Origin of the sequence: Paenibacillus sp. TAF43_2 (genome assembly GCF_052113545.1) — a bacterium.
In the GTDB taxonomy this organism is placed as follows: Bacteria; Bacillota; Bacilli; order Paenibacillales; family Paenibacillaceae; genus Pristimantibacillus.
The window spans coordinates 1-48,362 of the sequence record NZ_JBFRDK010000027.1 but is presented as its reverse complement, the minus strand read 5'-3'; the positions used below and the strand labels follow the sequence as shown (position 1 = coordinate 48,362).

Annotated in this window: 55 protein-coding genes, 1 tRNA gene and 1 pseudogene; 9 read left to right on the top strand and 48 right to left on the bottom strand. The window is 43.8% G+C overall.

Annotated elements, in window-relative coordinates:
• The 14 genes from AB4Z17_RS08630 to AB4Z17_RS08565 form a co-directional block, all read right to left on the bottom strand.
• A partial coding sequence (locus AB4Z17_RS08630; protein ID WP_441959278.1) for a head maturation protease, ClpP-related occupies positions 1 to 736 on the bottom strand: 736 nt, incomplete at its 3' end.
• Between the two features lie 4 nt (positions 737 to 740).
• Positions 741 to 1,979 (bottom strand): phage portal protein, encoded by a 1,239-nt coding sequence (locus AB4Z17_RS08625; protein WP_441959276.1) that lies wholly within the window; start codon positions 1,977 to 1,979, stop codon positions 741 to 743.
• Between the two features lie 5 nt (positions 1,980 to 1,984).
• Positions 1,985 to 2,173, bottom strand: a complete 189-nt coding sequence (locus tag AB4Z17_RS08620; protein ID WP_441959274.1) for a hypothetical protein — start codon at positions 2,171 to 2,173, stop codon at positions 1,985 to 1,987.
• Positions 2,170 to 3,888, bottom strand: coding sequence for a terminase large subunit (locus AB4Z17_RS08615; RefSeq protein ID WP_441959272.1), 1,719 nt, complete (start codon positions 3,886 to 3,888; stop codon positions 2,170 to 2,172). Before AB4Z17_RS08615 ends, AB4Z17_RS08620 begins: the two co-directional genes overlap by 4 nt.
• A complete protein-coding gene (locus tag AB4Z17_RS08610) occupies positions 3,872 to 4,366 on the bottom strand; it encodes a phage terminase small subunit P27 family (RefSeq protein WP_441959271.1) in 495 nt (164 codons plus the stop codon). The genes AB4Z17_RS08615 and AB4Z17_RS08610 overlap by 17 nt, the downstream gene beginning before the upstream one ends.
• 221 nt (positions 4,367 to 4,587) lie before the next feature.
• On the bottom strand, positions 4,588 to 4,797 hold the full coding sequence (locus AB4Z17_RS08605; protein WP_441959270.1) for a hypothetical protein: 210 nt from the start codon (positions 4,795 to 4,797) through the stop codon (positions 4,588 to 4,590).
• Positions 4,790 to 5,251 (bottom strand): hypothetical protein, encoded by a 462-nt coding sequence (locus AB4Z17_RS08600; RefSeq protein ID WP_441959269.1) that lies wholly within the window; start codon positions 5,249 to 5,251, stop codon positions 4,790 to 4,792. Before AB4Z17_RS08600 ends, AB4Z17_RS08605 begins: the two co-directional genes overlap by 8 nt.
• A 189-nt stretch (positions 5,252 to 5,440) precedes the next feature.
• Positions 5,441 to 5,791 (bottom strand): hypothetical protein, encoded by a 351-nt coding sequence (locus AB4Z17_RS08595; protein WP_441959267.1) that lies wholly within the window; start codon positions 5,789 to 5,791, stop codon positions 5,441 to 5,443.
• A gap of 544 nt (positions 5,792 to 6,335) precedes the next feature.
• Positions 6,336 to 6,608 carry an HNH endonuclease gene (locus AB4Z17_RS08590; protein ID WP_441959266.1) on the bottom strand — a complete coding sequence of 91 codons (273 nt, stop codon included), beginning with the start codon at positions 6,606 to 6,608 and terminating at the stop codon, positions 6,336 to 6,338.
• A 99-nt stretch (positions 6,609 to 6,707) separates the two neighbouring features.
• Positions 6,708 to 7,034: a hypothetical protein gene (locus AB4Z17_RS08585; protein ID WP_441959265.1), complete on the bottom strand. Its 327-nt coding sequence runs from the start codon at positions 7,032 to 7,034 to the stop codon at positions 6,708 to 6,710.
• Positions 7,034 to 8,110 carry a hypothetical protein gene (locus AB4Z17_RS08580; protein ID WP_441959263.1) on the bottom strand — a complete coding sequence of 359 codons (1,077 nt, stop codon included), beginning with the start codon at positions 8,108 to 8,110 and terminating at the stop codon, positions 7,034 to 7,036. The genes AB4Z17_RS08585 and AB4Z17_RS08580 overlap by 1 nt, the downstream gene beginning before the upstream one ends.
• A gap of 3 nt (positions 8,111 to 8,113) precedes the next feature.
• On the bottom strand, positions 8,114 to 8,407 hold the full coding sequence (locus tag AB4Z17_RS08575; protein WP_441959262.1) for a hypothetical protein: 294 nt from the start codon (positions 8,405 to 8,407) through the stop codon (positions 8,114 to 8,116).
• Position 8,408: 1 nt separating this feature from the next.
• Positions 8,409 to 8,798 carry a hypothetical protein gene (locus tag AB4Z17_RS08570; RefSeq protein WP_441959260.1) on the bottom strand — a complete coding sequence of 130 codons (390 nt, stop codon included), beginning with the start codon at positions 8,796 to 8,798 and terminating at the stop codon, positions 8,409 to 8,411.
• A 62-nt stretch (positions 8,799 to 8,860) separates the two neighbouring features.
• Complete coding sequence (locus AB4Z17_RS08565) at positions 8,861 to 9,214, bottom strand: hypothetical protein (protein WP_441959259.1); 354 nt, start codon at positions 9,212 to 9,214, stop codon at positions 8,861 to 8,863.
• Positions 9,215 to 9,306: 92 nt separating this feature from the next.
• On the opposite strand from AB4Z17_RS08565, the gene AB4Z17_RS08560 reads away from it, so the two are divergent.
• Positions 9,307 to 9,465: a hypothetical protein gene (locus AB4Z17_RS08560; RefSeq protein ID WP_441959257.1), complete on the top strand. Its 159-nt coding sequence runs from the start codon at positions 9,307 to 9,309 to the stop codon at positions 9,463 to 9,465.
• 1 nt (position 9,466) lies between these two features.
• On the top strand, positions 9,467 to 9,661 hold the full coding sequence (locus AB4Z17_RS08555) for a hypothetical protein (protein WP_441959256.1): 195 nt from the start codon (positions 9,467 to 9,469) through the stop codon (positions 9,659 to 9,661).
• 84 nt (positions 9,662 to 9,745) lie between these two features.
• On the opposite strand, the gene AB4Z17_RS08550 is transcribed toward AB4Z17_RS08555, so the two are convergent.
• The 5 genes from AB4Z17_RS08550 to AB4Z17_RS08530 form a co-directional block, all read right to left on the bottom strand.
• The gene (locus AB4Z17_RS08550; RefSeq protein WP_441959254.1) at positions 9,746 to 9,952 is read right to left on the bottom strand and encodes a hypothetical protein; all 207 of its coding nucleotides are present in this window, start codon (positions 9,950 to 9,952) and stop codon (positions 9,746 to 9,748) included.
• Positions 9,953 to 10,002: 50 nt separating this feature from the next.
• On the bottom strand, positions 10,003 to 10,194 hold the full coding sequence (locus tag AB4Z17_RS08545) for a hypothetical protein (protein ID WP_441959253.1): 192 nt from the start codon (positions 10,192 to 10,194) through the stop codon (positions 10,003 to 10,005).
• Positions 10,184 to 10,465: a YolD-like family protein gene (locus AB4Z17_RS08540; RefSeq protein WP_441959252.1), complete on the bottom strand. Its 282-nt coding sequence runs from the start codon at positions 10,463 to 10,465 to the stop codon at positions 10,184 to 10,186. Before AB4Z17_RS08540 ends, AB4Z17_RS08545 begins: the two co-directional genes overlap by 11 nt.
• 127 nt (positions 10,466 to 10,592) lie before the next feature.
• Positions 10,593 to 10,663: transfer RNA gene (locus AB4Z17_RS08535), tRNA-Gly, on the bottom strand.
• 192 nt (positions 10,664 to 10,855) lie between these two features.
• The gene (locus tag AB4Z17_RS08530; RefSeq protein WP_441959250.1) at positions 10,856 to 11,062 is read right to left on the bottom strand and encodes a hypothetical protein; all 207 of its coding nucleotides are present in this window, start codon (positions 11,060 to 11,062) and stop codon (positions 10,856 to 10,858) included.
• A 1,012-nt stretch (positions 11,063 to 12,074) separates the two neighbouring features.
• On the opposite strand from AB4Z17_RS08530, the gene AB4Z17_RS08525 reads away from it, so the two are divergent.
• Positions 12,075 to 12,290 (top strand): helix-turn-helix domain-containing protein, encoded by a 216-nt coding sequence (locus AB4Z17_RS08525; protein WP_441959248.1) that lies wholly within the window; start codon positions 12,075 to 12,077, stop codon positions 12,288 to 12,290.
• A 36-nt stretch (positions 12,291 to 12,326) separates the two neighbouring features.
• On the opposite strand, the gene AB4Z17_RS08520 is transcribed toward AB4Z17_RS08525, so the two are convergent.
• The 5 genes from AB4Z17_RS08520 to AB4Z17_RS08500 form a co-directional block, all read right to left on the bottom strand.
• On the bottom strand, positions 12,327 to 13,514 hold the full coding sequence (locus tag AB4Z17_RS08520) for a tyrosine-type recombinase/integrase (RefSeq protein WP_441959246.1): 1,188 nt from the start codon (positions 13,512 to 13,514) through the stop codon (positions 12,327 to 12,329).
• A gap of 258 nt (positions 13,515 to 13,772) precedes the next feature.
• Complete coding sequence (locus AB4Z17_RS08515) at positions 13,773 to 14,444, bottom strand: class D sortase (protein WP_076270221.1); 672 nt, start codon at positions 14,442 to 14,444, stop codon at positions 13,773 to 13,775.
• 16 nt (positions 14,445 to 14,460) lie between these two features.
• Complete coding sequence (locus AB4Z17_RS08510) at positions 14,461 to 14,907, bottom strand: GtrA family protein (RefSeq protein WP_441959244.1); 447 nt, start codon at positions 14,905 to 14,907, stop codon at positions 14,461 to 14,463.
• Positions 14,900 to 15,901: a glycosyltransferase family 2 protein gene (locus tag AB4Z17_RS08505; RefSeq protein WP_430061252.1), complete on the bottom strand. Its 1,002-nt coding sequence runs from the start codon at positions 15,899 to 15,901 to the stop codon at positions 14,900 to 14,902. Before AB4Z17_RS08505 ends, AB4Z17_RS08510 begins: the two co-directional genes overlap by 8 nt.
• Positions 15,902 to 16,012: 111 nt before the next feature.
• Positions 16,013 to 19,819, bottom strand: coding sequence for a phospholipid carrier-dependent glycosyltransferase (locus tag AB4Z17_RS08500; protein ID WP_441959242.1), 3,807 nt, complete (start codon positions 19,817 to 19,819; stop codon positions 16,013 to 16,015).
• A gap of 186 nt (positions 19,820 to 20,005) precedes the next feature.
• Here AB4Z17_RS08500 and AB4Z17_RS08495 point away from each other — a divergent pair, with 186 nt between their 5' ends.
• Positions 20,006 to 20,167 carry a hypothetical protein gene (locus tag AB4Z17_RS08495; RefSeq protein WP_441959240.1) on the top strand — a complete coding sequence of 54 codons (162 nt, stop codon included), beginning with the start codon at positions 20,006 to 20,008 and terminating at the stop codon, positions 20,165 to 20,167.
• A 1-nt stretch (position 20,168) separates the two neighbouring features.
• On the opposite strand, the gene AB4Z17_RS08490 is transcribed toward AB4Z17_RS08495, so the two are convergent.
• From AB4Z17_RS08490 to gmd, 3 genes are read right to left on the bottom strand one after another with little or no spacing between them, the layout of a single operon-like run.
• Positions 20,169 to 20,357, bottom strand: a complete 189-nt coding sequence (locus tag AB4Z17_RS08490) for a hypothetical protein (RefSeq protein ID WP_441959238.1) — start codon at positions 20,355 to 20,357, stop codon at positions 20,169 to 20,171.
• Complete coding sequence (locus AB4Z17_RS08485; RefSeq protein WP_441959236.1) at positions 20,354 to 21,679, bottom strand: sugar phosphate nucleotidyltransferase; 1,326 nt, start codon at positions 21,677 to 21,679, stop codon at positions 20,354 to 20,356. The genes AB4Z17_RS08490 and AB4Z17_RS08485 overlap by 4 nt, the downstream gene beginning before the upstream one ends.
• Complete coding sequence (gmd, locus tag AB4Z17_RS08480) at positions 21,679 to 22,752, bottom strand: GDP-mannose 4,6-dehydratase (protein WP_441959234.1); 1,074 nt, start codon at positions 22,750 to 22,752, stop codon at positions 21,679 to 21,681. The genes AB4Z17_RS08485 and gmd overlap by 1 nt, the downstream gene beginning before the upstream one ends.
• Positions 22,753 to 22,946: 194 nt before the next feature.
• Between gmd and AB4Z17_RS08475 the strand changes: the two genes are divergently transcribed.
• Complete coding sequence (locus AB4Z17_RS08475) at positions 22,947 to 23,882, top strand: GDP-L-fucose synthase family protein (RefSeq protein ID WP_441959233.1); 936 nt, start codon at positions 22,947 to 22,949, stop codon at positions 23,880 to 23,882.
• A gap of 57 nt (positions 23,883 to 23,939) precedes the next feature.
• Here AB4Z17_RS08475 and AB4Z17_RS08470 read toward each other — a convergent pair whose 3' ends face one another.
• From AB4Z17_RS08470 to AB4Z17_RS08445, 6 genes and pseudogenes are all read right to left on the bottom strand, one after another.
• Positions 23,940 to 25,046: a glycosyltransferase family 2 protein gene (locus tag AB4Z17_RS08470; protein ID WP_441909211.1), complete on the bottom strand. Its 1,107-nt coding sequence runs from the start codon at positions 25,044 to 25,046 to the stop codon at positions 23,940 to 23,942.
• A gap of 109 nt (positions 25,047 to 25,155) precedes the next feature.
• The gene (locus AB4Z17_RS08465) at positions 25,156 to 25,788 is read right to left on the bottom strand and encodes a glycosyltransferase family A protein (RefSeq protein ID WP_441959279.1); all 633 of its coding nucleotides are present in this window, start codon (positions 25,786 to 25,788) and stop codon (positions 25,156 to 25,158) included.
• A 64-nt stretch (positions 25,789 to 25,852) separates the two neighbouring features.
• Positions 25,853 to 26,275 (bottom strand): hypothetical protein, encoded by a 423-nt coding sequence (locus tag AB4Z17_RS08460; RefSeq protein WP_441959232.1) that lies wholly within the window; start codon positions 26,273 to 26,275, stop codon positions 25,853 to 25,855.
• Between the two features lie 179 nt (positions 26,276 to 26,454).
• Complete coding sequence (locus AB4Z17_RS08455; RefSeq protein ID WP_441959230.1) at positions 26,455 to 27,249, bottom strand: NAD-dependent epimerase/dehydratase family protein; 795 nt, start codon at positions 27,247 to 27,249, stop codon at positions 26,455 to 26,457.
• Positions 27,250 to 27,376: 127 nt separating this feature from the next.
• The gene (locus tag AB4Z17_RS08450; RefSeq protein WP_441959229.1) at positions 27,377 to 27,586 is read right to left on the bottom strand and encodes a GDP-mannose 4,6-dehydratase; all 210 of its coding nucleotides are present in this window, start codon (positions 27,584 to 27,586) and stop codon (positions 27,377 to 27,379) included.
• A 116-nt stretch (positions 27,587 to 27,702) separates the two neighbouring features.
• Positions 27,703 to 28,301, bottom strand: a pseudogene (locus AB4Z17_RS08445) (sugar phosphate nucleotidyltransferase).
• A 242-nt stretch (positions 28,302 to 28,543) separates the two neighbouring features.
• Between AB4Z17_RS08445 and AB4Z17_RS08440 the strand changes: the two are divergent.
• Positions 28,544 to 29,623 (top strand): hypothetical protein, encoded by a 1,080-nt coding sequence (locus AB4Z17_RS08440; protein ID WP_441959228.1) that lies wholly within the window; start codon positions 28,544 to 28,546, stop codon positions 29,621 to 29,623.
• 78 nt (positions 29,624 to 29,701) lie between these two features.
• Here the strand turns inward: AB4Z17_RS08440 and AB4Z17_RS08435 are convergent, their stop codons facing one another.
• The 5 genes from AB4Z17_RS08435 to AB4Z17_RS08415 all read right to left on the bottom strand — a co-directional run bounded on the left by AB4Z17_RS08435 (position 29,702) and on the right by AB4Z17_RS08415 (position 35,394).
• Entirely contained in the window at positions 29,702 to 30,781 is a 1,080-nt protein-coding gene (locus AB4Z17_RS08435) for a family 6 glucosyltransferase (protein ID WP_441959227.1), read from the bottom strand.
• Positions 30,782 to 30,805: 24 nt separating this feature from the next.
• Positions 30,806 to 32,137 (bottom strand): glycosyltransferase family 2 protein, encoded by a 1,332-nt coding sequence (locus tag AB4Z17_RS08430; RefSeq protein WP_441959226.1) that lies wholly within the window; start codon positions 32,135 to 32,137, stop codon positions 30,806 to 30,808.
• Between the two features lie 32 nt (positions 32,138 to 32,169).
• The gene (locus tag AB4Z17_RS08425) at positions 32,170 to 33,081 is read right to left on the bottom strand and encodes a CgeB family protein (protein WP_441959224.1); all 912 of its coding nucleotides are present in this window, start codon (positions 33,079 to 33,081) and stop codon (positions 32,170 to 32,172) included.
• A gap of 225 nt (positions 33,082 to 33,306) precedes the next feature.
• On the bottom strand, positions 33,307 to 34,485 hold the full coding sequence (locus AB4Z17_RS08420) for a glycosyltransferase family 4 protein (protein ID WP_441959222.1): 1,179 nt from the start codon (positions 34,483 to 34,485) through the stop codon (positions 33,307 to 33,309).
• 186 nt (positions 34,486 to 34,671) lie between these two features.
• The gene (locus tag AB4Z17_RS08415) at positions 34,672 to 35,394 is read right to left on the bottom strand and encodes a sugar phosphate nucleotidyltransferase (protein ID WP_441959221.1); all 723 of its coding nucleotides are present in this window, start codon (positions 35,392 to 35,394) and stop codon (positions 34,672 to 34,674) included.
• A gap of 231 nt (positions 35,395 to 35,625) precedes the next feature.
• Here AB4Z17_RS08415 and AB4Z17_RS08410 point away from each other — a divergent pair, with 231 nt between their 5' ends.
• Positions 35,626 to 36,444: a UTP--glucose-1-phosphate uridylyltransferase gene (locus tag AB4Z17_RS08410; RefSeq protein WP_441909198.1), complete on the top strand. Its 819-nt coding sequence runs from the start codon at positions 35,626 to 35,628 to the stop codon at positions 36,442 to 36,444.
• 30 nt (positions 36,445 to 36,474) lie between these two features.
• Here AB4Z17_RS08410 and AB4Z17_RS08405 read toward each other — a convergent pair whose 3' ends face one another.
• Positions 36,475 to 37,260, bottom strand: a complete 786-nt coding sequence (locus AB4Z17_RS08405; RefSeq protein ID WP_441909197.1) for a glycosyltransferase — start codon at positions 37,258 to 37,260, stop codon at positions 36,475 to 36,477.
• Positions 37,257 to 38,087: a nucleotide sugar dehydrogenase gene (locus AB4Z17_RS08400; protein WP_441959219.1), complete on the bottom strand. Its 831-nt coding sequence runs from the start codon at positions 38,085 to 38,087 to the stop codon at positions 37,257 to 37,259. The genes AB4Z17_RS08405 and AB4Z17_RS08400 overlap by 4 nt, the downstream gene beginning before the upstream one ends.
• Positions 38,088 to 38,305: 218 nt before the next feature.
• Between AB4Z17_RS08400 and AB4Z17_RS08395 the strand changes: the two genes are divergently transcribed.
• Entirely contained in the window at positions 38,306 to 39,385 is a 1,080-nt protein-coding gene (locus AB4Z17_RS08395) for a glycosyltransferase (protein ID WP_441909193.1), read from the top strand.
• 62 nt (positions 39,386 to 39,447) lie between these two features.
• Here AB4Z17_RS08395 and AB4Z17_RS08390 read toward each other — a convergent pair whose 3' ends face one another.
• On the bottom strand, positions 39,448 to 40,587 hold the full coding sequence (locus AB4Z17_RS08390) for a hypothetical protein (RefSeq protein ID WP_441959217.1): 1,140 nt from the start codon (positions 40,585 to 40,587) through the stop codon (positions 39,448 to 39,450).
• Between the two features lie 232 nt (positions 40,588 to 40,819).
• Positions 40,820 to 41,545, bottom strand: a complete 726-nt coding sequence (locus AB4Z17_RS08385; protein WP_441909190.1) for a YhcN/YlaJ family sporulation lipoprotein — start codon at positions 41,543 to 41,545, stop codon at positions 40,820 to 40,822.
• A 160-nt stretch (positions 41,546 to 41,705) separates the two neighbouring features.
• Between AB4Z17_RS08385 and AB4Z17_RS08380 the strand changes: the two genes are divergently transcribed.
• Positions 41,706 to 42,713, top strand: a complete 1,008-nt coding sequence (locus tag AB4Z17_RS08380) for a ketoacyl-ACP synthase III (protein WP_441959215.1) — start codon at positions 41,706 to 41,708, stop codon at positions 42,711 to 42,713.
• Positions 42,714 to 42,794: 81 nt separating this feature from the next.
• On the opposite strand, the gene AB4Z17_RS08375 is transcribed toward AB4Z17_RS08380, so the two are convergent.
• The 6 genes from AB4Z17_RS08375 to AB4Z17_RS08350 all read right to left on the bottom strand — a co-directional run.
• Positions 42,795 to 43,040, bottom strand: coding sequence for a hypothetical protein (locus AB4Z17_RS08375; RefSeq protein WP_441886803.1), 246 nt, complete (start codon positions 43,038 to 43,040; stop codon positions 42,795 to 42,797).
• A complete protein-coding gene (locus AB4Z17_RS08370; RefSeq protein WP_441959214.1) occupies positions 43,027 to 43,332 on the bottom strand; it encodes a hypothetical protein in 306 nt (101 codons plus the stop codon). The genes AB4Z17_RS08375 and AB4Z17_RS08370 overlap by 14 nt, the downstream gene beginning before the upstream one ends.
• A gap of 8 nt (positions 43,333 to 43,340) precedes the next feature.
• The gene (locus AB4Z17_RS08365) at positions 43,341 to 43,685 is read right to left on the bottom strand and encodes a restriction endonuclease subunit S (protein WP_441909184.1); all 345 of its coding nucleotides are present in this window, start codon (positions 43,683 to 43,685) and stop codon (positions 43,341 to 43,343) included.
• A gap of 27 nt (positions 43,686 to 43,712) precedes the next feature.
• Positions 43,713 to 44,003, bottom strand: coding sequence for a nucleoside-diphosphate sugar epimerase (locus AB4Z17_RS08360; protein ID WP_441909183.1), 291 nt, complete (start codon positions 44,001 to 44,003; stop codon positions 43,713 to 43,715).
• Positions 44,004 to 44,067: 64 nt separating this feature from the next.
• The gene (locus tag AB4Z17_RS08355; protein WP_441959212.1) at positions 44,068 to 45,456 is read right to left on the bottom strand and encodes a glycosyltransferase family 2 protein; all 1,389 of its coding nucleotides are present in this window, start codon (positions 45,454 to 45,456) and stop codon (positions 44,068 to 44,070) included.
• Between the two features lie 213 nt (positions 45,457 to 45,669).
• Positions 45,670 to 48,362 (bottom strand): WIAG-tail domain (locus tag AB4Z17_RS08350; protein ID WP_441959210.1); only part of this gene is annotated, 2,693 nt, incomplete at its 5' end.

Below are 48,362 nucleotides of genomic sequence, written 5' to 3'. Positions count from 1 at the left end.
CCTTAGGTGTCCGCTCTGGATCTGGTTTATGGTTATCAGCAACAGCTGGTTGCTCGGCAACAGCGGGTTTTGAATGTAAAAAAGCAAGCTTCGGCGGGTTCTTGAACTTCGCCAGATCCATTTGTTCTCCATTCAGCACCAACATGCCATCTTTCAACGATGCGGCCACTTCTTTGGATTGTTCGATTTCATCTGCAAAACCAAGCTCTACAGCTTCATCAGCCGATAGCCACGTTTCCGCGTTCATCAACTCGACAATCTTTTCGCGAGTTTGTCCTGTCTTATCTTCGTAGGCAGCAATGATAGATTCTGCTATAGCATCCAGATCATCAGCCATCTTTCGAAAGTCCTTTGCATTACCCTCGCCCCATGTCCATGGATCGTGAACCATCATCATGGCATTTCGTGGGATTCGTATAACATCGCCGGCCATGGCAATAACGGACGCGATCGATGCTGCTAATCCGTCGATATGAACGACAACTTTGGCTTTATGCCGCTTCAACATAGAATGAATTGCTTGTCCAGCAAACACATCGCCACCGCCGCTGTTAACGAAAACGTTGATCGTCTTCACATCTCCCAAACCGTCCAACTCTTCTTTGAACTTTTTAGGTGTGACCACATCACCCCACCATGACTCGTAGCTACTAATACTCGAATAGATGAATAGATCACCTGATTCGCCATTATCTGAAGCTTTAAAGGACCAAAACGGCTTTTTAACTTTTGGCATTCTTTTACTCACCTCCCTTGCCAGCGTTATTTTTGTTCGCTGCTATAGCAGTGGGAATCATTGTCCCGTTAACTAAATAAGACTGGCCTTCAGTTCCACCAATTGGGTTCATGTCTTCCATTTCAAGCCACTTATCGGCGTTGATTATGCCGTTTTGGCGCATGGTAGCAAGCCCTTCTTGTCGTGATTTGTAATCACCACGAAGTAAAGCAGCCACATTGAACTTCGCATAATATCCAGCACGCCGCTCTGCTGGGGTAAACAATTTCCAATTGAGTGTTTTTTCCCAAGCTACTAGATACGGAACCAGTGAATATTGCACGAATTCTATCGATTGCTGCTCGATATTATTGTTTGTGCTGCGCTCAAGGTTCGCGATCATGTGCGGAGGCACGCGAAATAACCCGCATATCTCATCGCGGGTAAATTTACGTGACTCTATGAATTGCGCTTCCGATAAAGGCATTGGAATTCTGCTAAACTTAGCTCCCTCTTCCAAAATAAGCGGCTTCCAGCTATTAGCCAGCCCCGCTCCTTTTAGATTAAGGTCTTCTTTTAGTCGTTCATATGCTGTATCGCTCATTGCTGCCGGATACTCAAGTACACCGCCAACGTTCATACCTTGACCATAGAAGCGCGCTGCAAATTCCGATGCTGCCATTCCTACACCAATGGACTCAGCTCCCATATAGACCGGAGAATAGCCCACTAGCCCATCAAAGCCAAGACCAGGTACATGGAAAACCATATCAGCAGGGAATACTTCGGATTTTCCTCTATCCATAATGCGGTATTTAATCTTCTGGTCCGACTGATCACGGAACGGCTTACAATCAGTCCACGGTACCGGGTAAATATCAATCGGCAGACCACGTTGATTCTTCGTTATAACTGAATAACAATTACCGGAGATGACCTGACTCGCTATTTGTTGCTCACGCCAGGTAACAGTAGTCATCTCATCATTGGGCAAAAGATATAATAATTCATGAAGCGGATGATCAAAAGCTTTGTCAGACCCACCACCCTTTCGCTCTTTATAGACGTTGAGCGGAAGTGATGCTATTGTTTCGGACAATACCCGCAAACAACTGTAAACCGTTACGAACTTCATTGCTGTTTCTTCATTTACATCCAGCCCCGTATTGCTTCGGCCTGTCTGAATCCTTTGACGGACCTGTTTGTCGAAATCGTCCATCGAATACGATTCGCCTTTAGCGACTACTTTTGATAAAAACCCCATTAATCTCAATCACCACCTTTCTGCTTTTGCGGGAAGCCTACCCATAGCAACAAGCCGCCGCATACAATCCATGCTGCTGGCGGATAGATGGACCAAATACCATATCCGAGCATAAAAAAACCTGCCACAAGGCAGGACTCTCTAGCGAATGAAATATAGTCGAATTCTTGTTTAGATGTTTCTTCCTTTTTCACAGCTTTCGCATCCCCCTTTCATAAACTGATTTCTTCGGCTTCGGTCTAAGCATTGCGCGGGTATGAGCATTCATTAGCGCTGCAGCTGGGTCAATACGAAATTTCGATTTTGATTTATCAAGCATTATGTTCTCGTTATGGTCAATTCGTTTTTCAACAGCATTACTCATGGCGAAACCGAGAACTGGGTTATTATCATGAATGATTTCTTTATCAAAAACACATTCGCGGAAGTTCTTTGTCGGCTCTGACAATACGTTAATACGCTGCCCAATCTCCACTAGCGTATAGCCTTCATCCGTCAATTCCTGAACGATCAAGCCGGCAGACCACTCATCATAGCAAATCTCTTGTATCTTCCAATCATTACTAGCTGCTTTTTCCAGCATGTAACGTTGTACGGCCTTGTAATCGACTACTGCACCCTCAGTACTTGTTATCCATCCTTGATCGACCCAAACGTCATAACGGACGTTGTCGCTCGCTATTTTAGCCTTAAGTGTTTCTTCTGGCAGGAAAGAGTGTGATAACACTGCAAAACGGCCATCATCAAGTGGAAATTCAAAAGAAATGCTCGTAAGGTCAATCTTTTTCGATAAATCCATACCAACAAAACATGTTCTTCCTCGTAAATCAGGAAATGGATTCTCTTCACTGGCGCCGCATTCTCTCCATTTATCCATTGGCATATATCCGTTGTCACGCTGATCCAGCCAGATATTGAAGTTCTTGGTCCAAACGTTACGGCGATCACCTGGCTTGTCTCGCGCAGTTTGCAATTGCGATCGCAAATAACTCATGCCCTCGGGAGTTCTCGCAAGCAGCGGATTACATTTAATCCAATTTCTTTCGTCTTCGATCTCTTCAGGTGAATCCATTTGAGCAATATAAGCGAAATATTCCTCATTAATCAGGGAACCATCAAGGACCTGATTGCAATAGTCGTATTCATCAAAACACGGACCATTAATGTCATAACCAGCTGTTGTAATTATGAACAGAAGCGGCTRCCGCCTCATCCCCATACCAGAAACAAGGACATCATACATATCACTGTTTGGATGGGCATGATACTCATCGATTATACCTGCATGAGGATTGAATCCGTCCATGCTCTTTGTTTCTTTGGACAAAGGAAGCATTTTGCCGCCATTTGTTTTATGCAGCATCTTATTGACACGCGTATAAATTTTCTTCTTTAGCTTCTTGCTGCCTTTAACCATCTTCTCTGATGCATCATAGACAACCTTTGCTTGCTCTCGCATCGTTGCTGCTGTGTATATCTGTGGTCCACCCTCGCCGTCAGCGGCGAACATATAAAGGCTGACGACTGATAAGGTAGTAGATTTCGAATTCTTCCGAGCAACCTGCTCATAAGCTTTGCGGAAGCGCCTCATCCGAGTAAGTTGATGAACCCAGCCAAATATGCTGCCGACTATAAACTGTAAGAAATCGTCCAAGATAATTGGATCGCCTTTTTTTACATTCAGACCATCCTCGATATGTCGGCAATACTTCTCAGCAAAGTCAAATACTTTATTCGCCTTGGATTCGTCAAAGACGTATTGAAATTCTTCTGTGCCCTGCCGCTCTAAATCTCTTAAATGACGCTCGCATGCTAGAATGACATATTTGCCCGCGACAATACGCCCTTCGACAACGTCAAGGGCATATTGCGTAGTTGGATGGACCGTCGTTTTAATCGAGGTCGTCATCCTCATCATCCTCGTTTACTTCTTTCGGTTTTGCTAAACGAGCGCGAGCTGCAGGTGATAATCCGAATTCAGAACAAAATGATTTGAATTGGGTAGCGTACTTTTGGGCGATAGCAACATTCGGGTTAGCAACCTTGTTAACTGCTCCAATTGAGTTCTTATGTTCAAGAACCAAACCATCTTTTTTAATCGATGCGGATGCTTTTACATACTTGGAATAAGCATCGCAAGCAATGGCGAGAGCATATGTGTCGACATTAGTTATTAAATCGAGATCATACAACTCATCAGCGATTGCTTCCCACATCTTCCTTCCAGTCGCATCTAACCAAGTTGGCCGAACTATGTTATCATTGGCGGGTTTGATCGCTTCTTCCGCTTCCTGCATAGCTTCAATTTGTGCTTTCGATAGTTTCGATTTATTACCATTTGCAAGGTGTGCAGCTGCTGGTTTTTTGGGAGCGCCCGCCACGTTCACCACCGCCTTCCTTTACTTTTACCAAGGGCTAGGGCTATTTTCCGTATTTTTTATGTGCGTGAGGGGCACACGGTCTCAGAAAGCCAACTCCCAAAGGATTTGACCTCCCCCTGCCCTTTTGGGATCTTTTTCAGACAAGAAAATAGAGATTAAAACATAACTCCTTAGAATAGCATTCCGAGCTTCTAGAGATGCACAAAAATAGACGCCATATTCAGCGCCTAATCGGTACAGCCCGTTACGATCTCAATCTCATGCGTGGTTTCACTGTCATACGAAGAACGAATAGTTATTGACCTCACTCCTCGCAATTCCTTACCATCCTGATACATCCTTGGAAGTCGTTCGCCCTTCTCTTGAATGAACAATAGAGATGGACGAAATTTCTCTACAACATCCTTGATTAAAGGCACCATTGATTCTTTACTCATAATTCATCGCACCTCCGATACGCCTGTCCCACGGCTTCATATTTTCTAGGTTAATGTTGTTTACAATACAGAAGCCGCTACCTTCTTCACTACGGATACCCTTCAACGCAATAATGCGATTACCTCTGCCGATCAGCTCGCGCCACTTCTTAAGCTCTTTATCCGAAAGACAATCAGCAATAATGATTTTATTAGTCCAGTGATATGGAATCGATGTAGTGCAACTTATTACTTTAATGCCACACTCTTCGTAGTATCGTTTCATCAGATTAAGTGCAAGGATTACCACGTTCTCATTCTCTTGAGCGAACTGCATTGCTGCAATTGAAGCTCCTTCCTTTCGATTGTAATAGACAACCTGGAAAGGGTACTCATCAAGCATCGCAGCTTTAATCCTATATTCAATCGACGGTGGCGGGCTTAGCACAACATTCTCATCTCTAAACACGTTCATTCCTCCTCATTTCATGACAGCTAACGCAACTGACATTTCCTTTAATCCAGCTAAGCGTATGTGAAGTGCCGACATGAGGATAAACGATCTCACGTCGCTGGCCCTCATGTCCGCACTTATATATGACTGTTAATATCTGCACCTCTGGCCTGCTGATTGTTGGCTTCTTCTCTTTCGATAATTTAGCCATTATCTTTTAATCACAGTCACAGTATTACCTACCGAATTACCCAAGTAAAACGATCCTGATGTTTGTCCATTCGGGACGCTCATTTCAAAAAACAAACCACTATCCTTTAACAACTCCGTAATATCCTTGGCAGTAAATCGAGCTAAAGTAAGAGTCACCACTTCGAATTTAGTCACTTTCGGCGCGTAAGTATTATAGTCAACCCATTGCCAATCTTCGCATGTAGTAACTTCCGTTAAAACATTCTCACATTCAACATTAATACCAGCTACTTCAACGGTGCAATTAGCAGTCTTAAGTGTCGTCCAAGTTTTCTTTCCAAGCGGCAATATAATTTCAACCCCTTTCAAGGCAATAAAAAAAGCCGCTCCATGTGGGCGACTTCGAGTATTTCAACTTCTCCATTTCCAAAATTTCAATGTCTTATTTGGCAATTGCATCAAAGCCCAATTATATAACCTATAATCAAGAGCTTCTTTTCTACGTCGTCGGCTACTACTAAGAAAAAAATTTTCAGTCAATGCTAACAAAATAGAAAACGATAAAGCAAAAATAACCAAGATACCCTTCCATAATTTCAAAATATCGCCCCCCGCATCACATTTCGACAAACGAAAGGAAATTCCTTCACTTCAATGATCTATCTGATGAATGAGTGACGAAGTTCAAAATCATGTGTAACGCTTCGCTTCACATTAACTGCATGGTACGCCGTAAAACGGCGATTGTATTAAAAGCATACGTACTTTGTAACTTTGGAGTAAGAACAACGACATTATATCGATGCCACTTTTTGGAGTCAAACTTTCGTTTAACGTTTTTTATGATGAAAACACCATCATACTCATTCACATTTAAAAATACACATGTTTATATCATTTTTCGATAGAATCATTAACGCCCAAATCCGCCATCATATTTGACCGTCTTAATATTATGATGCGTTTCACAGAGCGGCTGCCAGTTGGTAACATCCCAGAACTTTTCCTGATCTCCTTTATGAGGAATGATGTGATCGACCACAGAAGCAGCTACAATCTTTCCATCGTTCTGACAATGCACACACACAGGATGTTGTTTCAAGAAACGTTCTCGCGCCTTATTCCACTTATGATTGTAGCCCCTGCTATGTGCACTACCACGACGCTGCTCAGCTACTTTCTCCAAATGAACATGAGCCTCGCAATATCTCTCCTGTGTAAGATTTGGACACCTGGAAGAGCGACAAGGCTTTAAAGGTTTACTAGGCACTTTCCCGCCTCCATTCTACACACCACTTGGCTTAATCGTAATAGTGCCCGTCATAACAGTTGAAACATTACCTATCAAGTCCGTTAGTTCGGCTTCATGATAAAAGCTCCCGATCAAATCTAATGTATCAGCTCGCTCAAGCCTTATATTGAATATACCGGCTGCAGCATCAGTTATTTTAATACCTATTGGTGTTTCCCGAAAGATTGTAAAATCCCCTTTGACTGCACGTTTCATCACCCACTTGATAGTGCCGCCAGTCAGATCAGTGTCAGCGACTGGAACATCGATATCCATCGTATCCCCAGCGAACATTGTGAAATTTTGATTTGTCTTCGCCACTATGTTTCACCTCGTAACTCAATTCTATTTTTCCGAACAGCTCTCAGTTCAACCTTAAGTATTCGAGATGCTTCAAGCTTTACGACTTTCACAATCGTTTTATCTGGATCAAATGAAGTTATAAAAACAGAATAATGAATTGAGCGCTCGCTAAATATGAACTGCTTCACCGTGAAAGGAACACCCACGTTTTTCACAATTGATTGACGAATCAGAAATATCGCAGATTGATTTTGATATATCCTTTGCCTTGATGCGTGAGTCGTCTGCCTTACACTCCAATTCACTATCCTAATGGCCTGCTGATTTATATGGGATGCGATGATCCCGATTCGCATCGGGTAACTTATTACAAATGGTACATATTCATTAAATATACTTTGAAGTGTAATGTTATTTACTGTTCTAATAGCAAATAACGCCTGCTTCGTCGCCACAGCGCTTGTTTGATTCGACCATATCGTTTGTTTACTCGCTGAAGCTACTGACCTGATCGTTTGAATTACCTGCTTCGTCCCATTCGCAATCAATTGATTTGTGTATATTCTTTGATGTGTCGAATAGTTGTAAGATACATCCAAACTACTATCATTACCCCACGTTCCACCTATGAGCTGCGCATGATTTCCGTTTCCCGTTTGGTCGTTAACTGTACCTGTTGACAAGTCGTACCATCCGGACAATACCTCAAGCTTAAGAACCTTAATATCGTAAATTATACCCTTTACAAATTGTGAGCCGGAATTGGTAAAAAAGTAACACGGCCCGTTCGGCCCGGTATTGATTCCATCCTTTAGAACTCCGCGTATGGTAATTCTTTTGTTCAACGGTATGAACGGTGTGCCACTTGTCACTAGTACACCGTCTACGTAGACCTCTTTAAAATCAGCGTGATACGCTACATTCATCGTGGTGCTTGTGAAATTTATAGCTCTGCCGCCGATGTTGATGAACTGCATCCAATCCGTTCTAACTTCGATATTGCAATCGATGATAAATTCCGTGACGTTAGAAGGCTTATTTGCTAGAACGGTTACTTTATCATCGACGCCATCCATTTGAAGATAGTAAGGCATATTCTACCTCCTGTACTCTTCTTCAATCACACAAGGCTGCGCTGTCGGTTCGTCATGCGTACATTGGTGCCAATCTATCCAGCCGCCCCACTTATCTACATAAAGCTTTAAATTATCAAATAGAGCAGTCTTGTCAGCCTCATTATTCACCCATGCTTCAAAAGTGAAATTATTAGCCCCCATATCGTCCATTATTTCAGCAGTAATTAGCCTCCACAGCTGATATTTGTTAATCTCTGCGATTATAATCAGCGCACCGTCAACCGTGTGTATTTCTCCGCGAATAGAGTTTTTCATACTATACCGCGTATTCTTTGCCGCTGACTGTCAGCTTAATATCTGTTTTATTCTGTGTGTCTCCCACAGCAGGAGTTGTTACTTTCATCCAAAATGGTTTAGCTACGTTAGAATCGGAGATGTTCGCTAGAGCGAGAGCTGCGCCGCCTGCAAGAAACGTTCCAGCTAATCCGGCATTGTCAGGAGCTAGCTGCACCCATGACGATTCATCGGTACTCACTATGTCAGTTGGCTTGATTGAGACTGTATCGTAACGCTTAGTCGCTTGATCATTGAACAACCAAAGCTGCACTGTTACTGCAGAACCGGTGATAGGGTGTTCTGTTGTAATTGGATTTGTATCAGAAACAATGTCCGTCAAACCTACGTTTTTCGATATTTTAAGTGCCATTACTCATATCTCCTCTTTTTTGGGCAAAAGAAAAAGCCACTCAAATGAGTGACTTCTCCTTCTTAGATTGTTTTTTCAATAAAAGCATCAGAATTGAAATCTTGTCTTATATGCTCGGTTGCCCAACTGATAAGTAAGCATAACCCATTGTTTTCAATTCCCCATTTTCGTCTCTCATCACCAGCTCGAACTTCCCAAAGTTCATACATAAATTCGTGAATATAACTACGGTGTCTCTCTTCAAACATGCTAAAGTCCGCACCATTAGCATCGATTGGGAATTCACTTTCTATCCAATCAATCACATCTTTTCGCTCGATGTGCTCGTGCACTTCTGCAATGGTCCTGATTGACCCTTTATCAAGTAGAACTGAAATTTCTTGAATAAATTGAGTCAATGTTGTTGATTTTCTCATTACAATCCACCTCCCCTTTCCCAATCATTTCGACAATAGGAAAGGATTTCCTCTTTTGGTGTCGAAAGAACTAGAAATAAAGGAGTGGTCGAATGAAAAGAAAGAAACAGAAACAAGGTCGTATTGATATTAAAACGTCATTACTTGTCTTAGTTGCCTTAGCTGCAATCATGTACTGGTTCGTAGCCTATTTTTCTCCTAATGCATTCGAGCATATGAATGAAAAAGCTAAAAACTTTGAGGTGGGTTGATATGTTTAAATCAGGGTTCTCGCTAACCACTGACGCTCATCTTTTAGCTGCGATGTTCAACAAAACACCCGTTGTTGCTTACCAAGATAATGAAATCATTGATTACGGCGGAGTTATCCAACAAATTCATCCAAACACTATCAAGATCAATGGGATGCACTACTTGAAAGCCAATTGTGACTTCAAGATTCGCTAAGCGGCTTTTCATAATTATTTGATTTAAAAAGCCATCTTTGCGCTTTAAAAGCAGCAAGAATGGCTTCTTGTTATCTTTATGAATTCATTCTTCAGATACAAAGCGCTTTGGATAAATAGGAGTGATTTTATATATTTCATGTCTCGGCAGCCAATCTATGCTACTACCGAATGTCACCTTTACATAATCAGTAATAACCTCGTCCTTGACAGCCTCTAGCAATCCTTGATACGTCTCCGATGTATCAAGTTCAACTACTACTATGTGACCTAAATAATCATCAATTAACACTGAAACGCCTCCTCTTGTAAGAGTGTTCAATATTAATCATCATTCTCCTCTTAGTTAGCTGAATCAAATTTACCGTTATATAAATCATCCAGCAGATGCGTCAGCATGATCTTTTTAGCGACCCACATTAGAATCATGCCGCTATCTATGCTCTTCGCCTCATCGTAGCCGTCAATCTTCAACCGCAGCAGCTCAGCGTTATTTTCAAGATGCTCGATTAATTTTTGGCGATCAATGTTCAATCTGAGCACCCTCTATGTCCCTGATCTGAAACCATTCACCATCAACCATAAAACGTCCCTGTAGTTGATCCACGCGATCTACGATGCCGTTAACCTCAAGCTCTTCAATCTCGTGAAACATCTTAAGCTGGATTGGCTCTCGTCTTTCCAACGATTGAGCGACCACCCTCGAAATATCTTCCCACTCTTGTTCATCAAGATAAATTCTAACGCGTTTCTTTTGTTCTTCAGCCAATTGATTGATTCTCACTTTATGCTCAGGTAGCATCATCCTACTTGCTTCCCACATACCATTACCGGTTAATTTATTCGCCATAAGAGCACCGTCCTTTTGAACTAATATTCATATTATATGCGAACAAATGTTCTTAAATACAGTCTTGACTTTTTTATTTATAAGCGGTCTACGAGAATCGAACTCGTTTTAATGGATTGGAAATCCACAGCACTACCAATATACCAAGACCGCATATGAAGCGCACCGTTTCACAATCGTTGGTCGTGTCGTATGCGCTATGTTCGTGGGCAAGGATTTGCACCTTGCAAGAAAATATGCTGCTGTTAGTCGGCACTGTATAAACAGGACATGGGTTAATATTTTCAGCAGTTTATCGACCGGATAGGTGTTGAGGTGTTTACCCGACTTCTCTTAATACCTATCTCATACCCACAGCCGTTCCTTTACCCTAATCATGCGTTTACCTATTCCGCCACCACGTATTAAAAGCAATTGCCCCGTAGTTGTGTCACCAGGATGATGGTGCCTCCTCGTCATGATCTCGGTAGCCGACCGAACCTGCGGAGCTGGCTGGTGAAAGTCAGCAGACGTCCAGATCAACTGCCCTTCAAGCGTCGTCGCCAAATCCAAGCTGGATTGTTCGACAAATTAATAATGCACATCACTAGACGCTCTAGAATGCCGTTTTAAGGACTGTGACTTTAAGTGTCCTGTTACAAGGCAAAACACCAAACACACGTTCCTATGACAAACCTGAGCGTCAGGTGAAGAGATAACCGATCACCTCCAACAACAATTGCATCAACTACATTTGAAGTATGYGATCTCAAGTGAACCAAAAGAATAGCATACCCGCTGTGGTACCCTTGCGGATTTTAGGAATCCTTATGGCTCAAAGCCTGCCTATTGCCGGAATGGGTATGAATGTGTGTCGGGTGCGACTCTTGTTTGCTCTCTTACTTATAGGTGGCAGGTGCATGACAAGAAATGGCTCTTTTAACTTTAAACTTTCGATTATGTTCCATTTATAATAAATAATTGAAATTATCAAGAAACTATATATGTAACGACCAGCCATGTACGGCCGGCTCGTCGTAGCGGATATCCGCGACCATACCGTTTGTATCAACGATATGGTTTCAACCTATTCCGCAACAGGTCCATAGCGTTTCGCGCTCTTCAGGCGGTTATTTAACCAATGTTATTGTAAGGGCTACTAAACTAATGACCAACGCGGCGATGCTAATAACAACGGCTGCTGTCAATATTTTGGACGTCTTCATATATCCATCCCCTTTGTGATATAATTTTAGAGAAAGAAACAGCACCCTTGTATTTCACCATCCCCTAGGCCAAGGCTCCTTTCGGAGCCAAGGTTTCGGGCACTCCTTACTGGTTGAGTGTAATGATGAGGGCGATTGTCGAGTTTATCAGGCTAATGATTGCACTCACTAGCGTGATGATTACTACTCGATTTTCAATCTGCTGTTTCTTTTTCTTTTTGGCCATCTTGTTCACCTCCTTCCTTATATTCTTATTATACAACACATTTCGTTGACTGTCAACGTATTTCGTTTATTAAAAACTAATTTTGTTGATTTATAACGAGATTCGTTGTATTATCTTTTTGAGGTGATAAAACATGCTAAAGCTAAAGCTGGATAGAATCATGTTTGAAAAGAAATACAATACGAAGCAACTCAGCGAAGAAACCGGTATTCGCTGGAACACCATCGACGACTTGGCAAAGAACAGAGCTAAGAACTGGTCGCCAGAATCACTAAATAAGATTATGATCGCCCTTAAAATCGAAGATATCAATGAGCTGATTGAATACGAAAAAGAGCAGGAGGATTAACCCTCGCTGCTCTTTTATAAAATAAGTTATTCTGTACTAACCACGAGTAGTAAATCCTATTGTCCTATCAAGAGCTAGTGCCGCACTTTCCTGAGCTGTTGGCAGCAAATGAGAGTAGACATTCAATGTGGTACTCACTGTCGAATGTCCGAGCCTTTGAGATACAATCCTAACGTCCTCACGCTCATTAAGCATGATGCTTGCGCTTTGGTGCCTTAAGTCGTGATAGGTTATTCTAGGCTCATGCTCCGGTTTAAACTTATCACACATCGTATACCACGCAGCCAAAACCTTTGATGCTCTTGCTGGAGTCCCCTTACTGGAGCATACAACAAGGTCGTTATCTTCATACCTCTCGCCCAGTTTTTTCTTCTCAGATTCCACAAAATCCCTATGCTCTTCTAAAAAGGCAATAGTCAAAGGTGACAAACTAATAATACGGATACTGCTTTCATTCTTAACGCCTTTAAATGTGACTTTATCCTTTCGCAAACTCCTACGCACTCTAATAAGGGAACGTTCAAAATCTACGTCAGACCATTTAAGACCTAGCACCTCACCTTGCCGCATTCCTGTCATTATTGCTATAAAGAAAGCGATCCAATGGCGTGTTGTGCCTTTACCGTTAGAAAGCACATACTTCACTGATTCATTACTCCATATTTGCCGTTCTTTGCGTTCTACCTTCGGCTTTTCATCCTTTGGTATTTTTGAAGCAGGATTACTTTGTATTATTTCCATTGTCACAGCCGAATTCAGTGAAGCACTGACTGTCGAATAAATTCTTTTTACAGCTTGATCCCCCAATTCTTTTTTTCTAAGTTCTGCAATAAATTTTTTAATGTCCAAAGGAGTCAATTTTGATAAAGCAATCTTTCCCAGTATAGGCTCGATATGATTAGTGAAATAAGAATCGTACAAATCCTTAGTCGATCCAGCAATTCCGTTCCCGTGTATTTCTTTGATTGGTCTGTTATCTAACCAATCTCTAAAATACTTTCCGTAGGACAACTTGGCAGGCTCGATATACGTTCCCTTATCTAATTCGGTAGACAAAGCTTCTCTAGCTTTTTTCGCCTCAGTGAAAGTCCTAAACCCTCGCTTAGTAACTCGTTCCCCATTAACCATGACTTGAAACCACCATGGCTTACCATTTTTCACGCTATCGTTATAATTTATTTTGTCCTTAGACTTCTTTTTGCTCTCCTCTGAAGCTTTAACCAAGCAATTCACCCCTTAAGTTATGCTCATAGGTGATATTATAGGCATTTTGCATCAAATTTGCATCAAAAATATTTACACAACAAAAAAACCCTTTATTTATAAGGGTTTTAGGTCAGGTACATTTACCCTTCAATGTTTGTCACCCCTCCTTGCGCGGGTTTTTATGGTTTAACAAGGTTAAGGGATACAGTCAACTTATACTATGAAGGGGCGATACCATTGGTGCTGTTATGAAGGGAAAATGGGCTCTGCTGCCCATTATATTTTTGCATGAATGATGAGCCGATGCGTGGGGTTTACAATGGGATCACAGGTGATCAAAGTCAGCAGCTTATCTTTATTGTTGTAATTTAGAACAGATACATCTGTCGGATCTACAATGGATACTTTATAAACGGTGTATGTGAAGCTTTCATCTTTTGTATCCACGACGATTTTATCTCCGACCTCAACTTCCCCAAGCCTATTAAACAGCCTTCCCTTAGAGCGCATCCGATGGCCAGCTATAGCTGCGTTGCCGACTTTGCCTATTGCTGTTGTTTCCTTTAAGTGAGCTGTAGCCGATTTCATATTCTTCTGGGTGGCTCCCTCAACGACAGGCAGCTTAAGCTTTATTTTATCAATCTTAATCGTTGCAATGGGTGCAATCTTCTGTGCTTTTGGCGCCTCTGTAGGGGTTGCTTCTGGTGTAGCTGCATCCGTCGGTGATTGAATCGGCGTCTCGGTCGCTGCGGATTGCTCGTTGAAAAGATCCGTTAATTGCTCATACTGCTGCTGCGCTTGCTGCTCTGCGCTCACATCAAAGCTCGCCTCATCCCAAGTAGCCATCAGCTTATCCTGCTGACGGTTCTCGTACCATTCATTCGCTTTTGGATAGAGCAATATGAGAATACCTACAATCACTAATGCATAAGAGAGTATTCTTTTCATTTTTCCCCACCTTCCGCTAGCTGGCCTCAGTCTGTGGTCCTTTCGCCTCGAAAACCCATTTCTTGCTTCCGTAAAAGTTAAGCGCAACGGTTACCACCGTTACAATCAGCTTTGAGACGACCTCATTCAAACCCCACCACTCGTTCAAGGCCATAAGCAGCAGTAAAGTAATACCTAGTATGATGCCGTTCCATACGATGAATCTCATACCTCTATTTAGCTGCTGCGGGCTTGTAGCTTCATTTTCCCTCTTCCTAAAAGTATATCGGCTATTTAGCACATAGCTGTTAATCATTCCAGCTCCGTATGCGATCATCTGTGCAAGCAAATAATACGCTCCAAACCAAATGAGGAGTGAAAACATAAGAAAATCGATTAACGTATTAAGAAGTCCAACTAAATTGAACTTTACAAATTGTGCGATGAATCCTCTAGCTGCTCGTTTTGATGTTGCGTTAGACATATTTTTTAACCCGATCTTGTTCAGCAGACTCTGAGGATTGATTGTCTTCTTTCGCAGGAAACCCCTGAGCTTCGCGAACGATGTATAAAGGGCGGTTTTTGGATTCTTCATAAATCCGGCCAATATATTCCCCGATTATACCTAAGAGCATCAATATAATGCCGTTAAACAAAAGATTCACTGCCACAATGGAAGCCCAGCCAGCAATCGTGGTGCCCGTAAACAGCTTCTGGAATATAACGACTAACAAATACAAGAAGCTCGTAATTGATAATGTAAAGCCAACATAAGTGGCAATTTTCAATGGTTTATAAGAGAAGGAGGTTATTCCGTCTATGGCAAAAGAAATCATTTTTTTCAGCGGATATTTGGTTTCGCCTGCAAAACGTTCTTCCCGTTCATATTCGACCATCGTCTGACGGAAACCGATCCAGCTAACCAAGCCGCGAACGAACCGATTTTTTTCCTTCAAGCCGCGCAGCACATCGCATACCTTCCGGTCAATCAAACGGAAATCCCCCGTATCTACGGGAATATCCACATTCGTTAAGCTGCGCAGCGTGCGATAAAACAGCTTAGCGGTTATTTTCTTGAACATCGTCTCGCCTTTGCGCTTAAGACGTTTGCCATAAACAACCTCAAAGCCTTCCTTCCATTTGGCGATCATATCGATAATGACCTCTGGAGGATCTTGTAGATCCGCATCAATGACGACGATCGCATCACCCTGCGCATAATCCATCCCCGCTGAAATCGCGATTTGATGACCAAAATTACGTGAAAAATTAATCATTCGGACATTTGGATCGAAATCGCAGATCATGGAAATTAATTCAACCGTACGATCTTTACTTCCATCGTTGACGAAAATAAGCTCATAACACTCGTTCGTGCTGTCCATGACCAGCTTCAGCCGCTCGTACGTATGCTCGATAACCTCTTCTTCGTTGTACATAGGAACGATAATACTGTATTTTACAGCCGATTGTTTCATCCAGATACCCCTTTCTTCAAGCAAAAACGCCTTCGGCGTCCTTAGACGCTGAAGTAGCCTTGACGGTGAAATATAAGATAAGTATGAAAAAACGATATACTTTCTTATATTTTAAAATAACCAGCTTGGGAACCAGCGCAGAACATGCTCTACATACCAGGTCTTTACAGTCATACCGGATAGCGCAGGATAGTACATCACAAATAACAATATCGCTACTGCCACAAAAACATTTCGAATCAGCTTAAAGTTTGGCCGTTTCTCTTCGATTATTTTAAACATATAGACCAAGCTCAGAATAATGAACGGCACCATTGCAAAATAGTGATAAAGGAATGTAAGACGTGTTACAAGCATCCAAGGCACGTACTGTGCTAGAAACGCGATCCATATCGTATACATCGCTTTATCTTTTCGCTTGATACTCATCCATATCGTCGCTGCCATCGCAAAAATGCCTGCCCACCAAATAAGCGGATTGCCCATCGCTACAATTGTGGATTTCATTCCTGCTGCCATATTGTCCCCTGAGTAATACCATACCGGCCTCTTCATGAACGGCCACTCCCACCATGAGGATGAGAATGGATGCGTAGATACCAGCTTGCTATGATAGCTGAACATATGCTTCTGGTAATCAACTAGACTTTTTAAGGTATATCCTTCATCCATTACTGTCAGCACGGGAATGTAGGATAACGCATAAATCACAAGCGGTATAACGATATAAAATACGAGACATACAGCAAGCGTTATGATCGTATAACGAGGAAATACGTTTATAATATGCTGCAGCTTGTCTTGGCTAAAGCCAGACTCTTTTTTGTTCTCTTTCAGAACTCGCTTGGCAGCTGCATACTCCTTATAACGTTCAAATAAAGATAAACCGAGCATAATAGCTAAGCCTGCGCCCCCATAAAGCACAATCCATTTGGAAGCTACACCGATTCCAAAAAAGAGACCTGCTAAAAACAACGGCAGCAAAGTAACACTCAGCTTTACCTTGTAGAAGCTTAAGGAATAATATTTGTGCATAAGATAAAACATCAGCATAATGAAAAACACGCCGTAAACGTCAATCGTTGCAATTCTAGTTTGCGTAAAATGCATAAAATCTGCTGCTAGCAAGGCAGTCGCCACACCCGCATAAACAGTCGTTTTAAACAGCCTTCTCGCGAATACATACATTAACGGCAGCATTGCAATGCCAAACAGCGTACCGGCAATGCGCCAGCCAAACGGATTAAGCCCAAACAGCTTAATACCGATCGCAATTATAATTTTGCCAAGCGGTGGATGCGTATTCTCGTAAGCTACAATATGCTCCATATGCTCATAGGCAGTACGGGCATGATAAATTTCATCAAAATAAGATCCGTTCATATAAGTCGCTTCATATTTCGCGCGCTGCTGTTCATCAAAGAGCAAAGGTACGCTGCCTCGTTTGGCATCCTTCGCCTGTTCATCATTTATTCCGACGATTGATATCGGTATTTTGTTGCCTTGCTCGTAAATAGCCATCTCATGCATGGAGAAGCCTGTTTGAACCGTCGTAAGCTTCACATACCGAGCTGCGAGCGCCGCGGGCTGACTGTTCCAAGTAAATACAGCAACATGGCTGCTGTCGATTTCCATGAGATTGTCCCAGTCGGTCCCATTTTGACTAAATTCATATTTGTATTTTCCTGTTCCAACTCCGCCAAAGCTGTTGATGCGATCAAGCTGCTTAACCTCGCCCAAATCAACGTAAAAGCTTTGACCAACGGTCGAAGGCTGCCATGCGGTTGTCGGCCCCTTCATCTCGCCAAGCTGGAATAGCGCGACGACCGCATAAATTAGCGTAATCGCACCCATCCATATCCAATCCTTGCGTACGAGTCGTTCATTCTCTTGCTTCACTCTTGAGATCGCTTCAGCTTTGAAAGCTGTTAGTGTCTTGTGATCCGACTGCTTGCGTTCTTCCTCCAGCAGCGGGGTGATAGACTTCAATCTTCCGCGTGCATAATTATCATATCCGATATATAACAAGTAAAGCATCAATCCAACATTTGCTAACGAGCACAATAGAACAATTCCATTAAAAGGCACGTTCGTGCTCACTTTGCTGTAGTCAAGCACATAAGCAATATTGATGAAGCTCGTCAAGCTAAATCCGAAATACACCATCAACATCCTGCGATCGAGCGATTGTATAAAAGCAAAGATTCCAAGCAGCATTACTGGGAACAGGTAACGCTCATGCATCTTCGTTACACCCATAAATACGACAACGATAAGCACCATCGCTATAAAATAAGAGCGCTTGGACGATTCATTGTCTCGCTTTAACAGTGCAAAAAAAGCGGAAATCGCTACGGCTGCTAATATGAAGATCGTCCCCCATGTTTTGAACGAAAACAGCAGCCACGTATCCGTAATCGGCTTCCAATTCGCATCGCTTAACGCATAGAAGTTGAATGCATTTAGCGTCGCGTACGGATAAGAGGACAAGGTTCCTGAATAGAGCTTAATGAGGCCCGACAAGCCGCTGTTGCCCCAGAAGAAAGGCAAAGCGAGCAATATAAACGTAGTGAAGCCGTAAAATGCGCTGACCGGAATCTTCTTCCAATCTTTGCGATATACGAACCACAACAGCAGCACCGGCATGAATATAAATGCCTGCGGCTTAATAAGCGCTGCAATAGCAAACAAAACCGAAGCGCGCTCTATTTTATTTTCGACCAGTCCATGAATAGCCAGCACGAGTGCCAGCGCAAATATCGAATCCACTTGTCCCCATGCGGCAGAATCCACAATAATAGCTGGATTGAATAAGAAAAGAAGCGCTAATCCTAACGCTATCGAATAGCCTGCTTTCTTCTTTCCTATTTGGACAATGAAATAAGCAGCAGCCAAATCGGCTAAAATCGCCGGGAGCTTAAATAGAAGCATTGCCGCATTTGATCCTGAATCTAGCGACAGCATATCTTTTATTAAACCTAATACATACAGAATATAAATATAGCCGGGAGGGTAATCTACAAACATTCCCGAATGGTAAAATCCAGAAAGCCCCTGCTTCGCAGCTTGGTCAGCCCAAGCCATAAACAAAGCGATGTCATTCGCATAACCACTGCTTGAAACAGCAATCCAAAGCCGCAAAATTAGCGCGCCGAGGAACACGAATACAAGAATGGTTTTATGTAAATGTTGTTTCTCGTCAAGCCAGCTTCGATCTCGAAACAGCTTCTTATAGATAAGTGCAAAAAACAAGGTGAACAGCGCACCAAACAAAATAAGTGGAAGGACTGAGCCGCCCGAAGTCGATGCTTCAGTTCCTTGGCTTGTCTCCGTAGGGACTAAGCTGAACACCTCTGCACCGGATGGCGCCTTAGATACTTTCTCCACACTGACGTCATCAAAATAGGCTTTCCCGGTATTAATGCTCCCGTATCCGCCTAAACTAGCGCTGAACGTAATACTCTTCTGATCCTGGCCCGTCTTCGCATAAAACTCAATGTACGCCCATTTTCCATTTGTATCCTTCACTTCAGGATAAGTTACTGCTACGCCTTCAACGAAAAATAGAGCCCCTGTTGCATCCAAGCCTACTTGTTCCGTCTTCACGTATCCAGAAAATTTATATGTTGTTTTTGGTTTTACTTTTATCGTCTGTGTCCACCGCGAGTGATTAGCTTGCTTGTTCTCAAGCACGGCTGAATAGGTTCCTGTATGCGCTTCGGTATTATCAATCGTATACGAAGTAATTTGCTCTTCCTTCAAATACGCATCATGCGACCAATCTGAAGGCGCTCCCTCCGCAACATTTTCAAAACCGGCATTGTTAAGCAGATTGCTTGCTGCGTTTGATACTGCCGCTGGCCATAGAAGGGTTAGGAGAAGGATGGTTATTGTAGCGCGACTAAACATATTCATCATCGTTCCGATTTCCACCTCATATTTGGAATAAAGTTGTCCATTTTATAATGAAATACAACTTAACTCTATGTGATATTAACCTCATGGTCAATGAAAAAGTGAAATTTCCACCGCTTTTTTAGCACGACGGAAAAGTCGACAGCGATAATAAAAAAGCATCCCTAATGGGATGCGCGAAATGCCACAATGGAATGCATGTTTTTCTGCATGCAAGCACTCTCGATTCAGCTTGAGGATGGGGGCAGCATACCACCCTTTCCATCGGCTATGCCTACGATTTCTGATGGTTTTCTTATATCCGCGACAACGATATCGTTTTTCTCGCCGATCATGCCTCCCGCCACATAGCTTAGGTAGAGATGAATACAAATCGCTGCACTTCAGCCTTAATCGCATTGTCTACAAAATTCAGCGTGCCCAAGCAATATAATTGAGGCAGAAGCTCGCCATAAATCAAATAAAAAGCAAACATCCAGCTTCCGAGGAGCAGCAGGCTGTCGATGATGGATAAGACCAGCATCCTTTTGCTAAATGTCATACGTCCATTCCGCTCGTCATCTCTGTTTGTACTTCCACTAAAGTAAGCTCCGTTAAAGCGGCTATGCTGTAGCTTGTAGTCGACTCCATTTCCAAGCAATCCCCGGGAGCGACGTTTAGCGGCTTGCCATCCACAATCGCTACGCCTTTGCCGGCTTGAACGGTCCATATAACCCTTCGAGAGGGCAATGGACCCGGAACATAATGCTCCCCTGTATGAACCACAATTTTTTTCACGAGCGTCTCTCGGTTGTCTTCCAGCTTAAACACGTCCAAAATGCGATACCAGCCCCAGCGGAGCTCCTCGTACATCAATCGCTGATCGATAGGCTGCATCATTTCCTTAATGCGGGGACTCGCAGATTTATCGGAAACGAGAATGCCATTCGGACTTGCTGCTACAACAATATTCGATAAACCAAGCACCGTCACCAAAATATCCAATTCATTAAGCACATGCGTATTGTTCGAATCGTCGCTTATAAGACCCTGCCCAATTACATTCGTATCCATTTCCTCCGTCAGCGTGTTCCATGTGCCGAGGTCCTTCCACTCATTTTCATATGCGATGGCTCTGAGCTGCTTCGCTTTTTCCAACACTTCATAATCAAAGCTGTTTTTGGGCAGCGCAGCATATTGACGGGATAATTGTTGATAGGAGGTTGGGTAATTTCGATCGCGCAGAAGCGAGAGCAAATAATCAAGCTTGAAGGCAAACACGCCGCAATTCCATAGTGCACCATTGTCTATTAACTCCTTGGCAATCAGCGCTGGCGGCTTCTCGACAAAACTTGTAATCACGATGCTATTATTAGTCTGTGATGCGAGATTCATAGGAGATGGAATCATATAGCCATATTTCTCTGAAGGATAAGTCGGACGTGATCCGATTAAAGCAACCTCCGCATTCGTTCCTCTCAAAACCTGCTCTAATTCCTTGATCTTTTCGAAAAAATCAGCATTTACATAGGGATCTACAGGCAGCACGCATACGATCTCGTCCTTAGAGGCCTTCACTATTGAATTCAAATAAGCGGAAACCAAAGCAATAGCCGGAAAGGTATCTCTTCTCTCCGGTTCCACGATGATCGAAACTTGGTTGCCAATCTGGCTTCTAATCAAATCCACCTGAGAGGAGCATGTGGCGATATAGGATGAAGCCTCAAGACCAGCCTCTTGCAGCTGTCTCCACACCCTTTGAACCATCGATTCTCGTTCGCCGTTCTCCCCTTTGAGCACCTTTAAAAACTGCTTCGTTCGCGAGCCGTTCGAGAGCGGCCATAATCGTTTGCCGGAGCCTCCCGAGAGCAGAATTATTTTCATTAGCCTCGCGCTCCTTTTAATGCATTCATATCCTGCATAACCATTTCTTTAACAAGCGCTTGAACATCATATTTAGGTGTCCACCCTAATTGTTTCTTTGCCTTCTCAGGACTTCCGAGCAGCAGCTCAACCTCGGTAGGCCGATAATATTTGGCATCCACGGCAACAACCTCCTTGCCGACCGGAAGCGAATAGGCTGGATTATGGCATGCCTTTACATAGGCCACTTCGTCTTTCTTTTCCCCTTTAAATGCTATTTCCACACCGATCTCGGCAAAAGCAAGACGAACAAACTCTCTAACCTCTGTCGTGTATCCTGTTGCTATGACAAAGTCTTCCGGCTCGCTCTGCTGAAGAATCAGCCACATCGCCTCGACGTAATCTCTTGCGTGTCCCCAGTCTCGCTGCGCATTTAAATTTCCTAAGTAAACCTTGTCTTGCAATCCATGCGCGATGCGCGCTACCGCTTTTGTAATTTTGCGTGAAACGAATGTTTCTCCCCGCAAAGGACTTTCATGATTAAAGAGAATACCGTTGGATGCGAACATGCCGTAGGCCTCGCGGTAGTTTACTGTGATCCAATAGGCATACAACTTGGCAACTGCATAAGGACTGCGGGGATAAAACGGTGTTTTCTCATGCTGTGGAATTTGTTGAACAAGCCCGTAAAGCTCAGATGTAGAGGCTTGATAAATTTTTGTTTTTTGCGTAAGCCCAAGCAGTCGTACAGCTTCCAATATGCGCAGCGTTCCGATGCCATCTGCGTTGGCTGTATACTCTGGCGTATCGAAGCTGACATGAACATGGCTCATCGCTGCCAAGTTATAAATTTCATCCGGTTTCACCTGCTCAATAATTCGCACTATGTTTAAAGAATCCGTTAGGTCTCCATAATGAAGAAAAAATCTTTGTTCATTAATGCTGGAATCATTCAACAAATGGTCGATTCTTCCGGTATTCGGCAGAGAGCTTCTTCTCTGCAATCCGTGTACAATATATCCCTTATCTAACAGCAATTCAGCTAGATATGCGCCGTCTTGTCCCGTAATCCCTGTTACAAAAGCAATCTTCAAAGCATCTGCCCCTTCCCTATCATCCCAATTAGTAACATAGTATGTCTCTCAAACGAATTGGTATGGACGTAATGGAAGCTTCACAAACTCTATTCTATAAATAGGCAAAGACATGCTCACATTAAGAGCCGATTACATAATCTGATAAGTAGAATTATATATTCAGGTTAAATAGGAAAGGTCGGAGGCTGATAATGAGTCAATTGAAAGGGAAAAAAATTATGGTCACCGGAGGCTCCGGTTTCTTAGGCTCGCATGTCACCCAGCTGCTTGCTAAATACGATGCAGCAGACGTTATTGTACCGAGGAGCCGGCAATATGATTTAACTAGCCAGGCCGCATGTTTGTCCGTTATTCAAGACTATAAACCGGATATCGTCATTCACTTGGCCGCAAAAGTAGGCGGGATTGGAGCCAATCGCGCAAATCCAGGTTCTTTTTTTTATGACAACCTTTCGATGGGCATCCATCTCGCAGAGGCATCGCGCCTCCATGGCGTCGAAAAGTTTGTAGCCTGCGGAACGATTTGCTCTTACCCCAAATTTGCCAATGTTCCATTCAAGGAAGAAGAGTTGTGGGACGGCTATCCTGAAGAGACAAACGCACCTTATGGCTTAGCAAAAAAAATGCTGCTCGTTCAGTCACAAGCTTATCGCAAGCAATACGGCTTTAATTCCATCTTCCTTCTACCCGTTAATCTGTATGGTCCTAGAGATAACTTTGATCTGGAAACCTCGCATGTCATTCCTGCGCTTATTCGCAAATGCTTAGAGGCGAAAGAACAGAATGCCGATTGCATTGAGGTTTGGGGCACAGGGATTGCAACAAGAGAGTTTTTATATGTGGAGGACGCTGCAACAGCTATTCTGCAAGCCGCAGAGCAGTATAATGGCGAAGAGCCTGTCAATATTGGCACAGGCCGCGAAATCTCGATTAAAGGGCTCGTTCATTTAATTGCAGAGAAAACAGGCTACACCGGAAATATACGATGGGATGAAAGCAGACCTGACGGGCAGCTGCGAAGATGCCTCGACACATCCAAAGCAGAGCAGCTATTCTCCTTCAAAGCGAAGACGGATTTGCCGGAAGGGTTAGAGAAAACCGTGAAATGGTATATCGATCAGCAATAAATACGGTCATAAAACAAAAGCCACAGCGACTATCCATAGTCGCTGTGGCTTTTGTTTTTATGATGCCCGCTTCTTTCCTTTTATTGCGCTCCCTTTTTTCCGTGGCTGGACACTCCCCTTACGCTTGCTCCGGCTGACAGCTCTCCTGCTTGATGCGCCTTTATTACTTTTTTTCCTTCGTATGCCGGTTGTTTTTTTTCCTAACCTTTTACGTCCGTTTCTTCTTAACGGCTTCGTTCTTCTTATGCTTGGAGCTGGTTTGGCAACTGGCAGATTAGCATGATAATAGCTTGAAACCTCAGCAAAATACGAATTCAACACATTTTCAAGGCTCTGCTGGGAATAATGGTTCGTTTCGATATTTTTTGCCCGAAGCTTTTCGAACCAGCTTGTCACCCCTTGAACAAAACCGTCTGTTGCCTGCAAACGTCTCTCGCATACATCCATATGAAGATTAAGCTCATCCTCCGTAGGCAGAAGGCCCATCTGAATCAGCTGATTGAATACAATTTTTTTCCCGATCACTTGTTGTTCCGCATTATGCTTCGCGCCTATTTGCTCACTATGAATGCGGTAATGAAGCAGAACATCAGGTATATTCGTGATACGGGTTAATTGCGCCATTCTCGTCCACAGCTCATAATCCTCCGTATGGGGACTCTGATAGTCATAATAAAGCGAGTAGCTCTTAACGACGGAGCTCCGCATCATGACCGTTGGATGATTTAGAGAGCAATAAAACAAAAGCCCTGCCTTAATGTCCTCATGATCGGTTGGATGCTTAACCCAAATATCGGTATGCATATATTTTATCGCTGTACCGCAAAGGCCGATATCCGGGTATTGATTCATAAGCTCAACCTGCCTAGCCAAACGATCAGGAAAAGCAAAATCATCACAATCCATTCTAGCAATATATTCGCCTTGAGCAAGAACAAGCCCCTTGTTCAGCGTGAAAATAAGTCCGTAGTTTGCTCCATTGCTAAAGAAACGGATTCTTGTATCTGAGTAAGAGGCAATGATTGCGGCGCTCTGATCCTTCGAGCCGTCATCAATAATTAAAAACTCAAAATCTTGAAATGTCTGATTTAAAATGCTTTCGATTGCTTCGCGCAAAAACAATTCACCGTTATAAACCGGCATCAAAACCGTTACCTTTGGCACCTTCCCGCCTCCTTCTACACACTCACTACTATACAATGAATGATAGATGCAGATGGTTTGGACAAAAGCCTTAGGGCATCTTCATCGTTCTTTCAACCATGTCGCTGTTTCAGTATAATCTCGGATGATTCGCTCGTATTTGCTGAACAATCATCGCATGCTTCTGTCCCGCATCATAGGACAACGAATGGCCATGACGCCGATATAATAACAAGGCTTCATGAATGGCAGTCCCACGCCAGCCCCGCTCGCATAACGAAATCCAGAAATCCCAATCCTCATAGCCGTGTATCATCGCTTCATTGTAACCGCCTACTGATAACCAAGCACTTTTGCGAACAAGCGAGGTGACACAAACAATATTTTCTGAGAACAAGCGGTTAAAATCAAATTCAGGCGGAATCCAAACCCACGATTGATCGCCGAAATACTCCAAGCCGACAGTCGCGAAGCCAGCCTCCGGTCTCGCTTCTAATATACGGTAAGCCTTCTCTATTAAAGTAGGCTGTATTTTATCGTCCGCATCAAGGGGCAATATATATTTCCCTCTTGCTTCGTGTATGCCAACGTTTCGTCCATACGGCAGACCGATATTCGTCTGCACATGAATGACTCTCGTTTTTGGCTTATTTAAACGATTTAATAGATCAATCATCGCTGGCTCTGTTGATCCATAATCCACGACGATTACTTCAATCTCCGAATAGGAAGAAGCTAAGCAAGAATCGATGGTTTGTTCAATAAATCTACCCTATCAAAGCACGGGATTACTATGCTGACCTTCACATTCATCGGGCAAGCTCCTTTCATTCTGGTGTAACTTTCCTGTCTGGCAGCATAAAGTAATGATACATATCCTTTGTCACCGGCAAGCTGTATTTAACCGTCAACAGCGAAAGAATCGAATGGTCGTAACGATGATCGATAAATTCCGGGAAGTTCGGCAGGACGCTGCTATTTTCAGCATTCGAAATCACTTTATAATCTTCGCAATAAAACAGCCATTCTTCTAATAGGCTTCTGCTTTTCTCATTATTGTAAAACATAAAAAATCCAGCCCAAACCTGCTCCGCTTCCCAATAACCTGAGCTGTCGCACTGCATGAGCACGAAGCTGTCTCTTTTTGTCCAGCTTGGATACAGTGCGTGTCCGCATCCGAATACAGCACTAGCGCTCCTTCTTCCATTTTCGATAAAGAGTCCAGTAAAATATACGGCTTCCAGCACCATAGGCCAAAGCCTTTCTCATGCTGCAAAATTGCTGTATTCTTACGAGCAAAAGCCTTTCCTTCGAGATCGCTTGGATGATATGAAATGACACGATCAACGCCGAATTGCAGAGCAGTCGAATTTAGTCTATCTTGATAGGATTGAAATTCCGGCGAGGCAAAGCTTACTAAATAAATCTTTTATGACCACTTCCTTCTAACCTGTGATCCATCAACGCGAGTTAGATGAATCCATGCAAAATCTTTGTTTGTACTCGGCGTCCATCTTGCATAAAAAATATTCGTATTTCGCTCCATCACCTCCTGGAACATCCTGCTCATCCCTGTATCGTAATGGGCCAAATCACTGGATGATTTTTTTAAGCCGATGTTGTTCGTTTTAATCTCAAAAATGTTAGGCGTCGTTTCATAAGCAATACTGTAATCCACTTGAACGGTCTGAAAAAATTGCTTCACCACATATTCGATTTGATCGTAGCAGCCATCGAAAATAATTCGGAGTTCAGCATTTTTATATTCGCTCACAGCACGGTGCAGCTCCGCTATTAGGGGAACAATCGTAGCTTCTTTATTGAGTACAGGCAGCGTAATGCTTATTTTTAGATATAAATTCCCGTTCAGGCAAATTAATCTTTTAATTCCCTCCACTAATGTTATTTTTGGCTTCCACTTCGGCACGGTTACCCCCTTGTTCCATGGAATCATAATTTCTCGCGGATGGTAGGGTCGTCCTCCCCAATTCACCTGTAACGGTATATCCATTATTTTTTCAATAATGCTCGCTAACTCCTTTAGTGGAATGGGCTGCTGTGAAGAAACGGAATAAACCTCGTTCTTAACTGCCCCATCATTTAGCAGCTGCTGGGCTGCGAGCATATAAGCTTCAACAACATCATCAATGTGTACAATATCAATCAGCTGCTCTCCAGGTGACATCGCAAGCGGTTTATGTTCCTTTCCAGCCTTCAGCAGCAACGAAATGGTTTTTTATTATCAAAATGCTGTGAGAAGGTTTCCGTTTTAATGAATGCATAAACGTGCTGCGACAACATCGCCTCCACTAGCTGCGTACCGAAAATAATATTGCTTGTCAGCATCTCTTCTACCTGTCTTGGCGCATAAGTAACTGTGGCCGATGTATGATGATAGCACCCTGGACATCCTCCAGTTGCTTAAGGCTCGATTCATTTCTAGCGATAATGTGCACCTTCCATTCTTCCGCCAAAAGCTTTCGCACGAGGTGTGAGCCAATAAAACCCATGGCTCCGGTGACTAAAGCGGTTAAGGCTGCACGGGAATTTTTTTCTATCATCGATCTCCCCCCCAGCTTGTTTTCCCTGCATATTCATGCCATTGCTTCAAACAAACCTGCCGAATATCTTCGTTGCCTTGATAGGCAAGCGTCCACTCAACCACCTTATTCAGCGCCTAATCAAGGGTCCATCTTGGCTTCCAGCCTAAGCGCCGCTGCGCCTTCGAGCAGTCCATCGGCTGAAAGAACCCCTCATGCTTATAAGCCATAAGCTGTCCATCATTAGCTATCTTCTGCATGCAGTCCATCTCCAGATTTGTATGATCGCCTTCAATATAATCAAGCAGCTGCGGTTCCATTACGAAAAAACCTGAATTATTCCAGCTCCCGTCGCCGTACGTCAGCATAAAAGTCTTGTTTCCTAAATATGGATGAACTCGTTTTAGCCTGCCGCCCGTCATCGTTTCTTTGCCGGTGTCGACCAGCGTGATTTTCCACGGTTCAATGGAAGATTCATGAATTGTCATTTCGTTTCGATTCGATAAATCAAAGGTCACATCCGAGTGATGCAAAAATAATGATAGAAATATTCTTTGATGAAATAACCTTTGTAGCCCAAACAAATCACAAAATTCGTAAAGCCGTAATGCGCATAGGTTTGCATGATATGCCATAGGATTGGCTTATCCCCAATGTTGATCATCGGTTTTGGCTTCATGAGCGACTCCTCGCTTATTCTAGTGCCGAACCCGCTTGCTAGAATGACCACTTTCATATTTTTATCTATCGACCGCATAGAAACATCCTCTCTTTCTCTCAAATATACTTTGCCATCTTCCTATGTTTATTTATTCGATAGTTTGTTGTTCTAGTGAATACCCAGTCTGTGAAAATTTAATAGATGCGATTAAGCAATGGAATACAGGCGCTCCTTGCCTATCAATTGCCCGTACCATGCCAAATTATCGACATAGAATACATTGAACGAGGTTTCTTGAAAATAAGGAGGGATAACGCTTGTCTCAAACCGTTGTCAAACGAAAACAAGCTGCGAATAAGCAGATGAAACGACAAACTAAAAAAATAAATCGTACGTCCGCAAATACGCGTCGCAGAGCTTCTCGCAAGGGAAAGAAGCTGCTGCGGTCAAATCGAATAAACAAACGAGCAAGAGGATGGAAGCGCGGCATCCTCGCCCGTAAAGCACCAGCTGCTCCAATAGCTCCTACTGCTCCTGCCTCTTCTCTTGTTGAACAGCCAAGCGACGGAGGGGCAGCGCCTATTTTAATACCGCTGACGGGTATTATTTTCAGCAAGGATCGAGCCCTCCAGCTGGATGCAGCCCTGCGATCGCTTTACTTGCATGCCCTGGATATTTCCAATTTTCACATGAAGGTCCTTTACAAGACATCGAGCGATTTTTATGAATCACAATATGAACGACTCAAAAACGAATACCCGATGGTGCAATTTATTAAAGAGGAGCAATTCAAAGAGCAGGTTATCGCTTCGATGGAACCCTATGCCTATGTTCTATTCATCGTGGATGATTGCTTGTTCGTTCGCGATTTCACGCTGCAGTCCGTCATGAACACATTAGCTGCGCACAACGATTTGATTGGCTTTTCCTTAAGGCTGGGACCAAACATCCGTTACTGCTATACGATGAGTGCCGAACAGTCTATTCCATGGCATCACATTATCGAGTATGGCTATCGCAAGTTTGACTGGACATCGGCGCAGTATGAATTCGGCTATCCGCTTGAAGTTTCCAGCTCGGTATACCGCACAACTAATCTTCTTTCGCATCTGAGAAACTTGGATTTCTCCAACCCCAATACGCTTGAAGGATGTATGGCAGGACGTGCGCAGGAGCTGTCTGAGGGACGCCAGTTTCTAGCATGCAGCGAAGTATCCTTAGCGTTTTGCAACCCGCTCAACGTCGTTCAAAATGTGTATGCCAACCGCGCAGGAAGCAATAAGGAATTCTCGCCGCAAGAGCTTGCTTTGCTATTTGAGAACGGTGATCGTATAAACGTAAACAAATATGCAAACTATATCCCAGCCGCATGCCACGAGCAGGTAGACATCTTTTAATCGCTGTTCCTATCATTCATCCACAAAAAAACGTAAGCAGCTCGGAAAAATCCGAACCGCTTACGTTTTTTTATGCCGCTAGCTTCTCAAAAAGCTATGGCCGCCGAAGTTGTTTTTATCGCGAATTAATATTTTCATTGGAAACGGAAGCTGCTGGCCCTCCACGTAACCATAGGATGGATTCATCACTTTAGGAGACTTGTCGATTAAATATTTATTTAAATGCGATTCGTCATGCCAAACGGCATTGATCCCATTATTCATATCTGTTCTAATATTGTCATCCAGAACACGAATGAGATTCGTATAGTGCTCCGTTCGGCCGCCGTTCAACCCACCCATAAAGTAGTAGCTTCCTGCGCCCTCCGGAATATAGGCTAAGCTTTGTTGATTTTTCTCATAATCAAGCTCGTGGCGCGCTTTATTGTAGAAGCCTGGATGCTGGACCGCAACGATGCCCTCGTGAATTGGCAATATTTCTTCTCTTACGACATCAACGAATTGCATATTGGCATTAAAGAAAAATACAAAATCACATTCCTGCTGCAGCTGATGCACCACGTTTCTAAACATCGCATATCGCAGCAGCGTATTTCCCGGCCATCCAAGATTATCCTGAGGAATCTTCAAAATGTTCGATCTCTCTTCATCAACGATGTGCTCGGCATCTGTGAATACATAATAGTTTTTCTGGTAGCCCGGCAAGAAATAAGCTTCGGAGCTCCGATAGAAGTTTTCCCAGAAAATACTGTATTTCCCTGTGCATATATAAAGAATCCCGATTCGAGATCCGGCTACGCTCGCAATTTCCGCTTCACTCGGCATTTGTGTAGTCAGATAAGGTGATGCATTTGCGCTTTCTGGCTGTGCTTGCGAGAGGACAGCACCTTGATTGGTCATATAAGACTCTTGATGCGCATCCTCAAAACCTTTCGAATGCCCTTCTCTATACCCTTGCTCATAACCCGTGTGAAACGGCCCGCTTCTTTTTCTCCCTCTTGTACCGCTCCTCAAACCCTTTTTTAATGTTTTACCGCGCCTTTTCCCTTTTTTTACACCATATTTGTTTTTGCGGCTGCTTAATTTCCCGCCGGTTTTCAACGTTTTTTTTACGCTCGTTTTTTTAATAGCTGTACTTTTTTTTCGTTTCGTCAGCATGCTGCCGTCCTCCTAAACTTGAAATTATATATTATTAGCCTTAATGATCGGAGGAGCTATAATAGGGAAGCCTTCCGAATACTGGTTTTTGTCGGCTTGCGTTAAAGGACGAACATAACGCTGCTCCAGTCCCCATGCCTTATAAGCATATTTTGTCGTCATCCGGTGCAGCTTGCCCTGTATAATCTGGTACATTTCGCCGTCCTGCGTTTTCACTAAACTGCCTTCAGCGAAATTGGTGGTGAGCGTCGATAATGCAGCTATTCTCTGCTGCAGCACTGCAATCGAAATGTCTCCTCCTATCGGCCAGTTCCATAAATCAAGCTGCGGCAATCTTACTGCATCCACATGCATTAAGTCTGAAGAACGCACGATATATCGATATCCATTTTCTACCCAATAGACATTCGAATCGGTTCCTTTAACAACGATATGGCTAGGGTAAAAGTTTGTTCCTTTTCTCTTTTCATTAGGCGATGCCGAATTCATTACCGCCTCCAGCCTTCTGATCTGATCCCAGTCGCCCCATTTTTCACGAAAAAAAGCGTTATTAAGCAAGGAAGCATCCAGAAACGAACGCATCGTCACACTGCCATAATGATGGATGAATGTATCCTCCGCAATAACTAGATCGAGACCAAGCAATTGTATCCGAAGATAAAAGTCTACATCCTCGCAGGTCCCAATGACATATCCCTCATCCATATACCCGACTCTCTGAAGCACCTCTCTGGATAAAAGCAAGCAGAAGCCCATTATGGCATTCGTTTTTCTCCATCGTACCGGGTTAATATGATTGTAATTTTGGGCAAACTGCTGCATTTCTTTCATGTTTTTGTAGCTGACATCAATCTTTTGATCATTCGACAAATAATTGGTTACCGGACCAACAAGTCCAATCGATGGGTTGCTGTTCAAGCACGACAATAAATTCGACAGCCAGTTTTTCGTCACGATCGTATCATTGTTAAGAATGAGAATCGACGTACCTTTTGCCATCATCAGGCCTTGATTGACGCCGCCGGAAAAACCTAAGTTCTCTTGAAAAATTTTATAGCGCAATCGCCCTGCCTGCGACTTTAAATAGGCAGCCGTTCCGTCCGTTGAGCCATTATCAATAATGATGATTTCGTAAGACTGCGGCGTATATTTATGAATGCTCTCTATGCAATTTCGTAAATAGTTCAACTGGTTATAGGTTGGAATAATAATGCTTGTGCCTTCAAAAGGTTGCTGATAGCTTGCTGCTCCACTCGCCCTGCCATCCCGATAACCAGCCGCATAGCTCGCTTGAAAGTTGATTCGCTTTATTTTACGGACTGCTTTTATACGCCTGCGCGGATATCGCTTGCGCATCTCGGTTCACCTCCCACGATCTTTTTTAGCTATCATGATGGAAAGACGATTTGAAGCAGCTGGCTGAGCCGCTTCTCGTAGGTATGCTGCTCCAGCGTTTTTATAAATCCTCTTAATGCGATTTGATTTCTCTTTTGCTCGTCCTGCAGGTAATATGCAATTTTATCAGCCAGCTCATTTGGTGAAGAGTACGTTTCAAGCTCCGTTCCAGGAACATAAAAACCGCTTAAGTCCTGACGAACATCTGTAAGCTGAAAAGCTCCGGCAGCCGCAATTTCATACGTACGAGGGTTGATCGACAAGCCGGGAAGGTTGCGGCTATTTTTGTTATGCACCTTGTCGTCATGGGAACGATGAATATTGATGACAATCTTGGCGCCATTATAATAGCTCGCTGCTTCTTCTGAGCTGATCCAAGAAATGCGAATGCCTTTGCTTAGGCTTTTGTAACGCTTAAGCCTTTTCCAGAACAAACCGATAATTCTTGTATCGCGCTGTGCTAGTGCAGGAGCAATTCGATCTATCAATCTGACTCTGTTATGAAAGGCATTCCCAATAAAGCAAATATCGCTTTGATAATGAGCGGGTACATATTTTGGCTTATACACGGCTGGGTTAACTGCCAGCGGCAAATAATGAACCTGACAGCCGAGCTGCCGATAGATTGGAATAGCAGCCAGCTCATGGGTAAATAACCATTCATACTGCGGGGCAATGACCGTTGTAACATCGGTTACATAGGGCTCATCGACGAGCCATATCGCTGTTTTAACACCGATCGAACGAATGCCTTTAATTTGGTGGACTGGCACCTGAGTGCCATGCAGTACCAGCACTAAATCCGGTCTTCTCCTGCTTGCCAGATCAATAAGATTATCTGATGGAGATGCGATGATCAGCTCGCTGACCATACCTCTGAGAGCATCCGTAACCGCCTGATCCATATCTGGAAAAGGGCCTCTTAATCCCGCGCGAACATATAATACTCGCAGAGATCGAAGCAGGCTTGCGGACCGCGGTATTTTCTGAATTAACGCCTCACAGGTACCCACATGGTAACCATGCTTCCAGCCAGATTCGCGTCCCGCATCCCACTCGCTTGCTGCTGAAATGTTTATTTTCCGTTTCTGCTTCAGAAGTATCTCACCTCTTTCTGTAACGAATACTCTCTATACATTTCTAATTAGTGCCTGCTCCAATAAATCTATGCTTCGATCCCATTCCCACTTCTTTACCGTCTCGCTCCCGCCAGCTCTTAGGTGTTCGCGCAGAGACTTGTCTGCTATCAAACTTTGTACTGCATTCGCTGCTGATCTAATGTCATTTGGAATGACCAAACTATTATAATGATTGACCAGATATTCATCCGTCCCCGTTACATCAGCAACGACTGGAACTCCTCCGCAAGCCATCATCTCAAGTGGAGGATAGAGGAAACTTTCAACCCTGCTCATTTTGAGCAAAATATCACAGCTAGAGTAAATATGCTTCATCGTTTCATAGGATACACTCTCAAAGAAACGGTCACAGCGCCAAGATGCAGCGGGACGCCCCGACGAGCTGACACACCAAACCTCACAGTTCAAATCTCGCACTGCCGCAAAAGCATCGCTCATTCCTTTGTAAGGAACGTTAATAGGGCCCTCCAGCAATACTCTAACCTTGTTGCCTTTTGGTGCAAGCGGCTCTGCCTCATACATAAGTGAGGTATCGAGTCCGTTAGGGATATAGATCGCTTGCTTATTAAACGTACGCTGCAGCCAGCGCTGCAGCCAGCCTGCCATCGTCAGAAACGTAAAATCATTCGTTTTGTACGTTTGATAGGCCAGCTTCGATTGCTCCGACGATGGCGAATAAAATCTGGATTCATCCGATTGAATGAAATAAAAGCGTTTCTTCGCTTCTATTCTTCTTGCAGCGCCGAGTGTAGCCCAAAAGGTCGCAATCACAATATCACGATCCGCAGGAGCGCGGGATTCTGTGACGATGGGCACCTCAACAGGATGCCAGCTAACCTGCGTATTTCCATCCAGGGAAACTAAAACGACATCATAACCGCGCTGCTTCAATCGGTTGGCATGCTGAAGAATAACCGCTACACCACCGGAAATGGAGCATCCTGGGATGACGTATGCAATTTTCGGCTTACAGACACCGCCTACTACAGCAATCCAGCGGCCAYCACGATAGCCGTCTTTCCATCCAGCTTTGTAGCCTTCTGACTGGCTGCTTATCGATCCTGCCCGCCAATCTTTCCTTCCATTTTTGACCAAGCGGCTTTTTCTACCAATTCTCCTTTTTGGCTTCAGCATCATCTTAGGTCGGACCTTAAGATTTTTGAATTTCATAATCTTTTTTCCTCCCTTTTATCTGTAATGGCGGTATAATTGGTGACTCTATGCATTCAACCCTATCTCATAGTATGTTTGATCCTTTTTACCGCCACGGCGTCTGTTACCATGAAGTTTCATCACTCCTAGTCGTTGCAAAAAAATAGACTGGGACACAGGTAATGTCGCAGTCTAGCTGGCCTACTATTCTGTTTTCTCATCCGCTAGACGCAATCCCGCTTCCTGCAGCGAAGTGAACGTACCCGCGTCATGCCACCACCCTTTCAAGATGCTGTGCTTGAGCGCCCCCCTCGCCGCATAAAAGTTGTTTACATCGGTAATTTCAAGCTCCCCTCTCCCCGAAGGGCGCAGTGTCTTAATTACATTAAAAACATCAGCGTTGTACATATAAATACCTGTTACACAATAATTAGATCCGGGATTCGAAGGTTTCTCCTCAATGGATACAATACGCCCGCCTTCCATTCTCGGAACGCCAAATCTTTCTGGATCAGCTACTCTCTTAAGTAATACCTTCGCCTCTTCCGATGATGCTTCAAAAGAAACCATATATTCAGATAATGAATCCTCGAACAAATTGTCTCCTAGCAGAACGACAAATTTTTCATCCGCAGATACGAACCCAGCTGCCAAAGCCAATGCCTCGGCAACACCGCCAAACTGATCTTGCACTCTAAAAACGAGATTAACGCCCCATTCGTGGCCGCTCCCCAAAAAATCAACATACAAGCCTGCTGATTGTTTTCCTATAACGAGCAAAATATCTCTAATCCCTGCATCCGCCAGCTTTTTAATCGCATAATATATCATAGGATGCTTTCCGACTGGCAATAGATGCTTGTTCATAAATTTCGTTAGCGGATAAAGTCTCGTGCCTGACCCGCCAGCCAGTATAACGCCTTTCATCCAGCAGTCCACCTCCCCTCACTCTACTGAAACTCCCTTATAAGTATATGAATTTAAAAGATTTAAGAGTGGATGGATAACCACATGCGCTAAGATTTGGACGATGTTGATCAAAAATCATAACGATAAAGGGGCTTGTACGGTTGCCTTTTTTAAGATGGACAAGCTTCAAATCTATATTTTATTAATAAACTAGATTTAGAGAGACATTCAAAACTAGAGGTGATGCAATTGATTCGAAAAGCGATCATTCCTGCCGCAGGCTATGGAATTCGCAATTTACCCATAACCAAGGCTATACCCAAAGAATTGTTTCCCATTGGAAACAGACCCGCAATCGACTATGTAGTTAAAGAAGCAGTCGATGCAGGAATTACCGACATTTTAATTATATTATCTCGCAATAAGACAGAAATTATGAACTATTTTGACCGTTCGATGGAGCTGGAGGCTCATTTGCGTATGATTCACAAAGAAAGCATGCTGCCTATCATTGCTCCCGCCAAAGTCAATATTCAATATATTCGACAATATGAAGCACTAGGTCTAGGTCATGCCGTTTCGCTTGGACAATCATTTGCTGCAAACGAGCCCTTTGCTGTTATGCTGCCGGATCAAATAAACCTGCATCAAAACTCTTTACTCCTACCATTGATTCGAAACTACGAGAAGCACAGAACCAATGTCATTGGACTGCAATCGGTTGACCCCAAGCTGTTGTCCCAATACGGCGTGGCGTCTGCTGTTCAAGTTCAGCGCCGAATTTACGAGGTCGCTTCCATAGTAGAGAAGCCGGCATATGATCCTCCGTCCCAGCTAGCGGTCATGGGCAGATATATTGTTGAACCTGGTATTTTCGAATTATTAAAAACAACGAAACCCGGAATAGGCGGAGAGATTCAATTAACCGATGCTTTAAATCAGATGGGCATGACACGCAAAGCGATCGGATATGTATACAAGGAACGCTGGTACGATACGAGCATCGAGCATGACTACTTGAAAATTCAACAACGTGCATACCAGCTCCATAAAAAACTGAAGCAATAAAGTAAAAATAAGGATAGGCCGCTGCCATCCTTATTTTTGTTTGCTGGTCTGATTGACTATGCTTCGGTATGGCTTCGTCTGCGCAATCTTTTTGGCACGAAGCAATCGAATCGTTTTTTTGGTAACCTTCCATGTATGCATTTTTTGATTGGATCTTCTAATTGCTGCAAAATGGCTGGGACTTGTGAAAGCCAGCTTATAGCCTTTTTTGATGCTGTCCTTCTGAAACCTCATATCCGTTCCCTTTCGAAGATGTTTGAAAGAAACGTCCGGATACAGCTTTTTTTTAAACAGCATCGTCGCTCCTGCTACTCTATTTTTACTAGGCATCGTTGCAAGCATCAGCCTTGAAGAATGCTTAAAGTACATATAAAACTTATTTTTCCCTATCAGATCCGCTTCCGTCTTTTCAAGTCGCAGCATCGCCTCAGTCAAATAATTCGGAGCGTAATAATCATCATCGTCGAATTTGGCTATAATCTCATATTGGGCTTTGCTAATGCCGTAATTTAAACACTTCCCAAGCGACCATTTGGCCGGCAGCTTGTATATCGATACATTTCCAAAGCTGCTGGCCTGTTTTTTGTAAAGTTCAATGTTCATGCCATCGTTATTGAGCAGCACGATCATCTCCTTCACCCTCCACTGCTGACGCTTGAAGTTAGTGAATAGATTTTGCATAAAGAGGGGTTTATTCGTTGCTGTAATTATGGTTACACCTGAGGTCATCCTCCCCTGACCGGAAAAATGCTCCTTTTCCATGCCGGCTGCATCGTGCCTCCTTACTCGGTCATAAACGGCTAGTGATACTCTCATGATCCGCCGCCTCCGAGCGTGACGATTCTTGATTTGCCCGTAATCCCTTTGACTACATTTCGGGTATCATATACAAACGGAGCATGCTCCAAAACAAGTTCCAGCGGCAAAGAAGTATGATCGGTAGCAATGATAACGCAATCTGTATTTGAAAGTGTTTCTGCGCTTAGCGCCAAGCTAACAAGCTTATGCTCACCAACTTGCAGCGATGGTACGTATGGATCATGGTAAACTACATCCGCACCTTTTAGATGAAGACTTTGAATCAAACCAATAGCCGCTGATTCCCTGTAATCAGCTATATCTGGCTTATAGGCTACTCCATATATCATAATTCTCGTTTCCGAGAGCGGTTTAGGCGCCAAATAATGTTCAAGCTGCTGTGTAATATATAGCGGCATTCCATCATTAATTGTATTTGAAATGTGAATAAAATCAGAAGTAATGCCATGCTGCTTCAGCTTCCATGCTAAATACGAGGGATCCACCGGAATACAGTGACCGCCAATTCCAGGCCCGGGATAAAACGTGTTGTATCCAAACGGCTTCGTACTGGCTGCCTCTATAATTTCCCAGACATTCAAATGGATTGCATCGCATATTAAAGCCATTTCATTAATGAAAAAAATATCCTGATCCTTTATTTCGTTTATATAGCTTTTTCCAGATTGAATCGACGCTACTTTTCTTCTATCCAAATCAATTCCAACAACGTTAAACCCCTTACGAACAAAAAGCAGAGCAAGTAGCAGACCCACATAACCAAGCCCCACAATAGCTACCGTACTCTGCATTTCAATCGCGTTATGATTATGCAAATCGCTCATATTCTAATCTCTCGCCTTCTCTCTAGTAATTTTTAATCAGCTTAGATAGTATATGAAACAACTTATTAACAGTTTGGACAGTTTGGATACAAAATGCAGCCACCTTGATTACAACCCAATTTTCCGCTTCCCTTGCATTCGCCTTATGCCTTCCTTTCAAATGCCGCATATGCTATCGATAATCTGCAGCAAGTAAATGCTTCGAGAGGGGTAACGATATGGCTGGAAAATACCGCAAGCGCAGCAGACATTTTGACGTCATTATGATGTCTGACTTTAGATTGCCGGGTGGAACAACCTCATCCAACATAGAAGAAATGAAAGCTCAAAAAAGAGCAGGCTTAACAACAGGGCTGATTCACATGTCCGGCCAGCCAAGAAGCAAAACCAGTACAATTAACCCCAAAATCAAGCGTATGGTCGATGGGCGGAGCATTCGAATGCTGAATACAACTGCCAGAGCTACCTGTAATACTCTAATTATTAGACATCCCCGAATTCTTCATGTAAGAAGAAGATATAAACCGAACGTATCGGCAAAGAGAATACACGTCATCGTCAATCAAACCCCAAGAAAGGATTATGGCAGATACGGCCGGTTAGTTTATAACATTAGTCGCTGCGAACAGCGGGTCAAACAATTTTTCGGAAAATCCAGTACATGGCATCCAATCGGCCCTCAAGTAAGAAAAACGCTTTTTAAGCACCATGCAGGTGATTTGAAGAACATTAAATTGGCTTCTGCAGATTGGGTCAACATCATTAATACGAGGGAATGGAGACGGAAAAACCGTCCTTCTCACAGAGGCGTGATCAAAATAGGCAGACACTCCAGAGATGCTTATGTGAAATGGCCTTCCAATCGAGCAGATCTTCTAAAAATTTATCCCGCTTCATCAAAATATGAAATACACATTCTTGGCGGTGCTAGAACACCGCGTCGGATATTAGGAAAGCTGCCTCAAAACTGGCATGTGCTTGGATTTGGAAAACGCTCGCCAAAGTCTTTTTTGGCAGGACTCGACGTCTTTGTTTACTATACGCATCCCAATTGTGTCGAAGCATTTGGCCGAGTTATTTTTGAGGCGATGGCTGCTGGCGTGCCGGTTATTCTTCCGCCAAGCTACAAGGAGCTTTTTGGTGAAGCCGCCATTTATGCTGAACCYTCCAATGTAACGAATGAAATCGATCGGTTGATGTCAAGCTCCGAACTTTACGAGAGGCAAGTGAGAAGAGCGATTCAATATGTTGAAGCAAACTTTGGTTACACGAAGCATCGTGCAAGATTAAATAAATAAGAATGCAAAAAAATGCACCTAGGCTAACGGGTGCATTTTTTTCATTTCATTTGAGGCATATCTCAATACGAACGACGACGTTTTTTACGGATAGACTTCCTTAGCTTGCGCCGAGCTCTTCTCTTCTTAACCATCATGTTTCGATGCTTTATCCGATCTGGTTCGTCCGCGTAAAACGGAATCGGTTGATCCATCTCATCCGTACTGAACGCTTCTGAATGAAAGTACCCATTTGAAAGCAAAAATGGATTTTCAACTTCAGAATTGTCATAGTAATGCATGCGAAACTTACCTCTCGTTTGATCTGCAATCACTTCTCCGCTAGTGAAGTGACTATAGCTCCAGGTTGAGCTCGCCGCTGTATTTCGTTCTACTTCTATCCATTCATTTTTATATTTTTCGATTAGTTCTCCGTATAGCTGCCCCTTCTCATGCTCGATCCATGAAATCGCTAGCTCAAAATTATTGGATATTCGAATGGAGCGCAGTGGTTTATTACCAATGGAATACGTTTGAGGGGCTGTTTTTGATATATCCCATCTCTCCATAAGGTTGCTGTGAGAGACCTGATAACCCGCATCACGCAAGGAAAAGACACCATCAAAGAGTGTGTGCGATTGATCCAGCCATCCTTGATCAATAAAATTATGGATCGCCTGATCATAATAACAATTATTTTCACTAAGCTTGAGCCAGCATTTCAGGAAGCTTTCCGTAACAGAATGACGTTTAAAGCTCATAAAGCTTGAATCATAGATCCCGTTTTTCCTAACATCCGTCAACCAGTCCAAATCCAGAAACTCAGGATCAATGACTTTTCCAATCAAAGTAATAGGATGCTGATTAAAACCGTCTGCAAGCTCTTCAAATGGCGAAATGACCCATGTATCCGCATCCAAGTAATGGATAGTTATCTCATTTGTATACTTTTTGTATATATAGTTCACCAATAAAGCCTTGCAAGCCCGCTGTGCTTCTTGAAGAGTGTACTGGAAAAAAAACTTTTTCATATTGGAATATGCATCCATATCTTTCATGAGCACGACCTCATCAAAACAAGGACAGCCAACAGCGGCATTAGGCATAGTTTCCTCCATCACACCAATGATAACCTTGCCATTAGGAATATGTTTCTTAATGGATTTGGCCATCATTATCGCTTTGGCTGTATGCTCTGCATGTATAACCGTACCAAAAATCATAATGCCTCTCCCAATCTAGCTATAACTAGTCTATTATCATTCATGGCAGTACGACCATCTCCTCTCCTGTCATATCCTATGATTGCCTTGTTTCATAGGAAACCCTAGTATACGTCTAAATATAGGGTGAAGATTATCTGATAGTTTTACCCATTGCCATTCCAAAATAAAAACGGCTCAGAGATTGAAACCCTCCAGCCGTTTCTGTATTTTCATTACGATTACCTGCCCTTTAGTCGTAAATCATGCGCCTATCTTTGATACTTTTGCTCTTCATCTTATTTTCTATAGGCTGCGCTGGAAAAATTCGTTCGACCATCGCATTAAATTCTGCAATATAGCCTTGTATAGGATGCCCAAGCTTCACATCATTCATATACGCATTCATCCGCCCAACAAAATCAGGATTAGCTGACACATATACATGTTCAATGCTCGGATTTAATTGCTTCACTTTACTCGCAATTTGTTCCTTTACTTGCGCCGTAAGCATATGGTTTCCTGTAGACAGGGTGCTCATGCGCCGACTAATCTCCACGCCCTCATTCCCCATATAACCACTATTTGTGCGACTTAGCATTTTGGATTCAACCTTAGGCTGAATCTCATCTAATGAAACAGCAACGTATGCATTATGGTCGGTTATCATCACATATGAAGATTTGACTACACCTAAATCTGTGATTTCCTTAGCCATTTTTTCATTCATTTGCATTCTATAATTTTTATGCGAGCCGATGACGTTATTGCTGTTTAGCCTGCGTCCATTTACTCGATTCTTCTCATTCATTTGGTCATCGGCGAATCGTTTATTTTTTAATAAATTTCCATTTGCATCATAACGGATACTGTTCGAGCGGATGTCTTTATTTCCAAGCTCACCGTGATTTTCCATGCAGCCTGCCAGCATTGTGCTTAGCAACACACCTGCAGACAAAGCAACGATTTGTTTGCGCATTTAGCCATCCTCCAACTTGTTTTGTTTAGGCACCTGACCCTTCCTTAGCGTTCGCCTTTTCGGGACTCGCTATTCATTGCATTGACAAAGCAAAAGGGATGAAGTAAATTAGTATCAGATACTAGTACTTGGTACTAATTTGAGAGGAAGTGTACATTGTATGGACAAAATAAAACCATCTGCCATTCAATCGAATGCCGTCATTACCGCGATAGGCACTTACGTTCCTGAACGGATTTTAACAAACACAGATATGGAGAAGCTTGTGGAGACGAGCGATGAATGGATCATGCAGCGAACCGGCATCAAGGAGCGTCATATCGCCTCAGACAGTCAGTTCACCAGCGATCTATGCTTTGAAGCTGTTCATAATATGATTGAACGCTACGGCGTAAGCGTGACTGATGTTGACTACATTATCGTGGCTACTTCTACCCCAGATGCCGTCTTCCCAAGCGTAGCTTCTCAGGTGCAGTCGCACTTCAACATCAGCCATGCAGGTGCAGCTGATATTCAAGCAGCCTGTGCTGGTTTTGCCGCTGCCATTCAATTAGCGAATGGCTTGTTGTTATCTGGAGCGCATCGCAAAATTTTAGTGCTTGGCGCAGAAACGTTATCCAAAATTACGGACTATACAGACCGTACGACCTGTATTTTGTTTGGCGACGGGGCTGGCGCAATTCTTATGGAAGCTTCGCATGACAGACATGGCGATATCGAAGCAGTATATACCAAAACAGATGGTGCTCGTGGTCATCTGCTTTATCGCAGCAGTTTAGCATCCGCAATTGGTGAGCATGATATACAAACGAACGGTTTAATCGTGCAAAATGGCCGGGAGGTATATCGCTGGGCGGTTAGTCACGTAGCTGAAGGTGTTCAGCAGCTATTAGAGAAGAGTGGATATACACCGGTAGAAATCAATTGGTTTATTCCTCATAGTGCTAATATGCGAATTATAGAATCGCTTTGCGAAAGAACAGGCTTCTCACTTGAACAAACCTTATCGAGTATAAAACAATATGGCAACACATCCGCTGCATCCATTCCGCTTGCCCTAGACGAGGCTGTGAAATCCGGCTTCGTTAAGCCTGGACATCTATTGCTCCTATACGGCTTTGGAGGCGGATTAACTCAAGCTGGCGTCGTTCTTCGCTGGTCCTTCTAGAACATGCTAAACAGCCCTATACTCCATCGATTACATTCCGCTTGGAACCGATGGTGTAGAGGGCTGTTTTTCTACAGCCATTTAGGGTTGACTCTCGTATGCTGCTTGATGTCCATCTTCAAAACCCGTTGCAAACCCTGTGTTATAGCCATCATTAAAGGTTTGCCCAAGTCCAGCTCGTTCGGTTTCCTTATGGGCAAATCGTTTCCTCGGTACTTGTTTTCTACGTTGTAGTGTTTTTTTGCTTGTCGTATTTCTTCTTGCTGTCCGTTTGCGAGGGCTTCGTGCACTTTCACTTTTCCGTGTTTTGCTCTTATTGTTCAACAATCCCCTCTCCCCCTGACCAATAAACGCCATAAATAGGCAGYTCAGGCTGTAGCCATGGCTTCGTTGGATTACCCTTCCGTTTTACCCGTCTATGCCAAGCAAGGCTTGTTACCGATTCAGCAATCGTTTCCTGTAGTTCGGTAAGCGATCTTACATTGTCCCGGAGGAGCTTAACTGTTCCTTGTGAAGCATCAGACACATCAGCGATACTTTCTAATATACGGGCAAGCGCGCCTTGGCTTCTAGCAAGCGAGGCTAAAAAAGCCGCTCTTGCCTCACGTTCAGATCCCAAGGTCTCCATCAGTTTTTGTCACCAAAGGTGAAGCCCTTGCCGAGTGAAGACAATGAATCACCATAGCTCTCTGACATTTCTTCCTCTTGCTGCAGCACGGCCTTCATAATAGACACGATCCCTTGATTAAGCTTCGCGATTCCATCGATCATCTCAATCACCTGATCATGCATTTGAATAGACTGGCCTAGCTGCGTTTGGTGCGAGTTAAAGGTTTTGGTATGCACATGATTACATATCCAGCCTCGCATCTTCTCTGCCTCAGCCGCTTTGGCTTCCAGCATAATTGCTATATTCCATTGCATATTAGCTGTTGAGCTAAGCATTCGCATATAGGCTTGATCACGATCCATTGCAAGCTAGACCTCCTTATTTGCTCTCTATTCTTCCCCGTCTGCTTCCTTCAGCTCACGGATGACATAAGTAAGCTGAGCAGCAATCGTTTCTTGAAAATCTGCGATACTATTCAAATATGCAACGATATTCTGACCCACTGCTTGCGTATTTTCCAGAATGCCAGATAAACCTCCTAAATTCGGATGCTCGTCTGGAAGCGCCTGCACGATCTCGGATAAGCGAACCGTTACATGCCGTTCTGCTTCTAGCATTCGTGCCATTTGTACATTGCCGTGAGACATATGCTGCATAATTTCCGTAATTGTAGCTTGCATCGTACTTTCCCTCCTTGCTCCTACATCATATGCGTGCTCCGCAGCAGTGGATACTTCCCTTTTGTTACAATGCTTGACGAAGCGTAATCGGTGCGATCAAGGGCAAGCCATCGGGAATCATACGAAGCTCTGCTTCGGAAAGCTTCTCTTTATGCCCAAGCTGCAAACCCCAGCCATCGGCAGCAAGGCGACTCATAATAATACGTTTCTTGCCATTCTCAATATAGAAGCTGCTTCCGTTCTCACTTCCATAAATGCTGCCATTTTGGAGTTCGTTGCTATCACCGTAACATAGCGAGCCTTTTCGTGAAATGACTACATCCACCTCGATAGGCTCCCCGATCGGCCAACGACACAAGTCAAGCTGAGATACGCGTTTAACTGGCTGCTCCCATAAGCCATGAATGGGCCGTCTAACGCTGTCTTCTATCCAATAATTTGTTTCTCCAAAACCTTTTACGACCATTTGCTGCGGATAAAACACCGACTCCCCAAGCTTCGGTCTAATGCCCGCTTCCCATTCAGGAAGCTTGGCTTGACGTTCAAAGTCAGTTCCCTCTCGGTCCAAAAACTTCTCATCCAAGTGGCTCCATTTGTTCATAAAATAATGCTTGGAATCAAGGGCCTCGGACTCTTTCGCATTATACTCCGCCAGCTCCTTATCATTTCGTTCGGCATGAATGTAGGCGTCGCGCGCGTAAACCAATGAATATCCTTGCAATCTCACTCGCAAGCCATAATCTTCTGCTTCAAACGGCGACTCTTGGCAGCCTTCATCGAGAAAGCCCACTTTCTCCAGCAGCTCGCGCCGAAAGAGCAGGCATCTGCTTGCTAACCGCTCTGTTTGATGCCATTTTGATGAATCACTAGCATTATTTAATCTCGCAAGTTCATGCATATCTTCCATATCAACATAATGAAATTCCATTTTTTGTTTGCCAGTCAGACCGATAGAGACAGGGCCTACCATTCCGATGCCAGCATCGCTATTCAAGCATACTAATAGATTGTCGAGCCAATTTTCAGTCGGTCGCATGCCATTGTTTAGCAGCAAAATAGTCGTCCCTTTAGCCATCATTAAACCTTTATTTGCAGCACCTGTGAAGCCTGCCGATTTTGCTAAAATACGATACCGCACTTGGCCGTCTAGTTGTCTTAAATAATGCTCGATACCGTCTGAAGATCCATTATCTATAACGATGATTTCATAAGGCAAATCGGTATGATCCATAATGCCTTCGATACATGCTTTTACCGATTCAACCTCATTATGACTGGGAATAATTATGCTTGTTCCTTCGAAACAAGAATCATAGCTTTCAATGCCGGCTTTCAATCCTTCCTCATAGCCTTCACTCATACCCAGCCTATATCTCTCTACTCTTTTTTCCGCTGTATTGCGCAAACTAACATTGTTTTTGAGACGTCGGACCGGTCTTTTTTTGCGTCTCATCGATAACCTCTCCAATCCGTCATTTGATCTTTTTTACTTCAACATCATATAGTATGTTTTGAAGAGATATCTGCAACGGCAAGTGTACTGCTAATCAAGGAATGAGTATAAAATGCTGCGACAACAAAATGCTAGAGTTGTCTTAAAATTTTGTATAAAAAGAGACTGCCTTTGGTGTTTTACACCTACAGGCAATCTCCTTTTCAATTCATCTTATCCTTTACCGATAGCAATCCAGTTGAGATGGCCAACTGGCTCTTGACTGATGCGTGTACGAATGATGAGAATAACTGCATGATCCGCAGCTTTCGAATGAGCTACAGCGTAGCAAGCCGGGTTGTCAGTCGTTACGGTTAGCACGTAATAATTATCCACGAACGGCTCATCAAATGGAATGATAAGCTCTACTTGTTCTGCTTGCGCAGCAAAGCTGTAAGGCGCAAGCCCAAATTGCTGCTTTACAATGCCTTGGCTTTCGTTAGTAATTACAGGTGTAAATTGCAGTGCTGAAAGACTAATGGATTGCTCTTGAATATGCCTTCCAGTAATTGATCCATCTGCAATCTGCTCTACTTGATTTGCAGCTGAACCCTCTACATTGCTCAGCAGTAATCCAGGTGCCAACAAATCTGCGGTAATGCTTCCCGGAACAATTTGTTCCGTTCCTACGCTGCCAAGAGCGAGCTTCGCTGAAGTTACGCTTCCATCCGCCAGCTGTTCCGATCCTATGCTGCCAAACGCTAGCTTCGTCGTCGTCACGCTTCCGTCCGTCAGCTGCTCCGATCCTACGCTTCCAATTCCCAGCTTCGTCGTTGTCACACTTCCGTCCGTCAGGTGCTCCGATCCTACGATGCCAAACGCTAGCTTCGTTGTTGTCACGCTTCCGTCCGTCAGCTGTTCCGCACCTACACTGCCAAACGCCAGCTTCGTCGTTGTCACGCTTCCGTCCGCCAGCTGTTCCGCACCTACACTGCCTAATGCTAGCTTCGTCGTTGTCACACTTCCGTCTGTCAGGTGCTCCGATCCTACGATGCCAAACGCTAGCTTCGTTGTTGTCACGCTTCCGTCCGTCAGCTGTTCCGCACCTACACTGCCAAACGCCAGCTTCGTCGTTGTCACGCTTCCGTCCGTCAGCTGTTCCGTACCTACGCTGCCAATTCCCAGCTTCGTCGTTGTCACGCTTCCGTCCATTAAGTGCTCTGAACCTATGCTATCATACGCCAGTTTCGATGAAGTTACGCTTCCACCCATCAGCTGTTCTGAATCAACACTGCCATAAGCCAGCTTCGATGTAGTCACGCTTCCGTCTGCCAACTGTTCTGAACTTACGCTTCCATGCGTAAGCTTCGCTGATGTCACACTTCTATCCGTCAGTTGTTCTGAACCTACGCTTCCATACGCCAGCTTTGTTGATGTCACACTTCTATCCGTCAGTTGTTCTGAACCAATGCTTCCATTCGCCAGCTTTGCGGATGTCACGCTTCCGTCCATCAGCTGTTCCAAACCTACGCTGTCAAATGCTAGCTTGGTCGTCGTCACGCTTCTGTCTATCAAGTGCTCTGAACCTACACTGTCATATGCCAATTTTGATGATGTTACACTTCCGCCCATCAGCTGTTCTGAATCTACGCTTCCATACGCAAGCTTCGCTGTCGTCACACTGCCATCCGTCAGCTGTTCCGCATTTACACTGCCAAATGCCAGCTTCGTTGATGTCACACTTCCGTCCATCAGCTGATTCGGACCTACGCTGCCTAGCGCCAGTTTCTCTGTTGTCACACTTCCGTCAGTCAGCTGTTCTGATCCAACGCTTCCATACGTAAGCTTCGCTGATGTCACACTTCTATCCGTCAGTTGTTCTGAACCAACGCTTCCATAAGCAAGTTTCGCTGATGTCACACTTCTATCCATCAGTTGTTCTAAACCAATGCTTCCATACGACAGCTTCGATGTTGTCACACTGCCATCTGCCAGTTGCTCCGAACCTATGCTTTCATACGCCAGCTTCGATGTCGTCACACTGCCGTCCGCCAGCTGTTCCGAATTTACACTGCCAAATGCCAGCTTCGTTGATGTCACACTTCCGTCCAACAGCTGATTCGAGCCTACGCTGCCAAACGCCAGTTTCTCTGTTGTCACACTTCCGTCAGAAAGCTGTTCTGATCCAACGCTTCCAAACGCTAGTTTCCATGCAGTCACGCTTCCATCCATTAACTGCTCCGAGCCTATGCTCTCTAACGCGATCTTTGTTGTAGTTACACTTCCATCTGACAACTGATCTGTACCTACGCTGCCTAGCTCAAGCTTCGATGTCGTCACACTGCCATCCGACAACTGATCCGTCCCCACACTGCCAAGCACCAACTTCGTCGTCGTCACACTGCCATTCGACAACTGATCCGAGCCTACACTGCCTAGTACCAGCTTGGATGTCGTCACACTGCAATCCGCCAACTGATCCGTACCCACGCTGCCAAGTACCAACTTCGTCGTCGTCACACTGCCATTCGACAACTGATCCGAGCCTACACTGCCTAGTACCAGCTTCGATTTTGTTACACTGCCATCCGCCATCTGATCCGTACCTACACTGCGCAGCTCCAGCTTCGATTTCGTTACACTACCATCCGCCAACTGATCCGAGCCTACACTGCCTAGTACCAGCTTGGATGTCGTCACACTGCCATCCGACAACTGATTTGAGCCTACACTGCCTAGTACCAGCTTCGATGTTGTCACACTGCCATCCGACAACTGATCCGCACTCACACTGCCAAGTACCAGCTTCGATGTCGTCACACTACTATCCAACAACTGATCCGTACCCACGCTGCCACGTACCAACTTCGTCGTCGTCACACTGCCATCCGACAACTGATCCGAGCCTACACTGCCTAGGACCAGCT

Coding starts and splice junctions, on each gene's coding strand:
- AB4Z17_RS08435 (WP_441959227.1), bottom strand. CDS start 30,781: ATGCTGACGAAACGAAAAAAAAGTACAGCTATTAAAAAAACGAGCGTA.
- AB4Z17_RS08490 (WP_441959238.1), bottom strand. CDS start 20,357: ATGACATTTAGCAAAAGGATGCTGGTCTTATCCATCATCGACAGCCTG.
- AB4Z17_RS08600 (WP_441959269.1), bottom strand. CDS start 5,251: ATGAACGTGTTTAGAGATGAGAATGTTGTGCTAAGCCCGCCACCGTCG.
- AB4Z17_RS08515 (WP_076270221.1), bottom strand. CDS start 14,444: ATGAAAAGAATACTCTCTTATGCATTAGTGATTGTAGGTATTCTCATA.
- AB4Z17_RS08510 (WP_441959244.1), bottom strand. CDS start 14,907: ATGTCTAACGCAACATCAAAACGAGCAGCTAGAGGATTCATCGCACAA.
- AB4Z17_RS08555 (WP_441959256.1), top strand. CDS start 9,467: ATGTTTAAATCAGGGTTCTCGCTAACCACTGACGCTCATCTTTTAGCT.
- AB4Z17_RS08505 (WP_430061252.1), bottom strand. CDS start 15,901: ATGAAACAATCGGCTGTAAAATACAGTATTATCGTTCCTATGTACAAC.
- AB4Z17_RS08475 (WP_441959233.1), top strand. CDS start 22,947: ATGAGTCAATTGAAAGGGAAAAAAATTATGGTCACCGGAGGCTCCGGT.
- AB4Z17_RS08495 (WP_441959240.1), top strand. CDS start 20,006: ATGGAATGCATGTTTTTCTGCATGCAAGCACTCTCGATTCAGCTTGAG.
- AB4Z17_RS08450 (WP_441959229.1), bottom strand. CDS start 27,586: ATGATAGAAAAAAATTCCCGTGCAGCCTTAACCGCTTTAGTCACCGGA.
- AB4Z17_RS08430 (WP_441959226.1), bottom strand. CDS start 32,137: ATGCGCAAGCGATATCCGCGCAGGCGTATAAAAGCAGTCCGTAAAATA.
- AB4Z17_RS08365 (WP_441909184.1), bottom strand. CDS start 43,685: ATGGATCGTGATCAAGCCTATATGCGAATGCTTAGCTCAACAGCTAAT.
- AB4Z17_RS08355 (WP_441959212.1), bottom strand. CDS start 45,456: ATGAGACGCAAAAAAAGACCGGTCCGACGTCTCAAAAACAATGTTAGT.
- AB4Z17_RS08560 (WP_441959257.1), top strand. CDS start 9,307: ATGAAAAGAAAGAAACAGAAACAAGGTCGTATTGATATTAAAACGTCA.
- AB4Z17_RS08570 (WP_441959260.1), bottom strand. CDS start 8,798: ATGGCACTTAAAATATCGAAAAACGTAGGTTTGACGGACATTGTTTCT.
- AB4Z17_RS08575 (WP_441959262.1), bottom strand. CDS start 8,407: ATGAAAAACTCTATTCGCGGAGAAATACACACGGTTGACGGTGCGCTG.
- AB4Z17_RS08380 (WP_441959215.1), top strand. CDS start 41,706: ATGGACAAAATAAAACCATCTGCCATTCAATCGAATGCCGTCATTACC.
- AB4Z17_RS08460 (WP_441959232.1), bottom strand. CDS start 26,275: ATGGTGCTGGAAGCCGTATATTTTACTGGACTCTTTATCGAAAATGGA.
- AB4Z17_RS08385 (WP_441909190.1), bottom strand. CDS start 41,545: ATGCGCAAACAAATCGTTGCTTTGTCTGCAGGTGTGTTGCTAAGCACA.
- AB4Z17_RS08425 (WP_441959224.1), bottom strand. CDS start 33,081: ATGGATCAGGCGGTTACGGATGCTCTCAGAGGTATGGTCAGCGAGCTG.
- AB4Z17_RS08605 (WP_441959270.1), bottom strand. CDS start 4,797: ATGAGTAAAGAATCAATGGTGCCTTTAATCAAGGATGTTGTAGAGAAA.
- AB4Z17_RS08390 (WP_441959217.1), bottom strand. CDS start 40,587: ATGATTTTTGGTACGGTTATACATGCAGAGCATACAGCCAAAGCGATA.
- AB4Z17_RS08415 (WP_441959221.1), bottom strand. CDS start 35,394: ATGAAAGGCGTTATACTGGCTGGCGGGTCAGGCACGAGACTTTATCCG.
- AB4Z17_RS08540 (WP_441959252.1), bottom strand. CDS start 10,465: ATGATGCTACCTGAGCATAAAGTGAGAATCAATCAATTGGCTGAAGAA.
- AB4Z17_RS08360 (WP_441909183.1), bottom strand. CDS start 44,003: ATGCAAGCTACAATTACGGAAATTATGCAGCATATGTCTCACGGCAAT.
- AB4Z17_RS08400 (WP_441959219.1), bottom strand. CDS start 38,087: ATGAGCGATTTGCATAATCATAACGCGATTGAAATGCAGAGTACGGTA.
- AB4Z17_RS08485 (WP_441959236.1), bottom strand. CDS start 21,679: ATGAAAATAATTCTGCTCTCGGGAGGCTCCGGCAAACGATTATGGCCG.
- AB4Z17_RS08525 (WP_441959248.1), top strand. CDS start 12,075: ATGCTAAAGCTAAAGCTGGATAGAATCATGTTTGAAAAGAAATACAAT.
- AB4Z17_RS08405 (WP_441909197.1), bottom strand. CDS start 37,260: ATGAGAGTATCACTAGCCGTTTATGACCGAGTAAGGAGGCACGATGCA.
- AB4Z17_RS08565 (WP_441959259.1), bottom strand. CDS start 9,214: ATGAGAAAATCAACAACATTGACTCAATTTATTCAAGAAATTTCAGTT.
- AB4Z17_RS08580 (WP_441959263.1), bottom strand. CDS start 8,110: ATGCCTTACTATCTTCAAATGGATGGCGTCGATGATAAAGTAACCGTT.
- AB4Z17_RS08625 (WP_441959276.1), bottom strand. CDS start 1,979: ATGGGGTTTTTATCAAAAGTAGTCGCTAAAGGCGAATCGTATTCGATG.
- AB4Z17_RS08500 (WP_441959242.1), bottom strand. CDS start 19,819: ATGATGAATATGTTTAGTCGCGCTACAATAACCATCCTTCTCCTAACC.